The 57,671-nt window shown below is 33.3% G+C and carries 50 protein-coding genes and 1 pseudogene (1 of these 51 running past the window's edge); 43 read left to right on the plus strand and 8 right to left on the minus strand.

Going from position 1 to position 57,671, the window contains the following annotated elements; all coding sequences use genetic code 11:
- Window positions 1-59: 59 nt before the first annotated feature.
- Together thrC and RWL86_RS02205 are read right to left on the minus strand one after the other, a co-directional pair.
- Entirely contained in the window at window positions 60-1,553 is a 1,494-nt protein-coding gene (thrC, locus tag RWL86_RS02200) for a threonine synthase (protein ID WP_314076967.1), read from the minus strand.
- A gap of 129 nt (window positions 1,554-1,682) precedes the next feature.
- Window positions 1,683-2,225: a biotin transporter BioY gene (locus tag RWL86_RS02205; protein ID WP_314076968.1), complete on the minus strand. Its 543-nt coding sequence runs from the start codon at window positions 2,223-2,225 to the stop codon at window positions 1,683-1,685.
- A gap of 160 nt (window positions 2,226-2,385) precedes the next feature.
- Here RWL86_RS02205 and RWL86_RS02210 point away from each other — a divergent pair, with 160 nt between their 5' ends.
- The gene (locus RWL86_RS02210) at window positions 2,386-4,125 is read left to right on the plus strand and encodes an ABC transporter ATP-binding protein (RefSeq protein ID WP_314076969.1); all 1,740 of its coding nucleotides are present in this window, start codon (window positions 2,386-2,388) and stop codon (window positions 4,123-4,125) included.
- The gene (locus RWL86_RS02215) at window positions 4,115-5,923 is read left to right on the plus strand and encodes an ABC transporter ATP-binding protein (RefSeq protein WP_314076970.1); all 1,809 of its coding nucleotides are present in this window, start codon (window positions 4,115-4,117) and stop codon (window positions 5,921-5,923) included. The genes RWL86_RS02210 and RWL86_RS02215 overlap by 11 nt, the downstream gene beginning before the upstream one ends.
- 284 nt (window positions 5,924-6,207) lie before the next feature.
- Here the strand turns inward: RWL86_RS02215 and RWL86_RS02220 are convergent, their stop codons facing one another.
- Window positions 6,208-6,861 carry a PD-(D/E)XK nuclease family transposase gene (locus RWL86_RS02220; RefSeq protein ID WP_314076971.1) on the minus strand — a complete coding sequence of 218 codons (654 nt, stop codon included), beginning with the start codon at window positions 6,859-6,861 and terminating at the stop codon, window positions 6,208-6,210.
- Between the two features lie 207 nt (window positions 6,862-7,068).
- Here RWL86_RS02220 and RWL86_RS02225 point away from each other — a divergent pair, with 207 nt between their 5' ends.
- The 11 genes from RWL86_RS02225 (at window position 7,069) to RWL86_RS02275 (ending at window position 18,721) form a co-directional block, all read left to right on the plus strand.
- Entirely contained in the window at window positions 7,069-9,264 is a 2,196-nt protein-coding gene (locus RWL86_RS02225; RefSeq protein ID WP_314076972.1) for a Tex family protein, read from the plus strand.
- A 442-nt stretch (window positions 9,265-9,706) separates the two neighbouring features.
- Window positions 9,707-9,964, plus strand: a complete 258-nt coding sequence (locus tag RWL86_RS02230; protein WP_314076973.1) for a type II toxin-antitoxin system prevent-host-death family antitoxin — start codon at window positions 9,707-9,709, stop codon at window positions 9,962-9,964.
- Window positions 9,961-10,335, plus strand: coding sequence for a type II toxin-antitoxin system death-on-curing family toxin (locus tag RWL86_RS02235; protein WP_314076974.1), 375 nt, complete (start codon window positions 9,961-9,963; stop codon window positions 10,333-10,335). Before RWL86_RS02230 ends, RWL86_RS02235 begins: the two co-directional genes overlap by 4 nt.
- Window positions 10,336-10,736: 401 nt before the next feature.
- Window positions 10,737-11,816, plus strand: coding sequence for a rod shape-determining protein (locus RWL86_RS02240; RefSeq protein WP_227930952.1), 1,080 nt, complete (start codon window positions 10,737-10,739; stop codon window positions 11,814-11,816).
- 11 nt (window positions 11,817-11,827) lie between these two features.
- Complete coding sequence (locus RWL86_RS02245; RefSeq protein WP_314076975.1) at window positions 11,828-12,031, plus strand: DNA-directed RNA polymerase subunit beta; 204 nt, start codon at window positions 11,828-11,830, stop codon at window positions 12,029-12,031.
- An 81-nt stretch (window positions 12,032-12,112) separates the two neighbouring features.
- Window positions 12,113-12,706, plus strand: a complete 594-nt coding sequence (gene clpP / locus RWL86_RS02250; protein ID WP_227930954.1) for an ATP-dependent Clp endopeptidase proteolytic subunit ClpP — start codon at window positions 12,113-12,115, stop codon at window positions 12,704-12,706.
- A gap of 330 nt (window positions 12,707-13,036) precedes the next feature.
- Window positions 13,037-13,318 carry a DUF1507 family protein gene (locus tag RWL86_RS02255; RefSeq protein ID WP_314076976.1) on the plus strand — a complete coding sequence of 94 codons (282 nt, stop codon included), beginning with the start codon at window positions 13,037-13,039 and terminating at the stop codon, window positions 13,316-13,318.
- Between the two features lie 22 nt (window positions 13,319-13,340).
- Window positions 13,341-14,630: a putative peptidoglycan glycosyltransferase FtsW gene (locus RWL86_RS02260; protein WP_314076977.1), complete on the plus strand. Its 1,290-nt coding sequence runs from the start codon at window positions 13,341-13,343 to the stop codon at window positions 14,628-14,630.
- Window positions 14,608-18,036 (plus strand): pyruvate carboxylase, encoded by a 3,429-nt coding sequence (locus RWL86_RS02265; RefSeq protein WP_314076978.1) that lies wholly within the window; start codon window positions 14,608-14,610, stop codon window positions 18,034-18,036. The genes RWL86_RS02260 and RWL86_RS02265 overlap by 23 nt, the downstream gene beginning before the upstream one ends.
- Before the next feature lie 17 nt (window positions 18,037-18,053).
- Window positions 18,054-18,347 carry a YlbG family protein gene (locus RWL86_RS02270; protein ID WP_314076979.1) on the plus strand — a complete coding sequence of 98 codons (294 nt, stop codon included), beginning with the start codon at window positions 18,054-18,056 and terminating at the stop codon, window positions 18,345-18,347.
- A 176-nt stretch (window positions 18,348-18,523) separates the two neighbouring features.
- Entirely contained in the window at window positions 18,524-18,721 is a 198-nt protein-coding gene (locus RWL86_RS02275; RefSeq protein WP_314076980.1) for a hypothetical protein, read from the plus strand.
- A gap of 140 nt (window positions 18,722-18,861) precedes the next feature.
- Here RWL86_RS02275 and RWL86_RS02280 read toward each other — a convergent pair.
- Window positions 18,862-20,225 (minus strand): annotated as a pseudogene (locus RWL86_RS02280) (IS3 family transposase).
- A 27-nt stretch (window positions 20,226-20,252) separates the two neighbouring features.
- On the opposite strand from RWL86_RS02280, the gene RWL86_RS08420 reads away from it, so the two are divergent.
- From RWL86_RS08420 to holA, 7 genes are all read left to right on the plus strand, one after another.
- Window positions 20,253-20,474, plus strand: a complete 222-nt coding sequence (locus RWL86_RS08420) for a hypothetical protein (RefSeq protein ID WP_399534299.1) — start codon at window positions 20,253-20,255, stop codon at window positions 20,472-20,474.
- A 317-nt stretch (window positions 20,475-20,791) separates the two neighbouring features.
- Window positions 20,792-21,349, plus strand: a complete 558-nt coding sequence (gene rsmD, locus RWL86_RS02285; protein WP_006703512.1) for a 16S rRNA (guanine(966)-N(2))-methyltransferase RsmD — start codon at window positions 20,792-20,794, stop codon at window positions 21,347-21,349.
- 9 nt (window positions 21,350-21,358) lie between these two features.
- Window positions 21,359-21,886 (plus strand): pantetheine-phosphate adenylyltransferase, encoded by a 528-nt coding sequence (coaD, locus tag RWL86_RS02290; RefSeq protein WP_314076981.1) that lies wholly within the window; start codon window positions 21,359-21,361, stop codon window positions 21,884-21,886.
- Complete coding sequence (locus RWL86_RS02295; protein ID WP_314076982.1) at window positions 21,883-22,917, plus strand: SepM family pheromone-processing serine protease; 1,035 nt, start codon at window positions 21,883-21,885, stop codon at window positions 22,915-22,917. The genes coaD and RWL86_RS02295 overlap by 4 nt, the downstream gene beginning before the upstream one ends.
- A gap of 47 nt (window positions 22,918-22,964) precedes the next feature.
- Window positions 22,965-23,627: a helix-hairpin-helix domain-containing protein gene (locus tag RWL86_RS02300; protein ID WP_314076983.1), complete on the plus strand. Its 663-nt coding sequence runs from the start codon at window positions 22,965-22,967 to the stop codon at window positions 23,625-23,627.
- Complete coding sequence (locus tag RWL86_RS02305) at window positions 23,624-25,870, plus strand: ComEC/Rec2 family competence protein (RefSeq protein ID WP_314076984.1); 2,247 nt, start codon at window positions 23,624-23,626, stop codon at window positions 25,868-25,870. Before RWL86_RS02300 ends, RWL86_RS02305 begins: the two co-directional genes overlap by 4 nt.
- A gap of 59 nt (window positions 25,871-25,929) precedes the next feature.
- On the plus strand, window positions 25,930-26,967 hold the full coding sequence (gene holA, locus RWL86_RS02310) for a DNA polymerase III subunit delta (protein WP_314076985.1): 1,038 nt from the start codon (window positions 25,930-25,932) through the stop codon (window positions 26,965-26,967).
- 54 nt (window positions 26,968-27,021) lie between these two features.
- Here holA and rpsT read toward each other — a convergent pair whose 3' ends face one another.
- Window positions 27,022-27,276, minus strand: coding sequence for a 30S ribosomal protein S20 (rpsT, locus tag RWL86_RS02315; RefSeq protein WP_006703518.1), 255 nt, complete (start codon window positions 27,274-27,276; stop codon window positions 27,022-27,024).
- A 224-nt stretch (window positions 27,277-27,500) separates the two neighbouring features.
- Here rpsT and RWL86_RS02320 point away from each other — a divergent pair, with 224 nt between their 5' ends.
- From RWL86_RS02320 to RWL86_RS02345, 6 genes are all read left to right on the plus strand, one after another.
- A complete protein-coding gene (locus tag RWL86_RS02320; RefSeq protein ID WP_314076986.1) occupies window positions 27,501-28,424 on the plus strand; it encodes a Fic family protein in 924 nt (307 codons plus the stop codon).
- Window positions 28,425-28,509: 85 nt separating this feature from the next.
- Window positions 28,510-30,486: an excinuclease ABC subunit UvrB gene (gene uvrB / locus RWL86_RS02325; RefSeq protein WP_314076987.1), complete on the plus strand. Its 1,977-nt coding sequence runs from the start codon at window positions 28,510-28,512 to the stop codon at window positions 30,484-30,486.
- Between the two features lie 16 nt (window positions 30,487-30,502).
- The gene (locus RWL86_RS02330; RefSeq protein WP_314076988.1) at window positions 30,503-31,108 is read left to right on the plus strand and encodes an MmcQ/YjbR family DNA-binding protein; all 606 of its coding nucleotides are present in this window, start codon (window positions 30,503-30,505) and stop codon (window positions 31,106-31,108) included.
- A 79-nt stretch (window positions 31,109-31,187) separates the two neighbouring features.
- Complete coding sequence (locus tag RWL86_RS02335) at window positions 31,188-32,183, plus strand: aspartate-semialdehyde dehydrogenase (RefSeq protein ID WP_314076989.1); 996 nt, start codon at window positions 31,188-31,190, stop codon at window positions 32,181-32,183.
- Between the two features lie 335 nt (window positions 32,184-32,518).
- Entirely contained in the window at window positions 32,519-34,264 is a 1,746-nt protein-coding gene (locus RWL86_RS02340; RefSeq protein WP_314076990.1) for an ABC transporter ATP-binding protein, read from the plus strand.
- Window positions 34,254-35,999, plus strand: a complete 1,746-nt coding sequence (locus tag RWL86_RS02345; RefSeq protein WP_314076991.1) for an ABC transporter ATP-binding protein — start codon at window positions 34,254-34,256, stop codon at window positions 35,997-35,999. Before RWL86_RS02340 ends, RWL86_RS02345 begins: the two co-directional genes overlap by 11 nt.
- An 84-nt stretch (window positions 36,000-36,083) precedes the next feature.
- Here RWL86_RS02345 and RWL86_RS02350 read toward each other — a convergent pair whose 3' ends face one another.
- Window positions 36,084-38,027, minus strand: coding sequence for an ABC-F family ATP-binding cassette domain-containing protein (locus RWL86_RS02350; protein ID WP_314076992.1), 1,944 nt, complete (start codon window positions 38,025-38,027; stop codon window positions 36,084-36,086).
- Between the two features lie 255 nt (window positions 38,028-38,282).
- Between RWL86_RS02350 and RWL86_RS02355 the strand changes: the two genes are divergently transcribed.
- The 15 genes from RWL86_RS02355 (at window position 38,283) to RWL86_RS02425 (ending at window position 54,905) form a co-directional block, all read left to right on the plus strand.
- Window positions 38,283-38,918, plus strand: a complete 636-nt coding sequence (locus RWL86_RS02355) for a redox-sensing transcriptional repressor Rex (protein WP_314076993.1) — start codon at window positions 38,283-38,285, stop codon at window positions 38,916-38,918.
- Between the two features lie 532 nt (window positions 38,919-39,450).
- Window positions 39,451-39,642 (plus strand): hypothetical protein, encoded by a 192-nt coding sequence (locus RWL86_RS02360; protein ID WP_314076994.1) that lies wholly within the window; start codon window positions 39,451-39,453, stop codon window positions 39,640-39,642.
- Window positions 39,643-40,030: 388 nt separating this feature from the next.
- Window positions 40,031-40,432 carry a lanthionine synthetase LanC family protein gene (locus tag RWL86_RS02365; RefSeq protein WP_314077020.1) on the plus strand — a complete coding sequence of 134 codons (402 nt, stop codon included), beginning with the start codon at window positions 40,031-40,033 and terminating at the stop codon, window positions 40,430-40,432.
- Between the two features lie 9 nt (window positions 40,433-40,441).
- Window positions 40,442-42,052, plus strand: a complete 1,611-nt coding sequence (locus RWL86_RS02370) for an ABC transporter ATP-binding protein (RefSeq protein WP_314076995.1) — start codon at window positions 40,442-40,444, stop codon at window positions 42,050-42,052.
- 410 nt (window positions 42,053-42,462) lie between these two features.
- Window positions 42,463-44,082: an ABC transporter ATP-binding protein gene (locus tag RWL86_RS02375; RefSeq protein ID WP_314076996.1), complete on the plus strand. Its 1,620-nt coding sequence runs from the start codon at window positions 42,463-42,465 to the stop codon at window positions 44,080-44,082.
- A 363-nt stretch (window positions 44,083-44,445) separates the two neighbouring features.
- Window positions 44,446-46,044 (plus strand): ABC transporter ATP-binding protein, encoded by a 1,599-nt coding sequence (locus tag RWL86_RS02380; protein ID WP_314076997.1) that lies wholly within the window; start codon window positions 44,446-44,448, stop codon window positions 46,042-46,044.
- Between the two features lie 39 nt (window positions 46,045-46,083).
- A complete protein-coding gene (locus tag RWL86_RS02385; RefSeq protein ID WP_314076998.1) occupies window positions 46,084-46,257 on the plus strand; it encodes a hypothetical protein in 174 nt (57 codons plus the stop codon).
- Between the two features lie 257 nt (window positions 46,258-46,514).
- A complete protein-coding gene (locus RWL86_RS02390; RefSeq protein WP_006703530.1) occupies window positions 46,515-47,459 on the plus strand; it encodes an ABC transporter permease in 945 nt (314 codons plus the stop codon).
- The gene (locus tag RWL86_RS02395) at window positions 47,459-48,439 is read left to right on the plus strand and encodes an ABC transporter permease (RefSeq protein WP_314076999.1); all 981 of its coding nucleotides are present in this window, start codon (window positions 47,459-47,461) and stop codon (window positions 48,437-48,439) included. The genes RWL86_RS02390 and RWL86_RS02395 overlap by 1 nt, the downstream gene beginning before the upstream one ends.
- Before the next feature lie 9 nt (window positions 48,440-48,448).
- On the plus strand, window positions 48,449-49,492 hold the full coding sequence (locus RWL86_RS02400; RefSeq protein WP_314077000.1) for an ABC transporter ATP-binding protein: 1,044 nt from the start codon (window positions 48,449-48,451) through the stop codon (window positions 49,490-49,492).
- Window positions 49,485-50,402 carry an ATP-binding cassette domain-containing protein gene (locus RWL86_RS02405; RefSeq protein ID WP_314077001.1) on the plus strand — a complete coding sequence of 306 codons (918 nt, stop codon included), beginning with the start codon at window positions 49,485-49,487 and terminating at the stop codon, window positions 50,400-50,402. The genes RWL86_RS02400 and RWL86_RS02405 overlap by 8 nt, the downstream gene beginning before the upstream one ends.
- A 120-nt stretch (window positions 50,403-50,522) precedes the next feature.
- Complete coding sequence (gene acpP, locus RWL86_RS02410) at window positions 50,523-50,765, plus strand: acyl carrier protein (protein ID WP_006703534.1); 243 nt, start codon at window positions 50,523-50,525, stop codon at window positions 50,763-50,765.
- 202 nt (window positions 50,766-50,967) lie between these two features.
- Entirely contained in the window at window positions 50,968-52,755 is a 1,788-nt protein-coding gene (locus tag RWL86_RS02415) for an oligopeptide ABC transporter substrate-binding protein (protein ID WP_314077002.1), read from the plus strand.
- Window positions 52,756-52,888: 133 nt separating this feature from the next.
- Window positions 52,889-54,229 (plus strand): DEAD/DEAH box helicase family protein, encoded by a 1,341-nt coding sequence (locus RWL86_RS02420; RefSeq protein ID WP_314077003.1) that lies wholly within the window; start codon window positions 52,889-52,891, stop codon window positions 54,227-54,229.
- Between the two features lies 1 nt (window position 54,230).
- Window positions 54,231-54,905 (plus strand): ComF family protein, encoded by a 675-nt coding sequence (locus tag RWL86_RS02425; RefSeq protein WP_314077004.1) that lies wholly within the window; start codon window positions 54,231-54,233, stop codon window positions 54,903-54,905.
- Window positions 54,906-54,978: 73 nt separating this feature from the next.
- Here RWL86_RS02425 and RWL86_RS02430 read toward each other — a convergent pair whose 3' ends face one another.
- The gene (locus tag RWL86_RS02430; RefSeq protein WP_314077005.1) at window positions 54,979-55,359 is read right to left on the minus strand and encodes a hypothetical protein; all 381 of its coding nucleotides are present in this window, start codon (window positions 55,357-55,359) and stop codon (window positions 54,979-54,981) included.
- 192 nt (window positions 55,360-55,551) lie between these two features.
- On the minus strand, window positions 55,552-56,646 hold the full coding sequence (locus tag RWL86_RS02435) for a glycerol dehydrogenase (RefSeq protein ID WP_314077006.1): 1,095 nt from the start codon (window positions 56,644-56,646) through the stop codon (window positions 55,552-55,554).
- A gap of 308 nt (window positions 56,647-56,954) precedes the next feature.
- Between RWL86_RS02435 and hpf the strand changes: the two genes are divergently transcribed.
- Both hpf and secA read left to right on the plus strand, forming a co-directional pair.
- Complete coding sequence (hpf, locus tag RWL86_RS02440; RefSeq protein ID WP_314077007.1) at window positions 56,955-57,503, plus strand: ribosome hibernation-promoting factor, HPF/YfiA family; 549 nt, start codon at window positions 56,955-56,957, stop codon at window positions 57,501-57,503.
- A gap of 156 nt (window positions 57,504-57,659) precedes the next feature.
- On the plus strand, window positions 57,660-57,671 hold the beginning of the coding sequence (gene secA / locus RWL86_RS02445) for a preprotein translocase subunit SecA (protein ID WP_314077008.1). 2,430 nt of this gene lie beyond the right edge of the window; only the first 12 of its 2,442 coding nucleotides appear in the window; the start codon lies at window positions 57,660-57,662; its stop codon lies off the right edge, out of view.

The raw sequence follows: 57,671 nt of genomic DNA on the forward strand, positions 1-57,671 counted from the left end.
CAAAATCAGGACGTGCTTTCTTCTATTTTTGAGACTTTATGCCCAGCCTCTTTTTGACTTTAAATGTTTAAACTGTCATAAACTGATTGTTTCATTTCTGAAATGTCAAGTACTCTTGTGTGTCTGATTTCTGCTTCCAGTACACTTGTAACGGCTAGAGGAATTTCTACTCCGCTTAATTGACGTACTTCATCAATTAATTGTTGATCACTTAAAGTGGTAACGTCAGATTCTTTTACAGCCGATACAACACTTTGAGGGAATTTGTACGGACTAGCAGTAGATACAATAACAGTAGGAGTGTTGTCTTTGGTTTCTTGTTGGTATTTATTATAAGCACATTGAGCTACTGCTGTATGTGGATCTAATAAATAGTTTTCTTTTGTTAAAACAGATTCGATGGTTTCAGCTGTTTCTTCTTGGCTAGCACGAGCAGCATAAAACTCTTCATATGCGTGTAACACTTCTTTTTCGATATGATAGTGACCATTGTTTGTTAATGAATCCATTAATGCTTTTGTTTCTTCGGCATTGCTTCCTGTCATTTCGAAAATTAATCGTTCTAAGTTACTTGAAACTAAAATATCCATACTTGGAGAACTTGTTATTTCAAATTTTCTTTGACGATTATATGTTCCTGTGTGGAAGAAGTCTACTAATACATCATTTTCGTTTGAAGCACAGACTAATGTTTGGATTGGAACACCTAATTGTTTTGCATAATAAGCTGCTAAAATATTTCCGAAGTTTCCAGTTGGAACAACAACATTCATAGCTTCTCCAATTTTAAGAGCGCCCTGTTTGACGAATTGTGCATAAGCATAAACATAATACACCACTTGCGGGCATAAACGACCAATATTGATAGAATTAGCCGAAGAAAGTTGGAATCCTTTTTCTGATAATGTTTGGTTTAAATCTGCATCATTAAATAGTTTTTTTACCATTGTTTGAGCATCATCAAAGTTTCCTTTAACACCATAAACAAATGTATTGTCTCCAGCTTGAGTAACCATTTGACGTTCTTGAATCGTACTTACGCCACCTTTTGGATAAAAGACAATAATTTTTGTATGAGGCACATCGGCAAATCCTGCTAAGGCAGCTTTTCCTGTGTCTCCAGAAGTAGCTGTTAAAATGACGATATCTTTGTCTTGTTGATTTTTCTTAGCGGCAGTTGTTAATAAATAAGGTAAGATTGATAAAGCCATATCTTTAAAGGCAATTGTACGTCCATGGAATAATTCCATAATATAGGCATTGCCAACTTTTTTAACAGGGGCAATTGCTGGATCATCAAAAGTTGTATCATAAGCAGAGTGAATACAATGTTGTAATTCTTCGTCTGAAAAATCAGTTAAAAATGCTTTTAAAATTGGGAATGCAATTTCTTGATAAGATTGGTGTTGCAATGTTTCCCAGTTCAATGATAATTGTGGCATTGTCGTTGGAACGTATAACCCTCCATCTTCAGCAATCCCTTTTAAAATTGCTTGAGAAGCTGTTACACGATTGTTTTTATCTCGAGTACTAATATAGTGTAATTCTGTCACAATTTATCCTCCTTTATCTCTTCTAATGCTTTGTATTTTACCATAAGTTCTTCTATGTGCCTACTAAGTTGAATAAAAGAGGTGTTAAAAAAAAGAGGCTAGAAATTTGCTTCCTAACCTCATAAAAAATTATGCTTCCTGTCTGAAATAAGGTTTATTTTTTAAACTCTTTAATAATAATAACCCGAAGACAGTTGTGAAACTGATTTTAATTAAATCTGGTAAAATAAATGGAAGTACCACAAGATTGATAGCTTTTGAAAAATCAGCATGCGTAATTAATATAAATCCAATCACTCCACCAATAAATAGGGCAACTTCTCCTAAAAGATTCGCTAAAAAGAGACGAACGGCATTTTGTTTTCTTTGTGTAATCATTGAAGTAACCAATGCACGAATAGGGAAGAAAACTAAAAAACCAGCAGTAGGTCCAAAGAAAGCTTGAAATCCACCTTTTCCACCTGCAAAAACAGGAAGTCCAATGGCACCTAATAATAAATAAAGTACAATAGCAAGTGTGGCTTCTTTTGGACGATAAATCGTAGCAATTAATCCGATGGCTAATGTTTGAAGCGTAATGGGAATAGGACCTAGAGGAATTTGAAAGGGTGACAATGCTGCCACTAGTGCTGCTCCCAATGCGATTAGTGTTAAAGAATATGTTTTGTTCATAATTGTTAACCTCCTAAACTTGAACATGGTAACAATATAAAGGAGTTTTACATCATTGTCAATCTTTTTGGCAAAAAATTGATAGGATTGTTTGAAAAACACTCTAAGCATTGATAGAATAGATACAATACTTTTATGAAATAGGAAGAGGAGTGAAAAGATGTTAAAGAAAATAGTTCCCTATTTTTCAAAATATAAATATTTCCCATTTTTAGCATTTTTATCCATTTTAGTGGAAGTTGTCTGCGAAGTTGGGCAACCGATTATTATGTTAAAAATTATTGACGAAGGAATTCCAAATCGAGATACTTCTATGATTTTATGGTATGGAATTTTAATGATTATTGTTGCGATGATTTCTCTTGGAGCTGGGGTATTAGGAGCGAAATTTGCTTCTATTGCAGGAACCGGTGTTGCGAGTGAATTAAGAAGTGCGCAAATGAAGAAGATTCAAGAATTTTCATTTAAGAATTTAGACTTTTTCTCTAATGCATCTTTAATTACACGTATGACGAGTGATGTGACAAATGTTCAAAATACAGCGATTATGACGATGCGTATTTTAGCACGAGCACCAATGATGTTTTTATTTGCCTTTTTCTTTGCAGTATCATTGAATGCACAATTGTCACTAGTCTTTGTAGTGGCAGTTCCATTTTTAGTAGTGAGCTTGGCACTTATTATTTCAACAGCATTTCCTCGTTTTAGATTATTACAACAGGCAACTGATGGCATTAACCGTATTCTTCAAGAAAACTTTATTGGTATTCGAGTGGTAAAATCTTTTGTTCGTGAACCTTTCGAACGTGTGAAGTTTGGTGTTGAAAATACAAACTTTAAAACTCGTGCCTTACATGCGATGTATGTCATAGTTTGGAATAACCCAATCATGCAATTAACGGTTTATGCTTGTACGATTGCAGTTATGTGGTTTGGTGGAAAATTTGTAATGCATGGTGAAATGACAACCGGAGAATTGATTAGTTTCATTTCTTATATTACACAAATCCTAATGTCCTTAATGATGATTTCCTTTGTTTTTGTGATGTTAACAATGACAAAAGCTTCAATGGATCGTATTTTTGAAGTGATTGAAACAGAAGTAGATATTGTGGAACCTGAGCAAGTCATTCCGACAGAAATTACACGTGGTGATATAGAGTTTGATCATGTTCATTTCTCATACGGAAAAGATCAACAAGAAGAAGTGTTAAATGATATTCATTTTTCAGTGAAGAGTGGACAAGTTCTTGGAATTATTGGACCAACAGGTTCTGGTAAAACATCTCTTGTTCAATTAATTCCTCGATTGTATGATGCAACGGCAGGAAGTGTTCGAGTTGCAGGGAAAGATGTTCGAGACTATGCCTTTTCTGATTTACGAAGCCAAGTAGCGATGGTTCTTCAAAAAAATACGCTGTTTTCTGGAACCATTCGAGAAAACTTATTATGGGGAAATCCTCATGCAACTGAAGAAGAAATGATTCAAGTAGCTAAATATGCTCAGGCACATAATTTTATTATGGAAATGCCAGATGGATATGATACAAAAGTTGAACAAGGAGGAAGAAATTTCTCTGGAGGTCAAAAACAACGTTTATGTATTGCAAGAGCGATGTTGAGAAAACCAGCTGTTTTAATTTTAGATGATTCAACTTCTGCGGTAGATACTTCAACTGATTCATTAATTCGAGAAGCATTCTTTAATCATTTACCAGATACAACTGTTATTATTATTGCGCAAAGAATTTCTTCTATCCAAGGTGCTGATAAGATTGTTGTATTAGAAGATGGAAAAATGAATGGAATTGGAACGCATGAAACATTAATGGAAACAAACGAATTGTATCGTGAAATTTATGAAACTCAAATGGAAGGAGCGAAAGTAGATGAGCGCTAAAAAAATTGGACCAAAACGTCCTGAAAATTTAAAGCAAACATTAGCCGACTTATGGAGCTATTTATGGAAAAGTAAGTGGAGTCTTTTCGCTGTTCTTCTATTAGTTGTGTTAGGAAGTGCCGCTGGAATTGTAGGGACTTACTTTATTCGTCCGTTGATCAATGATTTTATTGCAACAAAAGATGTAGCAGGTCTAGCAAAAATGCTAGGAGTCATTGGCTTAATTTATATCATTGGAGCAATTGCGAATTATTTTTCTGGTAAAATTATGATTACGATTGGTCAACAAACGATTGAAACAATGAGAAAAGATTTATTTGATCATATTCAAACATTGCCAATTCGTTTCTTTGATACAAATAAACATGGGGATTTAATGTCTCGTTTTACAAATGATTTTGAAAATATTCAACAAGCGTTTAATAATAGTATGTTGATGATTGTCAGCTCTTTATTACAATTAGTATTGACATTTGTGATGATGATGATTCTATCGCCAATTTTAACAGGCATGTTAATCGTTATGGTCTTCATTATGTTTGCGATTGTAAGATTCGTAGCAGGTCGTTCGGGTAAATTCTTTGCTGAACAACAAAAAGTTTTAGGGCAAGTGAATGGATTTGTGGAAGAACATATTGAAGGGCAAAAAGTTGTTAAAGTGTTCAATCATGAAACATTAGTCTTAAAAGAATTTGAAACTTTAAATTTTCAATTAAGAGAAGCAGCAAATCAAGCACAATTTAATTCAAATATTATGTTCCCTATTTTAGGTAATATTAGTTATATTAATTATGCTTTAACTGCTTCAGTTGGTGGATATTTAGTCGTATTCCAAGGGATGGATGTTGGGGCGTTAGCTTCATTTTTACAATATTCAAGAACATTTGCTCAACCATTAGCGCAAATGTCACAACAAACAAATGTCTTATTAGCTGCGATGGCTGGGGCAGAACGTATTTTTGCGATATTAAAAGAAGAATCTGAAGTGGATAAAGGAACTGTAACATTGGACCAAATAGATTCGAAACAATGGTATTGGGTAAAAGGGGAAGAGAGAATACCTGTTGTTGGGAACATTCAATTGAATGAAGTAGACTTTAGTTACGTTCCAGATGTTCCAATTTTGAAAAAAATCAATGTTTGGGCTGAACCTGGATTAAAAGTAGCTTTTGTTGGTGCAACGGGTGCTGGAAAAACTACGATTACGAATTTGATTAATCGTTTTTATGAAATTGATAATGGGGAAATTACGTTTGATACAATTCCTGTTACGGATATTAAGAAAGATGATTTACGTAAAACAATTTCGATTGTATTACAAGATACTCACTTGTTTACGGGTTCGATTGCGGATAATATTCGTTATGGGAATTTAGATGCGACAGATGATGAAGTGGTGAAAGCTGCGAAATTAGCGAATGCGCATGGATTTATTAAACGTTTGCCTCATGGGTATCAAACGGAGATTACTGGTGATGGTGAAGGTCTTTCTCAAGGGCAAAGACAGTTACTTGCGATTGCTAGGGCGGCAGTGGCAAATCCGAAGGTTTTAATTTTGGATGAAGCGACTAGCTCGATTGATAGTCATACGGAAGCGTTGATTAGTAAAGGGATGGACCAATTGATGGAGGGCAGAACTTCATTTGTAATTGCCCATCGTTTATCAACGATTAGGAATGCGGATGTGATTATGGTAATGGATCATGGTGAGATTATTGAGCGTGGTAATCATGAGAGTTTAATGGAAAAACAAGGTGTGTATTACCAATTGTATACAGGGCAGCTTGATTTAGACTGATGTAGAAGAAATATGACTTTTCTGATGTAGCATAGGGCGGCAGCAAACAGCTTTGCTGTTTCATGCCTAAAAATTGAGCCTAGGGTCTCAATTTTTCCCGTGATATAATCAGCATTCGCTGATTATATCGCTTGAGCTACTATGCAAGGTATTTTTGTTTGAAGGGTAGAGTTGTTTTTGATGTTTTATGGATAAAAAAGGGCAGCCGTTTTTACAGCTGCCTTTTGTTTTTTTCAATTCTTTTCCTTGAATCGTCATTATATAGTTTTACAATTAAATGATTGTTACTCTTTTCTTTTTTCTAGTGTTTTACGAATTTGTTCTGCTTGTTTTAGTAGAGAATCTGGTGCTTCTGTAAATGGGTGATTACTGAATAGTTCAATCCATCGGATTTTATTGTAGGGTTGTGTGTATTCTGTATGATATTTATCTAATTCTAAAAATTTCATTTCAACAAGATTTTGTGGTTCATCGAATCCTTTGAAATCTACTTTTAGTGATTCATTTGAACTATTACTCAATAAACTGAATGAATGGAATATTCTTTCATCATCGAAACATCGTTTTTGTGTAATATAAATGGTGTAAAATGGTAGTACTTCATGGGGAAAGTATACTGGATGAAGTTCTTTTGCTTCAAACAACTTTTTATTTTTAGTGAAATAGTTTGAAAGATATAAATAATATGATTCGTTTATGTCAACATCCTCTGCTGTTTGAATTTCTATTATCATTTCAGATCCACTGGCTAATTGCGCTAAGGTAGTGATACTTGTTCTATTATCATCCAGAACCTCATAAGGTTTTAGTAATTTTACTTCATGAATGGGGAGTTCTAGTATATCGCTCATAAATTGTGTTGTTATTTCAGTATTACTGAAAACTTTCTGTGCTAGTGTGTGTGTCATTGATTGTGTATGGTTTATACGTTTTTCCATAGGATATCGTCCTCTCTTTTTGTTTTTTGAAGTAGAATAGTTGTGAAGTATTCTGTCTTCATCTTCTATATACGAAAAAATTCTCGAAAAATATTTTTTTATGGTGAATTTTTAAAAAGAAATGAGATTGAGTAAAGTTATGTCTAGAAAACAAAATCTTTTAAAGGTTTTCGTTTTGTGTTACGATAAAATTGATAGGAGGTTTTTATGACAGAGACAGAATTAACCATTGAACAACGTGCGTTGGATATTGTAAAGCAAGAATTAACGCAATATTCGCCAAAGCAAATTGATACAGTATTAGCTTTATTAGAAGATGGCAATACGGTTCCTTTTATTGCGCGTTATCGTAAAGATCAAACAGGGAGTTTGGATGAAGTTCAAATTCGTGAAATTGAAGAAAGACATCGTTATTTAGTGAATTTTGAGAAAAGAAAAGACGAAGTCATTCGATTAATTGATGAACAAGAAAAATTAACAGATGAAATTTTATCCGACTTAATGAATGCTAAAACATTAACGGCATTAGAGGATATTTACCGTCCATTTAAACAAAAGAAACGTACGAAAGCAACAATTGCTAAAGAAGCAGGTTTAGAACCGTTAGCTGAATTTTTATTAGCTTGCACTTCTGAAGAGGTTGAAGCAAAAGCTGCAACATTCATTAACGAAGAAAAAGAAATTTTAACAGTAGAAGATGCATTAAATGGAGCGTTAGAAATTATTGCAGAAAAAGTCTCCGATAATGCTCACTATCGAAAATTGCTTCGTGAATACACGGTTCAAAAAGCTATGCTTGTGACAAGTTTGAAAGACGAAGAAAAAGATGAAAAACACGTTTATGAAATGTATTACGAGTATCAAGAACTTGTGAAAACAATTGTGCCACATCGAATTTTAGCAGTGAATCGTGCTGAAAAAGAAGGTGTGTTAAAAGTTAGTTTGGAAGTAGATGAAACAATTCCGCTAGAAAAAATGATGAAAAAAGAAATTTCGAATGCGAATTCTCCATCTGCACCTTATGTGAAAGCGGCGATTGAGGATAGTTATAAACGTTTCATCGCACCTGCAATTGAACGTGAAATTCGTTCTGAATTAACAGAAAAAGCTCAAACTCAAGCAATCGAGATTTTTGGAGAAAATTTACAAAATCTGTTATTACAAGCTCCGATGAAAGGTCATGTAATTTTAGGATTAGACCCAGCGTATCGAACAGGTTGTAAACTAGCGATTATTGATGAAACCGGGAAAGTATTAGATAAAGCAGTCATCTATCCACACCAAGGAGCAAGTGACTTTAAGCGTGCTCAAGCGGGAACAACATTCAAGAAATTATTGGAAGATTATCAGGTCACTTTAGTCGCCATTGGAAATGGTACTGCAAGCCGAGAATCAGAAGCGTTCGTGAGTGAACAGATTAAAGGGCTGAATCGTAAAATTTATTACACGATTGTCAGTGAAGCAGGAGCATCTGTTTATTCAGCTAGTGAGATTGCTCGAAAAGAATTTCCAGATTATCAAGTAGAAGAACGTTCTGCGGTAAGTATTGCTCGTCGCCTGCAGGATCCATTGGCAGAATTAGTGAAAATCGATCCAAAAGCAGTAGGAGTTGGACAATATCAACATGATGTGAGTCAAAAACAATTAGATTCAAGGCTAGATATTGTTGTTGAAACAGCTGTGAATAAAGTCGGTGTCAATGTCAATACAGCAAGTGCTGCGTTGTTAGAACATATTGCTGGATTAACTAAAACAACTGCAGCAAATGTAGTGGCTTATCGTGATGAAAATGGAAAATTTACGAATCGTTCTCAATTGAAAAAAGTTCCTCGCTTAGGACCAAAAGCGTTTGAACAAGCAGTAGGATTTTTAAGAATTGTAGATGGGAAGAACCCATTGGATGAAACAGATATTCACCCAGAGTCTTATGAATTTGCAGAAAAGATTTTAGAAAAAATTCAAGCAACAAAAGTTGAAATTGGAACGGAAAAAGTAGAACAAGCACTGTCTGCCCTAGATAAAAAGTCATTATCTGACGAACTAGGAATTGGACTTGAAACTTTAGAATTAATTTTCGCAGGATTAACAAAACCAGGAAGAGATCCTCGTGAGGAAGTGGATCCACTGATTTTAAGAAGTGATGTATTATCCATGGAAGATATTCAAGTCGGAATGGAATTACAAGGAACGATTCGTAATGTAGTCGATTTTGGAGCGTTCGTGGATATCGGAGTTAAACAAGATGGCTTAGTTCATATCTCGAGAATGAAAAAAGGTTTCGTGAAGCATCCAAGTGATGTCGTTGCAGTAGGCGATATTGTAACAGTATGGGTTACTGAAATTGACATGAAAAAAGGAAGAGTAGGATTATCGATGCTACCGCCGGTTGAGAAAGAAGCTTAACTAAAGAGAGTATTCGATAAATTCTGTTGGTTTGCTCTTTGACACTTTACAAAAGTAAAAAGGCTCCTAAATGTTGTTACAACAATGTTTTAGGAGCCTTGTTTTCGTTTTTGAAAATGCGTACTTTTTAAGTTAGTCAAAACTAGAGAATAGGAATGAGGTAACTACAAAAAAACGATTCTTAATATACTTCGCAGACGAAATAACTTTATTATTATTTTCCGTAAGATTTCAAAATAGAGTAAAGAGATGTGCTTTTATTGTACAAAAACGAACAGAATCATATGGAGAGATTAGAGAAATTAGCAAAAAAACCTAAGTTATATAATCCTGTATTTGTTAGAATAGATGACGAAGGTAATCTTGTGTTGGAGTAGAAGTCGTTTGAAATAGGTTGAATATATCCTAAAAAATGTTACAATAGAAAAAAGGAGGAGATAACATGCAAATTAATATTGAAAACTTAGTCTCTATTTCAGAAGCAAATCAAAATTTCTCTAAGGTAGCTCGAATGGTAGATGCTAATGGAAATGTGGTGATTTTGAAAAATAACACACCAAAGTATGTATTAGTGGATTATCAGAGTTTAATGAATGAGAAGAAGGGGACACCAACAGTTGTTGAACAATCAACGTTGGATGAAGTTGCAACTTCAGTTTTATCCCGTCATCTTGACGCATTTAAGGAATTGGCAAAATGAGAATCATGACTGTTGAACAAGTTATCGAATTACACAGAAAACTTATTGAAGCGACGGGTGGTCTAGATGGTGTCAAAGATGTAGGATTAATAGAATCTTCTTTATCTTCAGCTTTTAACGCATACTTTGGTGTTGATCATTATCCAAGTATTGAAGAAAAGGCTGCTAGACTTTGTTATTCGCTAGTAAATAATCATGCTTTCTTTGACGGAAATAAACGAATTGGTATTTATGTTATGTTGGTCTTTTTAGAGTTAAATGGTATTGTACTAAAGCAGACAAATGAAGAAATTGTTAAGTTAGGTATAGGTGTAGCTTCATCAGAATTTGATTATGATTCCATTTTAGAATACATTAGAAATCATAGATGATTTTAAATTATAGAGTTGACGGAGAAAATATAGGTATTCAACAAATCCTATTTGTACAATCTTTGATACCTTATATAAATCAAAAAATCATGAACTTTGATTTAACAATGTTTTAGGTGAAAATAGAAAATAAATTAATTTCAAAATATTTATAAATACCTTAAAGTCATTATATGAATAAAATCATTTTCAGGAGAATGTAGTCTAAAACGCATTCTTCTTTTTATTGTTTACTTTAAGCAGAAACAAATTTTCTGGTATTTTCACCACAAAAATAGTCCAGCAATCAAAAGTGTGATATAATGCTTAATGACTATGGATGAAGATGTATAGACAGATTTGCGACATAGATAATAAGACAGAATATGAAATAAAATGACTAGAATAAGAAAGGAAAACCTATGGCAAGAGATATTGGAATTGATTTAGGGACTGCGAATATTTTAATCTATTTAAAAGATCGTGGCATCATCTTAAATGAACCATCATTAGTCGCTGTGGACGATAAGAGTAATACAGTGATTGCAGTGGGGGAAAAAGCCTATAAGATGTTAGGTAGAACGCCACGAGATATTTCCATTGTTCATCCGCTAAAAGGTGGGGTTATTGCAGATATTGCGGTAACGGAACAATTATTAGAGATGTTTATTCATAAATTACATTTGAATACATTTTTTCAAAAACCGGATATTTTAATTTGTACGCCTACAAATGTAACAACAGTGGAGCAAAAGGCTATTATTCAAGCGGCTATTAAGTGTGGTGGACATTCGATTTATTTAGAAGAAGAACCAAAAGTTGCTGCTGTGGGAGTGGGCTTAGATATTTTCTCACCTTCAGGCAATATGATTGTCGATATTGGTGGGGGAACAAGTGATATTGCAGTGCTTTCTATGGGAGCAACAGTATCTAGCCGTTCGATTAAGTTAGCTGGGGATGATATGGATCATCAAATTATGGACTATATTAAGGAAGAATATCAGTTAATTATTGGTGAAAGAACTGCTGAAGCAATTAAGATGGATTTAGGTTCTGCGATTGAAGTGGAGATTGAATCGGATATGATTGTCAAAGGTCGTGATATGACAACTGGGCTTCCGAAGACGGTTACGATTTATACAAATGAAATTTACCATTGCTTAAAAGAAATTTTGGATACGATTTGCGAAGAAACTCGTCTTGTATTAGAAGATACTCCGCCGGAATTAGCAGGAGATATTATTGAACGAGGAATTGTGGTAACAGGTGGCGGTGCTTTAATTCATGGTATTGATCGTATGTTATCTGACCGACTACAAGTTCCAGTCTTTTTAGCAGATAATCCATTGGAAAGTGTCGCTATTGGTACGGGCGTATTATTGGATCGCATTAAGAGAGAGCGTGGGTTGTTTGATGGATTTAAACGTTTATTCTCTTCAAAACGTGTTGTGATGAATCCAACAGCGAATATTTTTGATGATGAAGCACTTCGTAAGTCGTAAGAGGTGAGGGAATGTTTAAGAGATTAGAACAGTTTTATAATAGTCAGCCATTTTTACTGATTGTGCTCATTCGTATTGCTCTATTTCTAGGGTTAGCTTTTTTGTTATTTATAGTAGGGCTTATGATTGGTTACAGTGTTCTTGGTAGTGGTGGAAATCCGTTCTCAGTATTTTCTGGGGAAGTTTGGCAAAAGATTTTTGATTTTGTTCGATAGGCAACTTCTTTGACCTTTATTGACAAATTCGTTACACTTATATTGAAAAATGAAATTTAAAAGAGAGATGGAGGATTCAATATGAATTTAATTCCTACAGTTATTGAACAATCATCACGCGGTGAACGTGCGTATGATATTTACTCAAGATTATTAAAAGACCGTATTATTATGGTAAGTGGACCAATTCACGATGATATGGCAAATGCGATTATTGCGCAATTATTATTCCTAGATGCACAAGACCCTGAGAAAGATATTTATATGTATATTAACTCTCCAGGTGGAAGTGTTACAGCAGGACTAGCCATTTATGACACAATGAATTTTATTAAAGCAGATGTTCAAACAATTGCGATGGGTTTAGCTGCTTCAATGGGTTCATTCTTATTAACAGCTGGTACAAAAGGCAAACGTTATGCGTTACCAAATGCTGAGATTTTAATTCACCAACCATTAGGTGGAGCACAAGGTCAAGCAACAGAAATCGAAATCGTTGCACGTCAAATTTTAAAAACACGTGAACGTTTAAATGCGATTTTAGCAAAACAAACGGGTCAAAAAATTAAAACAATTGAGAAAGATACAGATCGTGATAACTATATGACAGCTCAAGAAGCGTTAGAATATGGTTTAATTGATGCGATTATGACAAACTCAAAAGATTTGCAATAGTAGATAGGATGGAGTCGCCGATTTCTTAGGAATGAGGCGACTATTTTTGTGGGTTGATGAGGGTAATAGGATAGAATTCATTTTTTTGATATAGTAAAAACTCAAAAGAGCCGAGCAGCAACTCGATTCTGATGTAGTCTATTGAAATAACGGTGGCTAATTATGATAAAATAACATCGCTCAATCGACCAAAGTCGTGAGAGGTGTTATTTTTTTGTTTTCATTTCTATTTGTTCGTCCCATCCATTAAAATTTCTCATCATTCTTTAGTTCAACATATGCTTTGTGGTATAATCATTTTGAGTTATTTTATTCAAAAGGAGATAGAAGATGTCAGAATTAAAACAAAATTTTGCTCTTGAGCAATTAAAAGAAAATGCTAATAAAATTTATCAATTAATTAATCAACAAAAAAGTCATCTATGTATTGCAAAATGTCCTGCATTTGAAGAAGTGGTTGACACGCAATTGTTTGGTTTATCCAAGCAAGTAGAGTATGCTGTAGCGATTGGTGTGGTGGAAGAAAATGATGGTCACCAATTGATGGCAGATTTAGAATACGCCTTAAACGAAGTATATAGTGAAGTATATGAAAAAAATTGGCAATCTTAAAGAAAGTTAGAGGTTTATTATTTTGAAAATAAAAGATAAACTAAAAAGTTTTTTCCAAGTTGATATCATTATATTAATGCTCTTTATTGTATTATCCATTTTTGGAGTAGTGATGGTTTATAGTGCTAGTAGTTATTTTTCATTGGCTACACTAGGAAATTCAGAATATTTTTTATATCGTCAATTAGCCTTTCTGGTTTTTGGGTTCATTCTGGCAATCGTTATTGCTAATTTTGGAAGAAGTTTCTTTTTTAAGGAAAGACTTTTACAAATTTCTTATGGGATATTGATTCTTCTTCTTATCTTTGTTTTAACCCAAACTGGAATTAAAGGGGCAAGAAGTTGGATTAATTTACGATTCTTTAATTTGCAACCTTCTGAATTTTCCAAAGTAATTTTAATTTGGGCAAGTGCTTTTTATTATAGTAAATATAAGGACACACAAGATTGGAAATTATTATATAGAATTCCCATTGGAATGATGGTTTTAGTGAATATGTTAGTGTTAATTCAACCGGACTTTGGAACAGTAATGATTATTACGCTGATGATGTGGTTACTTGCCTTGACGACTGGATATTCTAAGCGAGCTCTTGGGATTTCTGGAGGATTATTTGTTTTAGGGTATTTGTTTACATTTTTACCGATTTCGATTATTCAATATGTGCCATTTATTAAGTCGTATCAAGTTGGTCGATTTCTTTCATTCCATAATCCTTGGGATGATACGAGTGGTGTAGGATATCAATCTATCCAAGGATTCTTAGCTTTAGCAAGAGGGGGATTAACAGGTACTGGTTTATCAAGTTCTATTCAAAAAACAGGATTTTTACCAGAAGCGCATACCGATTTTATATTAGCGATTGTTGGTGAGGAATTAGGATTTTTTATGGTATGGTTAGTACTAATCGTTCTCTTTTTCCTAATCATTTATATTATTAGGAAGGCTTTATCTTGCCGATCCTCATTTGCAAGATATATTTGTTTAGGTGTTGGAGTTTTTCTGTTAGTACAAAGCAGTGTCAATATTGGAGCGTTACTAGGACTTGCTCCAATTACCGGAGTTCCATTACCATTTTTAAGTTATGGTGGATCTAGTTTGATTGTTTCAAGTATTGCGATAGGAATGGTTCTATTTGCACTGAAATATGATAAAGAATACCTTGAAGAAGTTAAAAATAACATTAGAATGAATGAGTTCAAATTTGAGGAAAATAAAAAAGATGACAGTTCTCAAGAAGAAGCTTTAGATGAAAAGAAAGCATTGATCAAAGAAGAGGAGGAAGAGCATGAAGAAATTACTGGTGGCTAATCGTGGAGAAATTGCGATTCGTGTATTTCGTGCAGCTTCGGAATTAGGGATTGAAACGGTGGGTATTTTTGCCAAGGAAGATGATCATTCATTACACCGTTTCAAAGCTGATGAAGCGTATTTAGTTGGAGAAGGTAAGAAGCCAACGGAAGCTTACTTAGATATGGATGATATTATTCGTATTGCAAAACAAGCAGGGGCAGATGCTGTTCATCCTGGTTATGGTTTTTTATCTGAAAATATTGATTTTGCTAGGAAATGTCAAGAAGCAGGTCTAACCTTTGTTGGGCCTTATTTAGAACATTTAGATATTTTAGGTGATAAATTAAAAGCAAAAACTGCGGCGCATAAGGCTGGTTTACAATCGATTCCTGGGACAGAAGGGACAGTGTCTTCTGTTCAAGAAATTTATGATTTTGCGGAACAATTTGGCTATCCGATTATGATTAAAGCTGCACTTGGTGGTGGCGGTCGTGGGATGCGTGTTGTTTATCGTAAGGAAGATGTTCAAGATAGTTATGACCGTGCCGTCGGAGAAGCGATTAAAGCTTTTGGTGCTGGAGAATGTTATGTGGAAAAATATATTGAAAATCCACAACATATCGAAGTGCAAATTTTAGGGGATAAACATGGAAATGTTGTTCATTTATTCGAACGTGATTGTTCTGTTCAAAGACGACACCAGAAAGTGATTGAAGTAGCTCCATGTGTTTCTCTTTCAGAAGAGATGCGCTCAAAAATTTGTAATGCAGCAGCTAGTTTTATGAAAGAAATTGGGTATGTCAATGCAGGAACGGTTGAGTTTTTATTAGATGGAAATCAGTTTTACTTTATTGAAGTGAATCCAAGAATCCAAGTAGAGCATACCATTACAGAATTGATTACAGGAATTGATATTGTTCAAGCACAATTAAAAATTGCGCAAGGAATGTATTTACATCAAGAAATTGGCATTCCTACACAAGAAAACTTAACATTTAGTGGTGCTGCGATTCAATGCCGTATTACAACTGAAAATCCTGAAAATAACTTCTTACCAGATACTGGTAAGATTAATACGTATCGTTCACCCGGTGGTTTGGGTATTCGTTTAGATGCGGGAAATGCTTTCCAAGGAAATGTGGTAACGCCATATTTTGATTCACTCTTAGTAAAAGTTTGTACGTATGGTCGTGATTTTTCTCAAGCAGTTACAACGATGCAACGTGCTTTAAAAGAGTTTAGAATTCGTGGAGTGAAGACGAATATTCCATTTTTAAAAAATGTAATCCATCACGAAGATTTCTTAACAGGAACCGCTAAAACAACGTTTATTGATACAACACCTGAATTGTTTAAGTTTCCAAAGGAAAGTAATCGTGGAAATAAAATTTTAAAATATATTTCTGAAATTACTGTAAATGGGTATCCAGGAATCCCACAAGAAACAAAGGCATTCGAGAGACCAACTTATATCGAAACATTGAAGTCCGTTTCAAAACCAGAAATAACAGCTAAGCAGTTACTGGATGAAAAAGGTGCGGATGAAGTTTCGAAATGGGTATTGGAACAAGAAAAAGTTCTTTTAACGGATACAAGTTTTAGAGATGCGCATCAAAGTTTAATGGCAACAAGAATGCGTTCGATTGATTTAATTCAAGCGGCTCAGCAATATGAAGCAGCAGTTCCTCAATTGTTCTCAGCAGAAGTATGGGGGGGAGCGACATTTGATACAGCTTATCGATTCTTAACAGAAAATCCTTGGAATCGATTAGAAAAAATTCGTAAAGCAATGCCAAATACGCTGTTGCAAATGTTATTGCGTGGTTCTAATGCAGTAGGTTATTCCAATTATCCAGATGCTGTGATTCGTTCGTTCATTTTAGAAGCGGCAGCAACAGGAATTGATGTATTTAGAATTTTTGACAGTTTAAACTGGTTGCCTCAAATGGAAGTGAGTATTCAAGCCGTTCGTGATGCAGGAAAAATTGCAGAAGCGACAATGTGTTATACAGGCGATCTATTAAATCCAATGCAAACAAAATATACATTAGAATATTATAAACAATTTGCGAAGGATTTAGAAAAATCGGGGGCACATATGATTGCCATTAAAGATATGGCAGGATTATTGAAACCTCAAGCAGCCAAACAATTAATTACAACGTTAAAAGAATCAGTGGACATTCCAATTCACTTACATACACATGATACAAGTGGAAATGGTATTTTAACATTAGCAACAGCGATTGATGCTGGAGTGGATGTAGTCGATGTAGCCTTTAGTGCGTTAGCAGGTGGAACATCTAATCCAAGTATGGAAACTTTATACTATGGATTAGAAGGTACAAGTCGCCAACCTGAATTAGAGATGGAAAATGTAACAAGATTAAATCGTTATTGGGGAACGATTCGTAAATCTTATCATGCATTTGATCAAGCACAAGTTTCTCCAAGTCCTGAAGTTTACTATCATGAAATGCCTGGAGGACAATATACGAATTTATACCAACAAGCCAAATCAGTTGGTTTAGGGGAACGTTTCGAAGAAGTGAAAGAAATGTATCACCGTGTAAACCAATTATTTGGAGATATTATTAAAGTAACTCCTTCTTCTAAAGTAGTGGGAGATATGGCACTATTCTGTATTCAAAATGAACTCAATGAAGAAAACATTTATGAAAAAGGATTAACTCTGTCTTTCCCTGAATCAGTGATTCAATTCTTTAGAGGAGATTTAGGTCAATCGGTTGGAGGCTTTAATGAAAAACTTCAAAAAGTTGTATTAAAAGATATTGAGCCAATTACTGTTCGCCCAGGATTATTAGCTCCTGAAGTAGATTTTGAAGAAGTTCGCAAAGAATTAGAAACTCTACTTGGGCATAAGCCAAAAGACCAACAAGTACTAAGTTATCTCATGTATCCAAAAGTGTATAAGGAATACCAAGAGAGAAAAGAACTATATGGAGATTTAAGTAAATTAGATACGCAGACATTCTTCTATGGAATGCGTATGGGTGAGACGATTCAAATGGAATATGCTCCAGGTAAAGTCTTTATGATTACATTAGTACAAATTGGGGAACCAGACCAAGATGGAAATCGTATTATGTTCTATCGATTCAATGGACAAAGCCGAGAAATTATTGTGCATGATGCGAGTGCAACAACGACAACTGTTAAACGTCAAAAAGCAGATGCGAATGACTTTGGACAAATTGGGGCAACAATGCCAGGTAGTGTCCTAAAAGTATTTGTAACAAAAGGTGAAGCAGTTCGTAAAGGACAAGTATTGCTTGTGACAGAAGCGATGAAGATGGAAACAACGATTCAAGCACCATTTGATGGTGTTGTAGAAACGATTGCTGTTAAAGAACAAGATATGATTGATGTCAGTGATTTACTATTAACAATTCGTAAAAAATAATGAAGAGAGGAGTAAACATGGAACAAGTAGAAAGAAGAGCAATTATTGTATGGCTCTATACATTAAAACCAATTAAACAATTAAAACGTTTCGGTAATATTCAATATATTTCTAAACGTCTAAAATATATTTACTTGTATGTCAATGAAGAAGAAGTGGAAAGTGTGATGGATAAAGTTAGCAAATTTCACTTTGTTCGAAAAGTTGAAGTATCTCCTCGCCATGAAGTTCGAATGGATTTTACACAAATCTTACCAGAATTACGTGAGGAAATTGAATTAGAAAAACAAGCATTGGCTACAGAAGCGTGATGATTATATAATAAGAATAAAGAGTCCACCGATATCTAATGGTGGACTCTTTTTGTATTGGTTGAATCTGATTGATATAAATTGTGATCTAGCAAGATTTAATTCGTTAAAACCTAATAGTTACCGTTTGAGATTTATGATAAACTAATTATAAGTAACAGAAAGGAAATTTATATATGGAAAATATCGGTACAATTACAAAAAACGTTAAAAAAATACTTTCAATCACTAGTGATGTTAGCAAGATATTCATTGATAATGAGAATTTCAAAAAACATTTAATAAAGAGAAACCATCAAAATATGATTTCTCATATACCTAAAATATCACAGTATTTAAAAAATCCTGATTATGAAGTGACCCCCAAAAGTTAGACTTTTTTTGAGACGACTTAAGTCGTCTCTTTTTGATTAATAAAACAAAATGTATGAATAACCCCCTAGGGGGTTCGCGCTAAAATTTTTGGCGCGTTTTTTCTTGGAAATATTATTAAACTTGCAATTAGATTTACTAGTTAAGCAATACGAGCAGAGTTGGAATGAGTTATTCTGTAATTTACAGGACTTAGTCCATCCAGTTTAATTTTTATACGTTTGTTGTTGTAATAATCAATATAATCGATAATAGCTTTCTCTAATTACTCAAGAGACTTAAATTCTTTTTCAAATCCATAAAACATTTCTGATTTCAATATACCAAAGAAAGATTCCATCATACCATTATCTGCACTGTTCCCCTTACGTGACATAGACGGCTTTATATCTTTACTTTCTAAAAATCGATGATAAGAATCATGCTGGTATTGCCAACCTTGGTCACTGTGAAGAATAGTATTTTCGTATTTGTCATCTGTAAATGCCTCGTTTAACATTGCCTTTAGTTGATGTAAGTTAGGTGAACGAGAAAGATTGAACGCAATAATTTCACTGTTAAATCCATCTAAGACTGGTGATAAATATAGTTTCTGTTCACTACTTGGAATGGCAAACTCCGTTACATCTGTGTAGCATTTTTCCATTGGTTTAGATCCTTCAAAATCACGTTGAATCAGATTATCTGATTTCTTTCCAACATCTCCTTGGTATGAATAATATTTGCGTTTACGACGAATACGGGCAATTAAACCAAGTGCTTTCATTAAGCGTTGTACCTTCTTATGATTCACTTTAAAGCCACGATTTCTTAATTCTAAATGAATTCTACGGTAACCATAGTTTTCCTTATGTTCTGTAAAAATATCTTGTATTTCATCTTTAAGCTGTTGATCCTTATCCGGTTGGTTCATTTGTTTTAAATGGTAATAGTACGTTGAACGAGCTAAATTAATTACTTTAAGAAGAACATCCAATGGAAATTCTTTGATTAATTCTTGAACAATTTCTGTCTTTCTTCTTTCGCTTTTTCCTCCTTCAATCGTAGTTCCCTCAACTTTTTTAGAACAGCAATTTCCGCCTTTAAGTATAGATTTTCTAATTCAAGACGTTCTAATTCTGTCATTTCTTCTAATTTTTTCTTTGGCTTACGTCCCATTGAATTTGGTCTCCCTCTTGTTTTCTCAACAATAGTATACCCATTTTTCTTATATTGTGCTAGCCAATTCGAAAGTAAGCCACGATTCGGAAGTGCATACTCAATACATACACTTAATTGTGAACGACCTTCTAGAAGAACTTTATTCATTATTTCCTGCTTTAGTTTTGGTGAATAGTAACGATTTTTTTCTTTTTTAACAATTTCTATTCCATATTGATCAATCAATCGAACTAAGTATTTAATATTAGAATCGGCGATATCGTATTTCCTTGAAAGATTCTTTAAGCTTTCACCTTGTTTTCTTAGTTGATAAATTTCTATTTTATCTTCATAAGTTAATTTCATAAAAAACACCCCAAAAGTTAGATTTTTATGTCTAACTTTTGGGGTGCAGTACATTATGTAGGTGTCAACCCACGAGAAAAAGGTGTCAGTTTGGAGTATATTGTTCAAGTAGAACCAAATATTCTTATAGCAGTTAAATTGGACAGTAAGAATGGTTACTTTTATGTGGCTACTATGCACGAAATTTCTCAATTAAAATTAACTCAGAGAATTCGCAACGGAAGATTACGAAAAGTTGACAAAAGATAATAAATAATTATAATAGAGGTATAGAAAGTATGAATTGAGGGTAGAAAGGTTCCTACCGCACCTCATAGAGGTACCTGAGATGACGAGGTTACTGAACGTCCAATTTATACTAACGATATTTTCCAAGAAGACACCGCAAGGTGTCTTTTTTTGTGTCAGAATTTATACAGGAGTGATAAAATGACAACAAGACAAGAACTAGTAGATTATGTACGTAATTTATTTAACAGAAGGAGTCGGAGTAGATGTTTATTGTGAGTTGTTATTCTTTTTTTGAGCGTATATAATAAGGTGAATATATTAAAGGAGGAACACAGATGAGAATTATTTCTGGCGAATTTGGTGGAAGACATCTTCGAGCTGTTCCAGGAAAGAACACAAGACCCACAACGGATAAAATTAAAGAATCCTTATTCAATATTTTAGGAGGATATTTTGATGGTGGTGTCATGTTGGATATGTATGCAGGCAGTGGAGGAGTAGCCATTGAAGCTGTTTCTAGAGGAATGGACCATGCCTTTTTATTTGAAAATAATCGTCAAGCGATTCAAACGATTGAACAAAATATTGACATTACAAAGAGTCCGGATCAATTTACATTATTGAAACAAAATGTGAAGCATGGATTAAAAACATTAGCAACAAGGGAAGAGTTTAAACCTGTTTCTTTAGTGTTTATGGATCCACCGTATCGTCTGCAAGAAATTATCCATGATATTGAACAATTGGAAAAATTATCATTAGTAGCAGAAGATGCTGTAGTTGTCGCAGAAGTGGATAAAGCAGTACAATTACCAGAAAAAATTGGACGTTTTACTCAATGGAAACGAGTAGAGTATGGAATTACAGCATTAATTTTCTTTGAATTTGAATAGGAGATTTGTATGGTAAAAGCAATTTATGCAGGAAGTTTTGATCCCATTACAAAGGGTCATCTTCATTTAATCCAACGTGCGACAGTATTATTTGATGAAGTGATTGTGTTAATTTCTCATAATCATCAAAAACAGTATACTTTAACAAAAGAAGAGAGAGTTCAAACAGTTCAAAAAGCTGTGTCAAACTGGAAAAATGTTCGAGTTGTCGTACAAGATGGGGGCTTAACGGTTGAAGCGGCGAAACAATTAGGAGCAACTGTTCTTTTAAGAGGGATTCGTAATAGTCAAGATTTAGAATTAGAAAAGACATTAGCGTATCATAATCATCGATTAGACGAGAATATTGAAACTGTCTTACTCATAAGTGAGCCAGCCTATGAATATGTCAGTTCAACAATGGTAAAAGAATTAGCAAAATTTGGCGGAGAATTTGAGTCTTTAGTTCCAGAGTCTGTATCAGAAATTTTGGAAAAAAGATATGCTGGACAAGAGTGTCAACAAATGACGCTTCAAGAAAGAAGTGAGGAAGTATGAAAAAAATTTCTTTACGAACGATTGTTATATCGTTCGTTAGTTTATTAGTTTTAGGAATCATTGCATTTTATCCTTTACCTTATGTATTAGAAATGCCAGGGAGTGCTGAAAAAGTAGAGGATTTTATTACAATTGAAGGAGTTAATGAGAAGAAGGAAGGGTCTTTTCGTGTAATGACGGTATTGTCCCAACAAGCAACCCCTTTATTAGCACTTCAAACATTGCTACCTCATGTTGAGATGATTCCAAAGGAAAAAGTGTATGGTACAACTTCTAGTAAGGAGTACAATAAAATTCAGGAATATTATATGCAACAAGCTAGAAATGCAGCCATTTCAGTAGCGTATAAGGCAGCTGGAAAAACTGTTGAAGAAGAATTTTTAGGTGTATATGTGATGACAGTTGTTCCTGAATCTGATTTTAAAGAGAAGATTCAAGTAGGAGATATTGTGACAAAAGTAGATGGAGTTTCATTTTCATCCGCGCAAGAAATGATTCAAGCCATTAGTTCTAAAAAGATTGGTGATCCTGTCACGATTGAAATAAATCGTAATCAAGAAATGATTGAAAAAATAGGAGTCTTGGTAGAAAATCCTGACACAGGAAAACCAATGTTAGGGATTCAATTAGTGACGCATTCAAAACTTCATGAATCTCCTAAAGTAGATTTTGATTCACATGGGGTTAGTGGTCCATCGGCAGGTCTGATGTTTACATTAGAAATTTATAACCAATTAACGGATAAAAATTTAAAACAAGGTCGAATTGTGGCTGGTACTGGTACAATGAATGAAAAAGGAGAAGTTGGACGAATCGGTGGAGTAGATAAGAAATTAGTGGCAGCTGTTCGTGCAGGAGCAACTATTTTCCTAGCACCAGATGACGAAATTACGGATGAAATGAGAGAAAAAAATCCTGACATTTTATCGAATTATGAAGAAGCTAAACGAACCGCTGAAAAGATAAAATCCAATATTCAAGTGTATCCTGTAAAAAAATTTGAAGATGCAGTAAAAATTTTAGAAAAATAAAATACAAAACGTCATTTTTTTCGTATCTATAGTTAGAGGAGGGAAAAATGATGTTTTATTTTTTTATGCAAGTGAAGTGTTTATTGATGGAATATAAAAAGATTCTGTCAATTATTGGTGGTGTATTAGCAGTTATCGTTATTATTCTTGTAGGAAGAGGAATGATGGCTTCACCTACGAAAGAAAAAGTAATGGTAACGAATGCTGTGAATACAACAAGAGTGGAAGAAACAACTACGATGATACCACAAAATTGTTATGTAGATATTAAAGGGGAAGTTCTTCGGCCTGGAGTGTATGAGTTTTCTTGTGAGAGTCGCATACAAGAAGTGATAAAGAAGGCTGGAGGTTTTACAGAAGAGGCAGATGAAACAAAAATTAATTTAGCACAAAAAATTACCGATCAAATGCAACTGATTGTCCCTAATGTATATTCTAAACAAGAAGGAGGAGTGACAGAGGGAAATTCTGAAAAAGGAAACTCGTCTAATTCGACTCCATCTAATTCAAAAAAAGGAACGGTCAATATTAATACAGCAACTTTGGAAGAATTACAAACGATAAAGGGAATTGGAAAGAAAAAAGCAGAAGCCATTTTACAATATCGAAAAGAACATGGAGCCTTTCGTACAAAAGAAGACTTATTACAAGTGAAAGGAATTGGAAAGAAAGCATTAGAAGCGATTGAAAGCCAAGTGACTTTCCAATGAAGAAGTGGATTTGGGTAACGGTCTTAGAAATAATATTGGGAGGTTTAATTTTCTCTGAATCTTCACTTTTTTTAAAAGGAATTTATGTTTTGATAGGAATATGGACGTTCATTCTTCATTTTAGAAGTAAACAACAGATGTTCTGGGTATTAATTTTACTCATTTCTATTGGATTACGTTCTTATCAAGTCTATCATCCTACAGTTGTTCCCGAAGGGGAGTTAACTGGGATTATAAGATTAAACCGAGATGATTTGAAAATCAATGGAGACTTTGTAACGGGAATTGCTGAATTAGAGTTGACGTCTTCTAACCATCAAGTGTTATTCCAATATAAAATGCATTCTGAAAAAGAGAGAGCTTTATTTGAAGAAGAGGAGGCGAATCTCACTTTATCTGTAATAGGGAAGAGTAAGCCTGTGAATGAACCTAAAAATAGAGGGGATTTTAATGCACCAAGTTATTATCGTAGTATTGGGATTCTTCGTGTGTTTGAGGTCAAAGGGTTTAAACAAATGGCAAATAAACCTTCATGGATCTCACTATTTCAAAATTGGCGTAGAAAATTTTATTTGAAAATTGATAAACAGCCAGAAAGTTTTGTCCGTACATATGCATTATTATTACTGTTCGGAAAAATGAAAGATGCAGATGTAACAGTGATAGGGCATTATAAGAGACTTGGAATCATGCATGTTTTAGCCATTTCAGGACTTCATATTACATTATTTATTCATCTGCTTGAAAAAGTATTATGGAAATGGAAAATAACTCGAGAAACTAGTGTTACTATCATCATCGTTGGATTAGTCATTTATGGTTACTTTATTCATTGGAATATTAGTGGTACACGAGCGATTTTAATGTATATTTTAGCGCAAATGTCTAAAAAGTTTCATTGGAAACTGACAACAGAGGATTGTTTGGGAATCATATTTTTGCTATCACTGTTTTATCGAACAAGTATTATTGAAAATGTAGCTTTTCAACTAAGTTACGGATTAACGGCAATTTTATTATTGACGAGTTATTTTGCTGAACATAATATTCAAGAGAAATGGAAGAAAACGATTTGGATTGCTTTTTTGACGCCTATGATTGCCTTACCATTGATTTGTCACTATTTTTTTACGTGGAATCTGTTAAGTGTGTTATTAGCTGGTTTAGTGGTGTTGTTATTTGAAAGTATTCTTATTCCAGGAATTTTGCTTTATGCTTTAGCAGTCGTAATAGAGTGGGTGTGGATTTCTAACGGTATAGTTTTCTTTTTAGATGCATTATTAAAAGGATTGAATCACATTTTTACTTTTTGTGAGCAATTTTTATTTTTACGATTTACATTTGGAACATGGTCAACAATGGCTTGGATATTGTATTGGATTACTCTTTATGGAGCTCTTGTTTGTTATGAAAAATCTTGGTTTCGTCCTTGTTCGAGTGTTGTGCTTGCAATAGGTTCTTGCCTTATCGCTCTCAACATTCCTTATCATCTACATGAGCAAATCATCTTTTTAAGTACTGGGACACAAGTTTCAGTATTGTATATTCCAAAAGGATTCAATCATGCCACATTAATATTGAGAGGAGGAAATTCATTCACGGATTCGAAGGGGAATACCATTCGTAAGCCATCTTTTTCAAAAACCGTTGCGAATAATGTTTTAGTAGAGGGAATTTCTCAGTTGGATTCCATTGTGTTAACTAATGCTAATGTGGAAGATAGTGATGATTTGAAAGAGTTGATCCAAGATTTTTCAGTAAGTGAGGTAGTGGTTTCTAAAAATCCATCCGAAAAAAGAGAGGATAGTAAATGGGACATTTCAGTACAAAGTCATGAAATAGGAGAAATGGAGTTGCTTTCTGGTGTGAAATGGGGATTGATTCAAGCAAATAAAAGTAAGAAAGAAGTTCAAAATTCTATTTTTACAATCCAAGGCGAACGAATACTTATAGTGGAAGATAAGATGAAAACTTTACCCGATAAAGCTGATTTTGTGATTTCTTCAAAGAAAAACGCAGAAGGGATAGCAAAAATAAATGGATTTACACAAATACAAACGAAAAGTTTAATTTTAGAAAAAGGAAATGGGAAGGTTCAATCGCATATTAGTTCACGCTTCTTAGATCAGTTAGAACAACAAGTTTCACATATATGGATTTCACAAGAAGATGGAGCAGTTCATATGATGCAAGAAAAAGGCGTACGAAAATTCCATACGATAAAAAGTCATAAAGACGAGTGAAACCATGGACAAAAAGAACACTTCACGATACACTAGACTAAGAGAAAGGGGAGTCATGAATGGAATTTCAAAAGAAAATAGAAGAAATTAAATCGGGGAAATTGTCGCCCATTTATATAGTTCAAGGAAAAGAAGATTATTTACAAAATTGGGCAAGGCAAGTATTTTTAGAATCCGTAGTGGCTCCTGAAGATCAAGAATTAAATATTGCTCGATTTAATATGGAAGAAATTTCTGTCCAAACAGCTATTGAAGATGCAGAATCTGTTCCGTTTTTCGGAGATAGACGTTTAGTGATGATTGATAAACCATATTTTTTAACAGGTGAAAAAGAAAAAGCAAAAATCGATCATCAACTTGAAAGATTACAGTTTTATTTAGAAAATCCCTTAGACTCTTCTGTTGTTGTATTTTTTGCACCATATGAAAAGTTAGACTCTCGTAAAAAAATCGTGAAGCAATTAAAAAAAGTAGCAGTCTTATTAGATGCTTCTTCATTAGAAGAAAAAGATGTAAGAGTGATGGTTCAAAGTAAATTACAAGAACAAGACGTTTCGATGGAAACTTCAGTTCTACAGTTCTTTTTAGAAAAATTACACTATTCTCTAACAGATGCGATGAGAGAAATTGATAAGTTAATCTTATCTGCTATGGATACGAAAGTTATTGATAGTGACTTAGTGGCAGCATTAGTACCAAAAAGTTTAGAACAAAATATTTTTGAACTAGGAGAAGCTGTCCTTCGAAAAGATAGTAAAGTGGCGATTGAAATTTATCGAGATTTATTATTACAAAAAGAAGACCCGATTAAAATGAACGCCATTTTATTAGGGCAATTTCGCTTATTACTACAAGTGAGCTACTTACAAAAAGAAGGCTATCACGAACCTGAAATGCAAAAGGTATTAGGGATCCATCCATACCGTGTAAAACTCGCTCTAGGACAATCTAGAAAATTTTCGATTGCTTTATTAGAAGCAGCGTATCGATTATTAGTAGAAACAGAGTATGCTTTGAAAACAGGACTTGGAATGAAAGAGTTACAATTAGAAACATTTATTTTGAAGTTTTGTCAAAAGAGTGCATCAGTAGGTTGAAATGAAAATAAAAAGTACAAAAAAAGGCCCGAGAATGATTTCTCAGGCTTTTTATTATTTGCTTAATTTTGAAGCAAGACGTGATTTATCACGAGAAGCTTTGTTTTTGTGGATTAATCCTTTAGAAGCAGCTCCGTCGATTGCTTTGTGAGCAGCACGTAATAATTCTTCAGCATTTTCAGCACCTTCAGCTACTGCAGCTTCAAATTTTTTGATAGCAGTACGCATAGCAGAAGTTTGTGAGTTGTTTGCTAGTGTTGACTTTTTGTTTGTACGAACACGTTTGATTTGTGATGCGATATTTGGCAATGGGTTCACCCCTCTTTCTTACATTTATATAATCACTGATCAGTTGTCTCCAACAGGAATTATTATACAAAAGTCCTTATAAAAATGCAAGTCTTGCGATGAAATAGTACGTTTTCATGTGACATTTATTGTATAAATGTAAAAAAGGTTGAAGCTATCGCTTGTAAAATCTTTACTTTTTAAATATTTTTTGAAATAATAAGTAAAGAAATTAGAGGTGAAATATGTATCAATATAATGGCTTACTACAATTATTAAAGCAAAAGCAATTAAATAAATCAGAGTTAACAAAAATTCTTCATATTTCTTCACGAACACTTGCCAAAATTTCAAAAGGAGAAAAACTTTCTCCTAGAGTGATTCGTAAATTTTGTGACTTTTTTGATTGTGCAGAAGAAGCTCTTTATACTGTTGTTCCTAATAATCCAATTCTTAGACAGTTAAGGGAAGAGAAGGATGTTGGGATTTCTGGAGGAATTTATCATGAGCTACAAATACGGATGACTTATAACTCGAATCATATTGAGGGAAGTCGTTTAAACGAAGAGCAAACGAGGCATATATTTGAAACAAATACTCTGTTTAGTCACGAGGCTGTCAGTGTAGATGACATTATTGAAACAGTAAATCACTTTCGAGCAATAGATTACTGTATTGAGATTGCAGAAGAAGAGTTAACAGAAGAAATGATTAAACAATTACACTATTTATTGAAAAGCAGAACGAAAGATGAAACACTTTCTTGGTTCAATGTTGGAGAGTACAAAGCACGTCCCAATATTGTAGGCGGAATGGAAACTTCATCTCCTAGCAATGTAGCAAATGATATGCAACAGTTATTAATAATGTATCAAGAGAAAAAACAGATTACCTTTGAAGACATTGTAGAATTTCACTTTCAATTTGAAAAAATCCATCCATTTCAAGATGGAAATGGTCGTGTAGGACGACTAATTGCTTTTAAAGAATGTCTGAAACATCAATTGATTCCTTTTATTATCGAGGATAAAAAGAAATTTTACTACTTCCGAGGATTAAAAGAATTTTTAAATAATCCCAATTATTTAATCGATACTTGTTATGATGGACAAGATACGATGAAACGTCTACTGGAATATTTTCAAGTGGAGCTTCCGATAGAACGATAATATGAATGATAGATAAGCTACTCTGATTTGTTTTCCACTTCGAGCGTGATATACTATTTAGGAATATGGAAAAAGGAGTGGACGAATGGATCATTTTGAACTACATTCTCCCTATCAACCGCAGGGAGATCAACCACAAGCGATTAAAGAATTAGTCTCTGGAATTTTAGAAGGAAAACATGAACAAACCTTATTAGGAGCAACTGGAACGGGTAAAACTTTTACGATTGCTAATGTGATTAAAGAAGTGAATAAGCCTACTTTAGTGTTAGCTCACAACAAAACATTAGCGGGGCAGTTGTATGGAGAATTAAAAGAATTCTTCCCGAATAATGCTGTAGAATATTTTGTATCTTACTACGATTACTATCAACCTGAAGCCTATGTACCTTCCAGTGATACGTATATTGAAAAAGAATCTAGCGTTAATGATGAAATTGATAAATTACGCCATTCTGCTACAAGTGCTTTGCTTGAAAGAAGAGATGTTATTGTAGTGGCCTCTGTTTCATGTATTTATGGATTAGTAAATCCTGAAAATTATAGAGAGCATGTTCTATCTTTACGAGAAGGAATGGAAGTTGAACGGAATCAGTTACTTACTCGATTAGTAGAAATGCAATTTGAGCGAAATGATATTGATTTTCGAAGAGGTAGTTTTCGAGTAAGAGGAGACATTGTAGATATTTTTCCTCCAGGTCACGATTCTTCTGCCATTCGTGTGGAATTTTTCGGTGATGAAATTGAAGCTTTAAAAGAAATTGATGTTTTAACAGGAGAAGTGAAAGCTACCGTAGAACATGTACCTATTTTCCCAGCCGCTCACTTTGTATCGAATGAAGATGAAATTAGTCGGGCAGTTTCTACGATTAAAGCAGAATTGAAAGAACGTTTAGAAGAATTAAGAGAAAATAACCAATTATTAGAAGCGCAACGATTAGAACAACGAACGAATTATGATATTGAGATGTTACTAGAAATGGGCTATTGTAATGGAATTGAAAATTATTCAAGACATATGGATGGAAGAAAACCAGGTGAAGCTCCGTATACCTTATTAGACTTCTTCCCAGAAGATGCATTATATGTTGTTGACGAGTCTCATATTACTATGTCACAAATTAGAGCAATGTTTAATGGAGACCGAGCTCGTAAAGAACAGTTAATTCAATATGGATTCCGATTACCGAGTGCTTTAGATAATCGCCCATTACGATTTGAAGAATTTGAAGAAAGAATTCCACAAATGATTTATGTTTCTGCAACTCCAGGACCTTATGAAATGGCTCATACTCCAACCGTTACAGAACAAATTATCCGACCAACAGGATTACTGGATCCATTAATTGAAGTTCGACCTATTAATGGACAAATTGATGACTTAATCCGTGAAATTCATGACCGAATTGAAAAGAATGAACGAGTATTTATTACAACATTAACGAAGAAAATGTCAGAAGATTTAACCGATTACTTAAAAGAAGTAGGCATTCGTGTGAAATATCTTCATAGTGATATTAAAACATTAGAAAGAACAGAAATTATTCGAAATTTACGTCTAGGTGAATTTGATGTATTAGTCGGCATTAACTTATTAAGAGAAGGATTGGACGTGCCGGAAGTATCCCTTGTTGCCATTTTAGATGCGGATAAGGAAGGATTTTTAAGAAGTGAACGTTCCTTAGTTCAAACAATTGGACGTGCCGCAAGAAATGCGAATGGACGAGTGATTATGTATGCTGATAAGATTACAGATTCTATGAAATATGCCATTGATGAAACCAATCGTCGTAGAAGTATTCAAGAAGCTTATAATAAAGAACATGGAATCACTCCAAAAACAATTCATAAAAATATTCGTGATTTAATTGCGATTACTCATGCAGTTGAAAAAGAAGAAACATCTAAGACTGATTTCAAACAAATGACGGCTCAACAAAGAAGAGAAGCTATTGAAGTGATGGAATTAGAAATGCGTGCTGCAGCTAAAGACTTGAACTTTGAAAAAGCAGCACAACTTCGAGATATGATATTAGAACTTCGAGTACAATATAAATTATAGGAATAAGGATAAAGAAATGAAATGGACATTAACTTCTGATTTAAAAGAATATGAAGGGAAAACAATTCCTAGCAAAATAGACGGATTTTATTTTTATATCGTGAGTGCTTCGGTCGAAAAAGGCTTAGAAATGATTGTACGTGATGAATCTCATGAACGATATTCTTTATTTGATGTGACAACTACCAATAGTAAAATTGCACAGCAATTAAGGCAAGAAGCGGAAGAGATGGTATTTCAATGGTGCTATTCAGTAGATACATCGTTAGTAGCGTTGAAAGAACAATGGAATCGTTGGATATTGGAACATATAACTCCTTATTCAGCAATGCCCTTTAAGAAATCAGCAGCTACAGTATACAATGTGAAAGAAAACGGAAAATGGTATGCATTAATGATGGAAATTCCATTTAGTAAATTAGGAATTACAAGTGATGAAATAGCACTGACTTTAAATGTGAAGATTCCTCCAGAAGAAAAGGAAATTCTCCTTCAAGAAGAGGGAGTGTTTGAAGCATATCATATGAATAAAAAGCATTGGATTTCGATTGCATTGAATGTTTGTAAGGATGAAGCATTCATACAGAAGTGTATTGTAAATAGCTACAAATGTGTTCGTTAAAAGGACAAATTCTTTACATTTTTTGAAACATTCGATATAATTTTCATCACATAGACTTATAGTAAAGAGGAGATTCATTATGGTAAATATTGCAATTGTAGGTGCAACAGGTGTTGTAGGTACAAAAATGATTGAAAGATTAGCAGAAAGTAATCTTCCTGTTGATCATTTATACTTATTAGCTTCTGCTCGTTCAGCAGGAAAAGTATTACAATTTAGAGGAAAAGATTATGTTGTAGAAGAATTAACAGAGAATTCTTTTAAACGTGATATTGATTATGCGATTTTCTCAGCTGGTGGAGGAACTTCATTAAAATTTGCTCCAATCGCAGAAAAAGATGGCGTGATTGTTATTGATAATTCAAGTGCATGGAGAATGGATCCTGAGATTGACTTAGTAGTTCCAGAGTGTAATGCACCTACTTTAGAAAGAAAAATTATCGCCAACCCAAACTGTTCTACAATCCAATCTGTAGTGCCATTAAAACCACTACATGAAGCGTTTGGGTTGAAGAGAGTCGCTTATACAACTTATCAAGCAGTATCTGGTTCAGGGCAAGCGGGGATTAATGATTTAGTGAATGGAGAAAAAGGATTAGCTCCAACAAATTATCCTCATCCAATTTATAATAATGTATTACCACATATTGATGTATTCTTAGAAAATGGTTATACAAAAGAAGAAATGAAAATGATTCAAGAAACTCGTAAAATTTTAGGGTTAGATGAATCAGTGGCCATTACTGCAACTTGTGTGCGTGTGCCTGTTATGAATTCACATTCAGTAGAGATTAATGTTACTTTTGAAAAAGATACTACTCCAGAAGAAATTCGTGAAATTTTATCGAAAGCTCCTGGGGTTGTAGTAGTGGATAATCCTGCTAATAATGAATATCCTACACCTTTAATGGCAACTGGTCATGATGAAGTGTTCGTTGGAAGAATTCGTCGTGATATTTCTCAACCAAATAGTTTCCATATTTGGTGTGTGGGAGATAATATTCGTAAAGGTGCAGCAAGTAATGCAGTACAAATTGCGGAGTTAATTGAAGAAAAAGAATTACGTAGAAAATGACTTTTCTGTGGTAGCACTAGGACGCAAGCAGCCTCGCATTCGCGAGTCTCATTGCTAAATTTCGAGCCAAAGTCTCGAAATTCCCTGTACTAGAAGCCGGTTTGGCTTCTAGTACTCGTGCTACGGCGAAAAGTCATTTTCTACTTTTGGCGTGGTGTAATGAGAGGGCGTATGAGAGTATGACTTTTCTGTTGTAGCACTCGTGCTACGGTGATTACGTGTATGTTTAAAAACTTTTCGAAACATTCGTTTCGGAAAGTTTTTTTCATATGTTTGCATTTTTTATTTACTTTGTTACAATTTAATTGAGAAATTTCAATTTAAGGAGTAAGGTTTTGAAAACATTATGGAAATATGCTAGTTATTATAAAAAAGAAAGTTTGCTAGCACCTTTATTTAAATTGTTAGAAGCTAGTTTTGAATTATTTGTACCCCTAGTGATGGTGCAATTAATGGATATTGGTATTGCTCAAAATCGTCCGTCCTATATTTTAATGATGTGTGGATTGTTAATTCTTCTTGCGGTGATTGGTTTAGTTGTTTCGATTACTGCACAATACTTTGCTGCTAAATCAGCGACTGGTTTTGCTAAGAAATTACGGTATGCTTTATTAGAAAAAATTACAACATTAGATTTTTCAACTATCGATCAACTTGGAACGGATGCACTGATTACAAAAATGACAAGTGATATTCAACAAGTTCAAACCGGTTGGAATTTATTTTTACGCTTATTACTTCGCTCACCTTTTGTAGTTTTAGGAGCAATGATTATGGCGTTTATTGTAAATGTACAAGCAGCTTGGGTATTTGTTGTGACGATTCCTGTGTTAGCAATTATTATTTATACGATTTTATTAAAGACGATTCCTTTATTTACAAAAGTACAAGAAGGAATGGATCGTATCACTCAAAAAACAATGGAGAATTTAACAGGGGTGAGAGTTCTTCGGGCTTTTAATCGAGTGGAAATAGAACAAAATACTTTTCAAACGGAGACAGATGCATTAGTGAATCAGCAAAAATTCGTCAGTCATTTATCCAGTTTAACGAATCCAATGACGATGATTATCGTTAATATTGCTATTATTGTGTTATTACAATTAGGAGCGGTACAAATTGATACAGGAATCTTAACAAAGGGACAAGTTATTGCGTTAGTAAATTATATGTCTCAAATATTATTAGAGCTCATTAAATTAGCAAATTTAACCGTTCAAGTAACACGTTCCGTTGCTAGTGCTAAGAGAATTGAAGTAATATTGACGATTGAACAACCTGATGAGTTTGCAGAAGAGATGGACAGATTATCTTCAACAGAAGAGACAGATATTGTACTTTCATTTGAAAATGTTTCTCTGAAATATGAAGGAGATAGTCATGAAGTATTAGAAAACTTAACTTTCTCTCTAAAAAAGGGGGAAACTTTAGGCATTATTGGTGGAACAGGAAGTGGGAAAACTTCATTGATTTCATTGATTCCTAAATTTTATCGACCAACAAGTGGAAAGATTCGTATAAATGGGCAACCCCTAGAAACTATTCCAACAGAAGAATTAAGACAGAAAATAGGGATTGTTCCACAAAAGGCAGTTTTATTTAGAGGAACAATTGCTGAAAATTTAAGATGGGGAAATGCAGAAGCTACCACTCAAGAATTATATGAAGCATTAGAAATAGCCCAAGCAAAAGAAATGGTTGAACAAAAACCAAATCAATTAGAGTATATATTGGAACAAGAAGGAAGAAATCTATCTGGTGGACAAAAACAACGTTTAACGATTGCGCGAGCCATCGTTAGAAAGCCAGATATTTTAATATTAGATGATAGTTTTTCAGCTTTAGATTATGCAACAGATGCAGCATTAAGAAAAGCTATTGCAAAAGCTCCATTTAAACCAACAACAATCATTGTCTCTCAAAGAGCGGCTTCAGTGATGCAAGCTCATCAAATTATTGTGATGGACAAAGGAAAAATCGTAGGAATTGGAACGCATGAAGAGTTACTAGAAACAAATGCGATTTACCAAGAAATAACTGCCTCACAATTTCAAAAGGAGGAACAGTCTCATGAAGCATGAAAAAAGGGAAGTGTATAAAAAATTATTTCCTTATTTAAAAAACTATAGTGTTCTCTTACTATTTTCTCTCTTTTTAGCAATGATTAGTGTGTTATCTAGTGTATGGATTCCAAAAGTAATCGGTCAAACCATTGATGCGATGATAGGAGTTGGAGAAGTACAATTTTCTATTGTGACAAATGGCTTATTATGGATTTTTGTGCTAGCAATAATCAGTATGGTGAGTCAATATGTGATGAGTTTATGTCATAATCATATTGCTTATGGTATGGTGAAATCATTGAGAGATGATGTCTTTACTCATTTAACTAAAATGCCTCTGAGTTATTTAGATATAAAAGCACACGGTTCTCTTCAAAGTATTGTTATTTCGGATACAGAACAAATAGCAGATGGACTATTACTAGGATTTTCTCAATTATTTACAGGAATCTTAACGATTATCAGTACATTATTATGGATGTTTAGTATTCAACTAACAATGACAATCGTTGTCCTTATTTTAACGCCCATTTCATTTGTTGTTGCTTCTTTTATTGCTAAAAAAATATTTCATTTATTTCATGAGCAATCAACATTAAGAGCTGAACAAACAGCCTTTACTCATGAAACGATTTCTGGGATAAAAGTTGTTCAAGCTTATAGTCAAGAAGAAAATGTGTTAGATACTTTTGATGAGATGAACGAAAAGTTAGCAGACCGTTCCTTAAAAGCTATTTTTTATTCTTCGATTACGAATCCAGCAACTCGTTTTATAAATAGCTTAGTGTATACAGTAGTAGGATTAGTGGGAGCATTTTTTGTATTGAATTCTCAATTAAGTATTGGGCAATTGGCAGCATTTTTAACGTATGCGAATCAGTATACAAAACCTTTTAATGAAATTTCAGGTGTGATGACTGAGTTTCAAAATTCAATCGCTTGTGCAAGCCGTGTATTTGAATTGATGGAAGAGCCTATGGAATCTGAAGAAGGAAAAGAAATCAATTTACCAGAAATGATTAAAGGGGAAGTTCTATTTGAACAGGTGTCATTTTCTTACCAAAAAGACCAATCACTGATTAAGGATTTTTCTTTAGAAGTGAAACCTGGAGAAAAAATTGCGATTGTAGGACCAACTGGGAGTGGTAAGAGTACACTTATTAACTTATTAATGCGATTTTATGAAGTTAATAAAGGGAATATTACCATTGATGGTATTTCAATAAAAGACATGAGCAGACAGCAACTGAGACAATTATTCGGAATGGTGTTACAAGAAACTTGGTTGCAATCGGGGACTATTCGAGAAAATTTATTATTAGGAAATCCCAATGCAACCGATGAAGAAATTCAACAAGTATTAATGCAATGTCAATTAGATAAAATGATTGAAAAGCTACCACAAGGATTAGAAACACCTCTTCAACGACAAGGAGAAGATCTCTCACAAGGACAGCGACAACTCTTGTCCATTGCTAGAGTCATGCTAAGCCAGCCATCGATGCTCATTCTTGATGAAGCAACTTCTTCTATTGATACAAGAACAGAGTTGAAAATTCAACAAGCTTTCCAAACATTAATGGAAGGGAAAACAAGTTTCATTGTGGCTCATAGACTTTCAACAATTCAAAATGCAGATAAAATATTAGTGTTGAAAGATGGACAAGTGATAGAACAAGGAACACATGAAGAACTGATTGCAAGGCAAGGGTTTTACCAACATCTTTATCAAAGCCAATGGATGAATGAGTAAGAGTTTAAAAAGACTTTTCTTCAGTAGCAGAACATATCGTAAGCTACGAGGAAAAGTCTTTTGTTTTTTTGTTTGAGAGAAGTATTAAGCTTGAAATTCTTCCAAAGCTAAGCTAGCTTCTTCCCATTCCATCATTACTTCTTCTAATGATTCATTTAAGTTTTGTAAAGTTTGTTGAAGTTCACTAGAACGAGTAGGATTCGTATAAACTTTTTCTAATGTTAATTCTTCGTGAACGGAAGAAATTTCTTGTTCGATTTGATGCAGTTTTTCTTCTAACTGTTCTACTTGTCTGGTTAGAGTACGAAGTTGTTTTTGTTCTTCTTTTGAACTCAAGTAATTTTTCTTAGTATCGGTTAAAGCTACTTCTGCTTGAACGACAGGTGTGGCTTCTTCTTGTTTTAAGGCTTCAAGCTCTTGTTTCTTTTCAATATAGTAATCGTAATCTCCTAAATACAAGGTACTTCCTTCAGGAGTAATTTCTAAAATAGAAGTTGCCACTTGATTAATGAAATAACGGTCGTGTGAAACAAAGCAAATTGTTCCATCATATTCAATGAGCGCTTGTTCAAGAACTTCTTTACTATCGATATCTAAGTGGTTCGTAGGTTCGTCGAGTAATAAGAAATTATCATGTTCTAATGAAAGTTTTGCTAAAGCAAGTCTTGCTTTTTCTCCCCCACTTAATTGGGCAGTGGATTTTTCAACATCTTTTCCTGAAAATAGGAAACTTCCTAAAATTGTACGAATATCTTTTTCAGGCATCGTCGTATGTCGGCTCCAAAGCTCTTCTAAAACGGTTGTTTTAGAGTTTAATCCACTTAAATTTTGATCATAGTAACCGACTTGAACATTAGCCCCTAATGAACTTTCTCCAGAAATCCATGGAATTTCTTGTATCAGAGATTTTAATAATGTTGATTTTCCGATTCCGTTAGGACCAACAATCGCAATCGCTTCTTGTTTGCGGATGTTTAAATTGATGGGCCCCGCTAGCGTTTGCCCGTCATATCCAATAAAAGCATCTTGCACGTTTAAAACTTGATTCCCAGATTCTTTTTGAACAGAAAATGAAAAACGAGCAGATCTTGAATCTGACTGTGGTTTTTCGATTCGTTCCATTTTTTCTAATTGTTTTCTACGAGATTGTGCTCGTTTCGTAGTAGAGGCACGAACAATATTTTTCGCAACAAATTCTTCTAATTTTTGAATTTTCTCTTGTTGTTTTTCATAAGCTTTCTGTTGTAGTAAGAAACGATTTTCACGTTCAGTTACATAGTATGAATAATTGCCCTTATAATATTCGCAAGTGTGATGATGAATTTCATATACTTCTTGACAGACTTTATCTAAAAAATATTGGTCATGGCTGACAATCAGTAGTGATACGGGTGAAGATTTTAAGTAATCTTCTAACCATGTTAATGTTTCAATATCTAAATGGTTCGTAGGTTCGTCTAAAATTAAGACATCATGTTTTTCTAATAAAATTTTAGCTAAGGCTAAACGAGTTCTTTGTCCACCGGATAATTGTTGAATAGGTTTATCATAATCTTCAGGATAAAATTGGAATCCATGTAAGACAGAGCGAATTTCTCCTTCATAGCCATAGGCATTCATTTTATTTAATTGTTCTTGTAAATCGTCATAGCGAGCTAATGTTTGTTGGTAGAGTGATTCATTGGCTAATACGTCTGGATTTCCTAATTTATCAGCTATTAAAAGAGCTTCTTTTTTTAGAGCTTCGACTCCTTTAAATAATTCAATCATTTCTTCCCAAATGGTATTTTCAGAATCGACTGAAGCATATTGATCTAAGTAACCGATGGAAAGGTCTTTTTTCTTACTCACCATTCCTAAACTAGGTTCTTCAATCCCTGCTAAAATTTTTAATAATGTTGATTTTCCTGTTCCGTTTCTTCCCACTAATGCAATACGAGAACGTTCTTGGACTTCAAGGGAAATATTTTCAAATAGTACATCTGGGCCAAAATGTCTCGCTAGCCCTTGACCTTGTAATAAAATCATGTCGTAATCCTCTTTCTATGCAGTTTCAAATTTATTCTATCATACAAGTGAGAAGGACAAAAGTTTTTACTATTTATTTATTAATTGTAAGAATGAGAAAAAATCACAATAAACATTAGTTGAGAAATTTGCTGGAGATATGTAGAATAAAATTTACAAATGTAATAATTTATGTAAAAACAAGCATATCGTTTGTGAAATTTATGAAAGTTATGCTAAAATATTTATGAAATTTGATATAAAGGAGATTGAAAAATGAAAAAAGTTGAAATTCCAAAAGCTACCGCAAAGCGATTGGCAATTTATCATCGTTATTTAAGATTTTTACATGATGCAGGGAAACGTCGTATTTCTTCAACAGAATTAAGTGAAGCTGTAAAAGTTGATAGTGCAACAATTCGTCGTGACTTCTCTTATTTTGGAGCGTTAGGGAAACGTGGTTATGGTTATGATGTGGAGTATTTATTAGACTTCTTCAGTCAACAATTAAATCATGATCGTTTAACAAATGTTGCTTTAGTTGGAGTGGGTAATTTAGGTCAAGCTTTATTAAACTATAATTTCCATCAAAGTAATCATGTGAGAATTAGTGCTGCGTTTGAAGTTGACGAAAGTATGGTAGGAAAAATTGTGAGTGGAGTTCCAGTTTATTCTATGAACGATTTAGTAGAACAACTTCGTGTACAACAAATTCAAGTGGCGATTTTAACGGTTCCTCAAGAAGTTGCTCAAGAAACTGCTAATTTATTAGTGGAAGCAAATGTTCGTGGTATTTTAAACTTTACACCGCTTCGTTTAACTGCACCGGATCATATTCGTGTTCAAAATGTTGACTTAACAAATGAATTACAAACTTTGATTTATTTCTTAGATAACAACAATAATAACTAATTGTAGAAACATCTTGTAAATGCGAGGAGCATTTATGAGATGTTTTTTTGTCGTAAATGACTTTGTATATAGTAGCAGAAAGGACGTAAGCAGCCTCGCAAAGCGAGTCTCATTGCTAAACTTTGAGCCTAGGGTCTCAAAGTTTCCTGTATTAGAAGTCGAAGCGACTTCTAATACTAGTGCTACTATGAAAAGTCATTACTTGTTTGATGGAAGGGAATAACGGTTTGATTTAGAGTACGTAAAGCGTAAATGACTTTGTCTATAGTAGCAGAGAGGACGCGAGCAGCCTCGCAAAGCGAGTCTTATTGCTAAACTTTGGGCCTATGGTCTCAAAGTTTCCTGTAATAGAAGTCGGAGCGACTTCTATTACTGCTGCTACTATGAAAAGTCATTACTTGTTATATGGAAGGGAATAGTGGTTTGATGTAGAGTGCGTAAAGCGTAAATGATTCTGTTGACAGATAGTTGATTTAGAATTACAATCAAGTTAGTTAATTAACTAATTTGATTATGAAAGGGGAGATGGCATATGTTAAATATAAAATGGAATGGTAATCAAGTAATAAAAGAAACAACATCAGGATTGTTTAAAAAAGAAATTGGGTACAATGAGCAAGTAATGAAAGAACAAGAAAAATTAAAAGTTATGAATGCGCATACAGGTGAAGGGACTTCTTCATCTATACCATCTTCTTCAGAACCAAGTATTGTGATGTTTTAATTTTGTTACTATTTTAACAGTACATTTAAGCTGTAACATAGATTACCGAAGCTATGTTACAGCTTTTTATGTTTATGAAATGTGGAGGGTTTTATGAATTGTTATATTGACAAAAGGTGGTAACTAGAATATCCAATTATGGCTATAATGAAATACTTGCATATATTTAATTGATGAGAAAAGCAGATAATATACAAAGTAAAAAAAGCATATTACAAGAACTATCTAAAAATATAAAGATTTTAAGTTCATTAGCTATTGCTAGTATAGATACTTACGATGCACTAAATAATATTAATATATTAGGAAATAATAAAGTTGAATCATTATAGATAATGGGAAAAATATTATTCATAGAGTGGCATGTTTAGATAAGAAAATGGATATTATGGAATCTGATTCGTGTGATTTGTCTTGGTGTTATGGTTTGGTTGGGATAAGCATATATATGAAAGATTTAGAAGAAGCTAAAGATTTACTTAAGGAAATGCAACATTATATGACCAATTCGCTTGCCAAGTTGATAACTATGGATTTTCTACCTATAAATAATCATCAAGTTTGTTTGTGCCATGGCATAGCAGGGCTTATATATTATCTCTGGCGTGAGGGTTATTTAGAGTGTAGTCATAATATTTTAAGAATATTGAATCGATATTATGAGCGCCTATTTATCGAACCAAACCAAGATTTTCGAATTCTAGAGGGGTATGGTGGTATGTTATTGGTTATGTTAGCATTACACATGAATAAACAATTTAAAGGGGATATTCTATTAGGATATAGTTAGGAGATTAATATGAAAAGTTTAATGAAATATATAAAAAGAGAATGGAAAAAGAATAGTTATGTGTTATTGACAATTATTGTAGGGCAAGCTTGTTTAGTATTGTGGGGAGTTAGTATAGCTAATTTAGTGACGGCTTTAGCCAAGTTGGAAATTGAAACAGCAAAGTTATTAAGTGTTCAATTGCTTGTTATCTTCATGGTATGGATGTTTCAACTATTTTTTGAGAGAAAATTACTAACAGATGCAGTTCAAAGTATGGATTGCAGAATACGAGAGGATATTGCGCAAGAATTAGTGACAACAGATTACCTTTCTTTTAATGAAAATGAACAGGGTGTTTATTTGTCTTGGTTGACGAATGACATCATGACGATTAATCAACACGGTTTTAACAACTTAGAGATGATGATTAATCAGGCTGTGGGGATTGCTTTGAGTGTATCGGCTATAGTTTATTTTCATTATTCAATTATTGTCGTAATAGTGTTATTATTTATAGCAATGGTGTTAGTTCCAAAAAAATTTAGCACCAAAATGACAAGTAGTATGGAAATTATGACCAAAGTCAGTGATGAGGTGACGAGTACTTTTACAGATGTACTGCATGGATTTAATGATTTATCAAGTATGAATTTAGGAGATTATTTTAAGGATAAAATCTTATTTGGATCGTACAGATTAAAAAAAGTAAAGGTACAATACGCTGTTGATTCTGGGAAAATGATAGCTGCCACAAATGGATTAAGTTTATTTAGTCAAATTATCTTATTGGTATTTACAGGGTATTTATATGTAGAAGGGTATGTCCCTATAGGAGCTATAGGTGGAGTGCAGTTTTTCGCTGCAACAATTTTCTCGAGCCTAACAGGGTTTAATGCTAATTATGCGGAACTGAAAACCGTTCAACCTGTGTTTGAGAAATATAGTAAGAAATTAAAAAGTAATTGTGAAAGAAATGATGGGAAAGTCGTCAATGAGCTAACAAATAGTATCCGGTTGCAAAATATTCATTTTTGTTATCCTAATACTGAACGTGTTGTTTTAGAAAATATGAATATGGAAATTAAAAAGGGAGATAAGGTAGTGATTACTGCTGAATCAGGAAAAGGAAAATCAACACTGTTAAATATTATGAATCGTCGTCTAGAACCAACTAAAGGTAATATCTACTGGGATAATATTTCTTATAAGGACTTAGACATTACTAGTTTACATAATTCTATAATCTACATTGATCAAAATCCACATTTATTTAATGCAACGATACGTGAAAATATTATTTTAAATGAATCGATAGAGGAAGGTAGATTAGAAAATATTTTAAAACAGGTTGGTCTTAGCGACTGGATTGATTCTTTGGAACTAGGGTTAGAAACAATTATTGATTATCAAGCAAAAAATATTTCTGGCGGACAGAAACAAAAAATAATATTAGCAAGAGGTTTGTTGAGAAATAAAAAAGTCGTGTTATTAGATGAAATTACTTCATCGCTAGATAATCAATCTGCACTAGAAATAGAAAAATTGTTGTTCGATAATGACACGCTTACTGTAGTAATGGTAACTCATCATCTGTCAGAGTATGTGATTCAAAGATTAACTAAACAATATGTTTTGTAACTGAATAACTTTCTTTTATTACGAAATATTACACTGAGACTTAATGTGTAGAACAAATAGTGGAGTATTTCATATCAGCATGTTTTCTGTAGTGACCCCAAAAAGTTTAACTTTTTGAGGTCACTTCATTTTTGCGTAAATGACTTTGTCTATAGTAGCAAAGGACGGCAGCAAACCTTTGGTTTTATTTCTGCTGCTACTATGATAAACCATTGTTCATTGTCAAAATATGTTTTGTGTAGAAATTTTATTGAGAAATTTTCTAATCGTATTGTTTTTTTTTTTTTTTTAATTGAACTATAATCTGAATTGGAAGTGGTTTAATCTTCTAAAATTTAATGTGAAGGAGGTAACATCATGTTTTTTAATCGAGTAATGTTTGTATTATAGATTTTTATGGAGGAATTTTAATGTATCGTTATATTCGTAAAAGTATGAAACCATTTATTGCCTTTTCTTTCGTTAGTATGCTTGGGGCAGTATCTGTTGTTTTTATGGCTTATATTATTAATTTATTAGTGGAAACTATCACCGAAGGTAAATTTGAAAATTTTATATGGATTGCAGTTTTATCCTTTGTTTATGTATTGATTGATTCATATTTAGATTATGCAGTAGATGTTGTAAATGAAAGACTTACGCAGGAATTAATGTATCACATTCGAGAAGATTTACTCGAATCAATTGAAAGTCAATCCATTGTGGAGTTTGAAAAATTAGGTAGAGATTACTACTTAAATATGTACACAAAAGATTTAGAAACTATTGAAAGTGATTATATTAAAGAATTGTTAAGTATGTACAATGATGTATGGGTTTTTATTTTAGGATTCGTATCTGCCATAGTCATTAGTCCTTTATTTGCTATTTTAATGATTGGATTAAGTTCATTACCATTTGCGTTGCCATATTTTTCAAGAAAAATTTTAGGAAATGCAAAATTAAATTTATCTCAAATCAATGAAAAGTATTTATCGTTATTAACAGAGATATTCGATTCTTTTACAACTTTAAAAGTATATGATGTTTTTCCGTTATTCAATAAACGTTTAAGAAGTAAAAGTCGTGATTTAGTAGAAGCAAAGGTATACGTAACTCATACTAATAAATTTGTTTATGCAATTTCTTATGGATTGAGAATGTTTGTAAATGTATTCTCTTGGGTATTAGGAGGTTATTTTGTATTAAACCATTCGGTTACTTTAGCAGTATTTTTTACAATTAAACAATTAACACAATATGTAGCATATCCTATTCAAGGATTTGGAGCGAGTTATACGGAAGTAGTCGCTGCTAAAAGTGTAAAAGATAAAGTGTTTGAAATCATTGATCAAAGAAACATTGAAGCTGTAAAAGAAGAATCTAATATCCAAAAAATTATTTTTGAAGATTTTTCGGTAAATTTTGATGAAAAACTAATATTTCAACATTTGAATCTTCAATTAGAAAAAGGGAAGAAGTATCTTTTGATTGGTGAAAGTGGTAGTGGAAAATCAACCTTTTTAAAATCACTGATTGGTTCAATTCCTGTTGAAAATCAGTCATTGAAATTTCAATTAGAAAATGGAAAATTGTTGGATAGTTCTGAATTAGAAAAAATTTCTCATCAAATTTCTTATATTGGACAAGAAACTTCACTATTTCAATTATCATTAAAAGAGAATATTAGTTTACAAAATTCAATTACTGATTCTCAGTTTCAAGCGTTATGTAAGCAAGTTGGATTAGAAAAATGGGCGGATCAGTCAACGGAGTTTGATAGTATTCTTTCGACTGCTTCTGGTGGTGAAAAGAGAAGAATTGATTTGGCGAGATTATTATTCTTTGATAGAGAAATTTTATTATTTGATGAACCGACTGCTGGGTTGGATTCTCAGAATCGCTTGAAAGTAGAAGAAGTAGTGAAACAGTTAGAAAATAAATTAATCGTTTATAGTACACATCAATATGATGATGAATTTATGCAACAATTTGATTATTGTTTAGAAATACAAGATGGAAGCATTGTGATGAGGGAGATAAATGCGTAAATGACTTTGTCTATAGTAGCAAAGAGGACGCAAGCAGCCTCGCTTAGCGAGTCTCATTGCTAAACTTTGAGCCTAGGGTCTCAAAGTTTCCTGTATTAGAAGTCGAAGCGACTTCTAATACTAGTGCTACTATGAAAAGTCATTACTTGTTTCATGAAAGGGAGTATCGGTTAGAAGTGGAATACGTAAAGCGTAAACGACTTTATCTATAGTAGCAGAAAGGACGGCAGGAGTGATAGAAGTCAAAGTGACTTCTATTACTGCTATTTCTATGAAAAGGCATATTCTTTTAGAATACTATTTACTAAAACACTACTTTGCGATATAGTGAACAATAATACTGAAAAAAAGGAGAAATGAAATATGCTGAGTTTATTAAAATTATTCCAATCGATTCCAAAGAAAATTCTTTTGCTCATTGTTATTGGGATGGGTATTACGGCATTGGATGGAATTGTAATTCCTTATTTTATTTCTAATTTAATCGAAGTGGGAACTTCTAAAAAGGTTTCGGATTTAGTACTGATTTCGATTGTTGGGATATTAGGGTATGGTTTTGTTCGTTTTGGAGTGTTTATTTGGGATGAATTTCAACAACGACTATTAAAATTATTGTCTATTCAAACGAAAGAAAAACTGATTACGAATTATTATGAAGGTGACTTTGAACAAAGTGAAGTGGAATCCATTTTATTAACGGAATGGAATGTGATTCAACAACAAGGGATTGTTTCACTCATTAGTTTTGTCTATTGTCTGACTTTTTCGTTTGTTACCTTTATTTATATTGCTATTTTAGATTTGAAAATGACAATTATTTTCTTAGCGTTTGCGATTTTACCTTTGCTCATTCCGCATTTGTTTACGAAGAAGATTAAAGTGAAGGCACAAGAGTGGTCGCAGAATAATCAACAATATATTGAACGGCAACATGAGTTTATTGATTATAAGCGTGTGATTAAAAATTTTCGAGTAGAATCGATTGCCATTTCGAATTTGGGTAGTAAAATTCGTGCAACGGAAGAAGATTATTATCAAATGAATCATTTACGTTTTCTTTCAAAAATATTAGCGAATTTAGTATCCGGAATTAGTTCTTTTCTTCCTTTAGCAATTGGTGTTTATTTTTCTATTCAAGGTGAGTTGAAATTATCCGTTGTCATGGCAATTTATTTAGCAAGTGATCGTATTATTAGTCCATTATTAAATGCGATGGATTTTTATCAAAAAATGAATACAACGATTCCAATGGTTCAGCGAATGAATAAATATTTGGAATTTGAACCGATGAAGGAAGAAGAAGTACTTGTCACAGAAGTTTTTCCTATTCAATTAACGAATATTCATTTGACATTAAAAGAACATACGATTTTGCAGGAGTTACACTTTATGATGAATAAAGGAGAACGTATTTTATTAATGGGGCCATCAGGAAGTGGGAAAACAACTTTATTAGATTGTATTTATGGAGATATTCATCCACAAGCTGGACAAATAAGCTTTGCAGGAGTCGAGGCATCTGAGACGAATAATGCTTTTCAAAAAGCTAAGATTGGCTATTTTATGCAAGAATCTACTGTTTTCATGAATTCATTAGCGTTTAATCTAACACTTGGTGAAGAGTATTCTGTAGAACAGATGGAGAATGTTCTAAAAGAAGTGCATTTGTCTTATTTACTTGAACGATATGATTTAATAGATGAAACTGTAAATTTAGTTGACAATTTATCTGGAGGAGAAAAAGCCCGATTATGTTTAGCTCGATTATTGCTTCGTTCTTATGAAGTATTATTAATCGATGAATTTTCTTCTGCTGTTGATGAAGAAACAACTACTTTTATTCGAGACCTATTAAAAGAAAGACAAATTAGTTTCATTGAAATTTCTCATCGTATACCGAAACATCCAGAGGACTATCATAAGATTTATGTGTTGGAAGATGGGAAGTTGTCTATTAAGTAAAGTTTTTTCAAGTTGTAAAATGTAAGAGGAGGTTATGTTATGGCAACAGAAAGTTTTGTAAGGAATATTATATTTCATCATAATCACGCAGATGCATTGGTTAAAGCGCTGAAAAATAATCAAAAGCCTAATTTAACCGAAGTTTCTGCTAAGACCTTAAGTGGGGAAGAAGTATCAAATTTTGTTCGCCAGTTAAAGGAGTCTAGAAAGTGAAATATCAAATTTTAACTTTACGACTAATGATGAATGAATAAACTAAAATTATAAAATCTACTATACCGACCCCAAAAAGTTAGACTAAATATCTAACAGTTGGAGGTCGGTATTTTTATCATCTGTTATTTTTGTAGTTTTTACACTACATTTTCAAACTTTTTCAATCAAAATAATTGAATTATAAAAGCTAAAAATAGTATGATAGTTAAAACATTCTTTATTAAAAAGTGAAGAGTATTTTCAGGAGGAAGTACATGAATCAATATACGAAATATATTTTAAAACGGATTTTCTACATGATTGTTACATTGTTTTTAATTGCGACAATCACGTTTTTCTTAATGAAATTATTACCGGGTTCGCCATATGCGAATGAAGAAAATTTAACAGATGCTCAATTACAAATTATGAATGCAAAATATGGGTTGGATAAACCAGTTTGGATGCAATATTTCATTTATTTAGGTGGTTTAGTCCGATTAGATTTAGGAATGTCTTTCCAATATAATTCAACGGTTTTAAATTTATTATCTAGCCGTGTAGGCCCATCGTTCCAAATTGGGCTACAAGCATTAATTTTCGGTATGGGAATGGGTACATTGCTTGGACTAGTGGCAGCGATGAAACAAAATACAATTGTGGATACTGGAGCGACTTTCTTTGCGATTATTGGACGTTCAGTGCCGAGTTTTGTATTTGCAGTTGTTTTACAATTAGTATTCGGCGTTATTTTTCCGATTTTACCAATTGCATTATGGAATCAAGGGTTTATTTCTTCAATTTTACCGACTTTAGCATTATCCATTTCTCCAGTAGCGGATTCTGCTCGTTTTATTCGTACGGAAATGGTTGAAGTGTTACAGTCTGATTATATGGAATTAGCACGTGCAAAAGGTTTGAGCCGTATGGAAGTGGTCATGAAACATGGAGTACGTAATGCGTTGATTCCTTTAGTGACCATTGCTGGTCCAATGTTAGTTGGTTTAATGACAGGTTCAATGGTCATTGAAAATATTTTTGCCATTCCTGGTATTGGGGAGCAATTTGTTAAATCCATTTTAACAAATGATTATCCAACGATTATGGGTGTGACAATGATGTATTCATTTTTACTTGTTGTGACCATTTTAATTGTGGATTTACTATATGGATTTATTGATCCTAGAATTCGTTTAACACAAGGAGGAGAAGCTTCATAATGACAGAAAAAGTAGCATTTAAACGTGTAGCATCATCTTTTGAACAAGTAGAAAATATTTCACTTCCTCCTCAAAGTTTTTTACAAGATGCATGGAGACGATTGAAAAAAAATAAGGGAGCAGTTGTATCGTTAGGAATTGTAGTTCTCTTTATCATTCTTGCTTTATTAGCCCCTTTTATTAGTCCGCATAATCCATTGGAACAAAATGTTCAATTTGCGAATTTACCAGCTAAAATTCCTGGTATTTTTAAAGGGATGAGAGCGGGAGTAGATGCATATGCTCAAGCAGGAGTTCCTGAAGGGACTTATTACTATTTAGGAACAGATGGTTTAGGAAGAGATTTATTATCTCGAATTTTATATGGAACAAGATTATCATTATTAATTGCCTTTGCTGCAGCAATGTTTGATTTAACAGTAGGGGTATTATATGGGTTGATTTCTGGTTGGTTTGGTGGTCGTGTAGACACAGTGATGCAACGTATTTTAGAAATTATGACGGCTATTCCAAACTTAGTTATCTTAGTGTTAATGTTGTTATTTTTACAACCAGGTGTCGGTACGATTATTTTAGCCATTGGGGTTACAAGTTGGTTAACAATGGCTCGAGTTGTTCGTGCGCAAACCTTAAAATTAAAAAATTTAGAATATGTCCTAGCGTCTAAATCATTAGGACAAAGTTTTTGGAAAATTGCATTGAAACACCTATTACCAAATATTGCTGGAATTATTATTATTCAAACGATGTTTTCAATTCCTTCAGCGATTTTCTTTGAAGCATTTTTAAGTTTCTTAGGAATTGGGGTTCCAGTACCAAATGCTTCATTAGGTTCGCTCATTAATGATGGGTATAAAACATTTAGATTTTTACCACACTTAATGTGGTTCCCAGCGATTGTATTATGTATTTTAATGATTAGTTTTAATTTATTAGCAGATGGATTAAGAGATGCCTTTGATCCAAAAATGAAAGAATAGGAGAAATGTATGAGTGAAACAATTTTAAGTGTAAAAAATTTACAAGTATCCTTTCAAACATTTGATGGAAAAGTTCAAGCGGTTCGAGGGATAGATTTTGACTTGAAAAAAGGAGAAACTTTAGCGATTGTTGGTGAGTCTGGTTCAGGTAAATCTGTTACAACTAGATCCATTATGCAATTATTATCTGCAAATGCTTTAGTTGGAAATGGAGAAATTATTTTCGAACAAGAAAATATTTTAGAAAAATCAGAATCGGAAATGCAACAAATTCGTGGGAAGAAAATTGCGATGATTTTCCAAGACCCAATGACGTCATTAGACCCAACGATGAAAGTTGGCATGCAAGTGGCGGAATCAATGATCAAGCATTTAAAATTATCGAAGAAAGAAGCCTTGCAACAGGCCGTTCAATTATTAGAACAAGTCGGAATTCCAAATGCGGAAAAAAGAGTGAATGATTATCCGCATCAATTTTCTGGAGGACAAAGACAAAGAATTGTTATTGCGATTGCATTAGCATGTAATCCAGATATTTTAATTGCGGATGAACCAACGACTGCATTGGATGTAACGATTCAAGCACAAATTTTAGAATTATTAAAAGAAATTCAACAAAAGCAGGGCACTTCTATTATTTTTATTACGCATGATTTAGGTGTTGTAGCTAATGTTGCAGATAGAGTGGCTGTAATGTATGCTGGGAAGATTGTGGAATATGGACTAGTCGATGAAATTTTTTATAATCCAAGACATCCATATACTTGGGGATTATTATGCTCAATGCCTTCTTTAGAAGAAGAAGGATCCTTATATACGATTCCAGGAACACCGCCAGATTTATTAAATCCTCCAAAAGGAGATGCATTTGCTCTAAGAAGCGATTATGCATTAGATATTGATTTTGAAGAAATGCCACCAATGTTTGCTGTATCGAATACACATGCTGCAGCAACATGGTTATTAGATGAACGTGCTCCAAAAGTAGATCCACCGGAAGAAATTCAAAAACGCTGGGCACAATTTGAAAGTAGGAGAGTGACAAATGAGTAAACGTAAATTAGTCGAAGTTAAAGGCTTAAAGTGTTACTTTGGTTCTTCTTCGAAACAAGTTGTAAAAGCTGTCGATGATATTAGTTTTGAAATTTTTGAAGGCGAGACTTTCGGTCTTGTTGGAGAATCCGGTTCAGGAAAGTCTACAACAGGTCGTTCGATTTTGCGATTGAATGATGCAACAGATGGACAAATTTTATTTGATGGAAAAGAAATTCCAACAAAAACAAAAGACTTGAAAGATTTTAGAAAACAGGCACAAATGATTTTCCAAGATCCATATGCTTCTTTAAATGGAAGAATGAAAGTTAGAGATATTATTGCTGAAGGAATGGATATCCACGGTATCGTTAAAACTCGCGCAGAAAGAGATGCAAAAGTAAACGAATTGTTGAAAATGGTGGGATTGAATCCAGAACATGCCAATCGTTATCCACATGAATTTTCTGGTGGGCAACGTCAAAGAATCGGGATTGCAAGAGCTCTAGCTGTAAATCCTCGTTTTATTGTCTGTGATGAGCCAATTTCAGCATTAGATGTATCGATTCAAGCACAAATCGTTAATTTATTAAAAAAATTACAAAAAGAGCAACAATTAACGTATTTATTTATTGCGCATGATTTATCGATGGTAAAATATATTAGTGATCGAATTGCAGTGATGTATCAAGGAAAAATCGTAGAATTAGGAACTGCTGATGAAGTGTATCATCAACCATTCCATCCGTATACGAAGAGTCTATTATCAGCAATTCCTTTACCAGATCCTCAATATGAAAGAAATCGTAAAAGAGTGATTTATCAGCCAACTGTTCAAAATGAACCAGAAGAAATGTTTGAAATTACTCCAGGACATTTTGTACTAACTACAAAAGAACAAGCTGAAATTTTGAAAAACAGTTTATCATAGTACTATATAAAATAAAGTGCTTTCAAAAGAAATGATAGACAATAAAGCCAAATTTGAGTAAAATAAGAGTATATCCATTAGGAGTGTAGGGAGAAATCGCTTAGACAAGGAGGACTACAAATGTCAGAGCAAGAAGTATTAGACAAGGTAATTCAATTAATTTCGGAACGTTTTAGTGTCGATGTATTAAAAATTACAAAAGATACAACATTCCAAGAAGACTTAGGTGCTGATTCATTAGATGTTGTTGAATTAGTCATGGAATTAGAAGATGCATTCGGAATTCAGATTTCTGATGAAGATGCGGAACAAATTGTTACAATTGGAGATGCTGTGAACTATATTGTTAGTCAACAAGCATAAGAAAAAAACGAGCTCAGGCTCGTTTTTTTGTATGTAAAAATTTTCTATAACTATAAAAGGTTATAATTATAACATATAGATATAGAAAGTTCATTAAAAATAGATGAAAAAAACGTTAGAAAATGAAATAAATATTGAAATGCATCATAAACAGTGTTAGTATCGAAACATTCATTAGTTTTTTTAACTTAGGAGGGATAATATGAATAACAAGAAATTATATACAGGATTTCTTAGCGTTACAGCTGCATTAGCATTAGCGGCATGTGGTAACAAACAACAATCTACTTCATCAGTACAAGCACCTGTTGAAGATGGATTTAAAACAGAAGTGGTAAACGAAGGTACGCCAATTAGTGGTGGGACACTAAATGTGGCACAAGTATCTAACTCACCATTTAAGGGATTATTTAACCCTGTTTTATATATCGACTCTGGTGACGGTGCAGTTGTAGATATGGCATATTCAAGCTTATTTGAATATGATGCAAACCAAAAAATCGATAATAGTAGAGGGATGGCTGATTACAAATTAGACATCGAAAATAAAACATTTACAGTGCATTTGAAAAAAGGTGACTATAAATGGTCAGACGGACAACCTTTAAACATTGATGACTATATTTTCACTTATGAAGTGATTAGTCGTAAAGATTATGAAGGGGTTCGTTTCTCTGAAGATTTTTTAAATGTTGAAGGAGTAGAAGAATTCCACGAAGGAAAAGCATCATCTATTTCAGGTTTAGAAAAAATCGATGATCAAACTGTAAAAATTCATTTAAAAGAAGTTTATCCAGCACTTGAACTTGGGGGACAAGCGATTAATGCTCTAGTAATTCCAAAACATATCTTTAAAGATATGAGCTATCAAGATATGATTACATCAGATTACTCTCGTACAACAGTTGTTGGTAGCGGTCCATTCGTAATCAAAAATATTGTACCAGGTGAATCTGTAAGCTTTGAGAAAAACCCATACTACTATAAAGGTCAACCAAAAATTGATGTAAAATTAGACGTTGTAAGTAGTGAACAAATTGTTTCAGAATTAAAAGCTGGTCACTATGATTACGTTAGTGGAATGCCTTCTGATCAATATGAAACATTTAAAGATCTTGACAATATTTCATTATTAGGATTAATGACAAACTCAATTAGTTATACTGGTTTCAATGTTGGACATTTTGATGCTGCTAAAGGGGAACATGTAATTGATCCTTCAAAGAAAATGAATGATGTTGCATTACGTAAGGCAGTTGCTTATGCAATCGATAATGATACTATCGGTAAAGATACTTACCATGGTTTATCAGTTCGTGCTAATACATTATTATCACCATTCTTTAAAGGCGTATATGTAGGAAAAGACGTTGTACCTGGATTTGAATACAACCCTGAAAAAGCAAAAGAAATCTTAAAAGAAGCTGGCTATAAAGATGTTGATGGCGATGGACTTGTAGAAGATAAAGAAGGAAAACCATTAGTGATTAACTTCTTAGCTGCTAAAGGTAGTGAAACTGCTGAAGCAGTATTACAACAATACTTGACATGGTGGAAAGAAGTTGGATTAAATGTACAATTATTAAATGGTCGTACATTAGACTTCCAAACTTATGCTGAAAAACTACAAAAATATGCTGATGACTTCGATATGTGGACAGGTGGATTTACAATCGGTTATAACCCATCTCCAGATGGATTATATGGACCTAAAGCTGCCTTCAACTTTGGTCACTTTGTAGAACCTAAACATACAGCATTATTAGAACGTATCTCTTCAAATGAAACATTTGATGAAAATGTTAAAAAACAATTATTCTTAGAATGGCAACAATACGTTCAAGAAAACCCATTTGCAATTCCTCGTTTCAATACATTTGAATTAACAGCTGTTAATAAACGTGTTAAGAAAGTTAATATCACTCCAGATAAAGCAACTGGATGGGAAGAAATTGAGTTAGTAGCTGATAAAGGTGTCGCTTCTAAATAATCTTCATCTTGAATGAATTTAATCGTATATAAAGCAAACATCCCAAATGGGATGTTTGTTTTTTTATACATTTTTATCGTAGCAGCGAATTTTTTCACTGTTTTTTTCGTATATAAAGATTGGAGGGGTGGTTATGGAAGAACAGGGTAGAATTCAAGTTAGATTTCAGTCACAAAGAGATTCTAGACTGGAAAAGATGGGAGAAGTATTGCCGGGATTCAATACAGAAAAAGGGAACTTTGTTTGCAATCGTTGTGGTAATCAAAATATGGAAGACTTTGCAGTAGGTCCATGCATTATTTGCCAGAAAAATTGTCATTATTGTTTAAAATGCTTGAATATGGGAAAAGTTAAAGAATGTTGTGTACTAGTAGCTGTTGAGGAGCAAACGCCAGCATTTTCACCACATTCTGTTCAGTTATATTATAAGCATACGATGTCTAAAGAACAGGAAAAACTTTCGCAAGAATTAGTAAAAGTAACGGATAAGGAGCATTTAGTATGGGCTGTTACTGGAGCAGGAAAGACCGAAATGATTTTTGAACTGATACGTACAGCTTTAGAAGCAGGAGGAAGAGTTGGTTTAGCAGCTCCAAGAATTGATGTATGTAATGAATTAGCTCCCAGAATTAAAGAAGCCTTTCCAAAGGAAGAAGTGACTGTTTTACATGGATTAACGGATGGAATTTATAAAAGGACAGCTCTCACCATTGCAACGACTCACCAAATGTTACGATTTTATCATGCATTTGATGTATTAATTGTAGATGAAGTAGATGCCTTTCCTTACTCGAATAGTGACATGTTACAATTTGCCGTTCATCGTGCAGTTAAACCAACGGGAAGGTTAGTCTTTATGACAGCAACGCCTTCAAAGTTAGAATTATACAAAATTCAACATCATCAACTATCGTATTCTTTATTACCGGCAAGATTCCATCGGAAACCTCTTGTTGTACCTCTGTTTAAGGAATTACGAAATTGGGATAGAGCTTTAGAAAAGAAGAAAATTCCACAAGAGTTATATCTCTGGATGAAGAAACGACTAGATGAAAAAATTCCATTTTTAGTATTTGTATCAACGATTGGGCAAATTCCAGCGGTGGAAGAGATGATGAGCCGAGCTTTTCCAAATGCAAAATTTTCCAGCGTTTCCTCTCAAGAGGAACAGCGACAAGAAAGGATACAATTAATGAGAGATGGAAGGTTAGATTTTTTAATTACAACAACGATTCTTGAAAGAGGCGTTACTTTTTATGGAATTGATGTAGCCGTAACAGAGGCTCAAGAAGAGATTTTTACTAGGGAAGTATTAGTACAAATTGCAGGAAGAGTAGGTAGAAGTGTGGATCATCCAGGAGGAGAAGTTGTCTATTTTTATGAAGGAATGAGTCGAGCAATGAAACAAGCAAAAAAAGAAATTGAATCACTAAATGAAGAAGCTAGAAAAAGAGGATTAATAGAAGGTGACTAAGATGCGTTGTGTATGGTGTAGAAATGATGTAACAGCAGATTTAGGAATTAGTTCTTTATTTCTATGGAATTCAAGACCGATTTGTAGGGAGTGTCAACAGTTATTTCACTCGTTGGAAAAGGAACCTACTTGCCCAGGATGTGGTCGTTTCATGGATGAAGCGACACTCTGTTATGACTGTATTCGCTGGAAAGAGATGGATTCTTATTTTCCAGTGAATCAAGCATTATATGTTTATGATGAACAGGCAAAAGAATTTATGGAACGATATAAATTCACGGGAGACTGTGCTGTAGCCTTTTTAATCCAAGAAGATTTGAAAAGGGTGTTAAAAACATATCTCAAGCAAGGGTATACGATTTGTCCACTTCCAACGTCTAAACAAAGTTTAGAAAAAAGAGAATTTGAATCGGTTGAGTACCTTCTAGAACTCTCGAAAATTCAGTATGAACAAATATTTCAGCATATTGGAAAAGGGAAAAAACAATCGGAAAAAACAAGAAAAGAGAGGATGAAGTTGCAACAACCCTTTGTGTTGAAAGAAGAGGTAAAGTTGCCGGATAAAATTTTACTGTTCGATGATATTTATACAACTGGAAAAACCATTCGACTAGCGGCTAAGTTATTACAGGAAAAAGGGATAGAGGACGTCAAATTGTTTACGGTATTTCGATAATATAATGAAATAAAAAAGGAATTAAGTTATTTAAAGTTACTTAATTCCTTTTAAACCTTAATATAAATATTATTTAAAATTTTGATAAAACAGTTAAAGAAATAACTACCCCAAAAACAAAAGCAAATGAAAAAAGGGATGTAATCAATTGGGTAAAAACATAAGTTTGTAAAACTTTTGGAATACCAATAATCAAAATGAGAAGAAGTAATCCAATAAAAAGATAGATTCCAACAGTTATTATACGAGATTTCAGTAGGTTGGTTTTGATTGAAAGAGTAATGACTAAAATAGTTAATACGATATTCAGGATAAATAGAATGAATATTCCTAAAAAAGCAGTATGATTATTTCTTAAAAAGTTAGGATAAAATATATTCGTCATTTGGATATTGAAAAAAGGTAGTAATAGATATAATAACAAACTAGTAGAAGCAATGATTCTTTTTAACATAATAACCCTCCGTTCAATTTTAATGATTCCAATGAATTTAGATGAATTTTTTACTTATATTATACTGTGTTTAATGAAGTATTTATATAGGGGTTATGAATTATTTAGGAAATATACAAAAAAATCAGCAGAAGCAGTTATCTGCTTGAGCTGATTGGTATTAATTTTTGAATAAAATATATTCTTCAAAAATTAAAATCGAGTTGTCACGTAATGATCAAGAGTGATTAGAGCATTGGCTACATCTTCAGCAGTATATTGAACAACCATTTGATGGATTGTTTCGCCATCTTGTGTAGCTAAACGACCGATTTTTAGTAAATCTTCATATGGTACAGTATCTAATTTTACTTCTTTTAATGTAGTTGGTAAGCCTAATTCTTTATAGAATGTAATATATTTATCTAATTCTTCTTTAGGACGATTTTCTAATAAAAGTTGTGTTAATGTACCATACGCTACTTTTTCACCGTGAGTAAGAGAGTGAATATCGCCATGTAAAGCAGTGAATCCATTATGGATGGCGTGAGCAGCAGCTAAACCAGCAGATTCAAAACCAATACCACTTAATAATGTGTTTGCTTCAACAACAGCTTCTAAAGCAGGAGTTACTACTTTTGCATTTGCTGCAGCTAATGCTTGAAGACCATTTTCAAATAAAGTAGATTCGCAAGCACGAGCAATAGCTTCTGAAGCGATTGTTGGAGTATCTCCTACCATTGTTTTTCCTTGAGCTTCGATCACTGCACGAGCTTCAACCCAAGTAGCAAGAGCATCTGCAATTCCTGAAACTAGTAAACGAACAGGAGAATGAGCGATAACATTTGTATCAATTAAAACTAATTCTGGGTTCTTTGTATAGAAACGATAACGTTCAAATACTCCTTCTGGAGAATAAATAACAGATAAAGCAGAAGTAGGTGCATCTGTAGAAGCAACTGTTGGTAAAATAGCTACAGGACATTGACAGTCATCTGCGATTGCTTTAGCAGTGTCAATTGTTTTACCACCGCCTAAACCAACAATGACTGTTAATTCGTGTTCTTTAGCAATTTCAGCTACACGACTAACTTCTTTGTTCGAAGCTTCACCATTGAAACTTTCATGGTAAACAGTTGCTCCAGCAGCAACTAAATTTTCTTCTAATTCTTTTCCGACTAAATCATAAACGATTGGGTCACATAGAAGAAGTAGTCGATTTCCTAGAGCTAAAACATGGGAAAGACCTGTTTTAAACACATCTTTTCCTTGAACATAACGAGATGGACTTGCAAAAACTTTTTCCATAAAACAACACTCCTTTGTGTTATAAGATATCTTTAATGTAATACTGAAAACGGTTTCCGTCAATAGCGCTTATCGATTAAATTCCTGAAACATTGGAAAATTGGATCGTTTTTGAGAAAAAATGAACAAATAAAAATGTAAAGTTAGAAAATGTTTAGGAATTCCTAAAGTTTTTTGAAAACGGTTGTAAAAAATAAGGAAAAGGTTTATAATGAAACCATAGAAAGAAATCAAAAGAAGGGATTCTTAAGAGTGGTCCTTAAGAGATTTCTTCAGTCTGGCATAGCCAGATGAAAGGGGAGATTATTATGTTCAAATATAATATTCGTGGAGAAAACATTGAAGTTACTGAAGCAATTCGTAATTATGCTGAAAAGAAACTTTCAAAATTAGAAAAATATTTTGGCGATGTTGCTAATGCAACAGTTCATGTTAACTTGAAAGTATATTCTGAAAAAACAGCAAAAGTTGAAGTAACAATTCCTCTTCCTTATTTAGTCTTACGTGCAGAAGAAACTTCTGGAGACCTATATGGTAGTATCGACTTAGTTGTTGATAAATTAGAAAGACAAGTTCGTAAATATAAAACAAAAATTAATCGTAAATCTCGTGAAAAAGGATTCGATATTCCTGTTGTACCGGCTGTACCAGAACCAGTTGAAGAAGATGAATCAGTATTAGAAATTGTTCGTACAAAACGAGTAGATTTAAAACCAATGGATAGTGAAGAAGCTGTCTTACAAATGAATATGTTAGGTCATAACTTCTTTATCTACCAAGATGCAGAAACAAATGAAACACATATTGTATATCGTCGTAAAGATGGTAAATATGGTTTGATTGAAACAAATGCATAAAAAACCTTCTTTTTAGGCATAGTTGGAAAAATTTTTCCAACTATGCCTTTTTTTCTTTTCTATTTTGAATAATGATGGTAAAATGAATAAGATGCAATTGGTATACTCATTTGCAAGATAGATGATTTAGAAAGAAAAATATAAAGGAGTCAGAGAATGGCAAATTTT

The sequence above is a fragment of the uncultured Granulicatella sp. genome (assembly GCF_963515095.1).
Lineage (GTDB): Bacteria > Bacillota > Bacilli > Lactobacillales > Aerococcaceae > Granulicatella.

Coding starts and splice junctions, on each gene's coding strand:
- RWL86_RS02205 (WP_314076968.1), bottom strand. CDS start 2,225: ATGAACAAAACATATTCTTTAACACTAATCGCATTGGGAGCAGCACTA.
- RWL86_RS02420 (WP_314077003.1), top strand. CDS start 52,889: ATGGAAGAACAGGGTAGAATTCAAGTTAGATTTCAGTCACAAAGAGAT.
- RWL86_RS02295 (WP_314076982.1), top strand. CDS start 21,883: ATGAAAAAAATTTCTTTACGAACGATTGTTATATCGTTCGTTAGTTTA.
- RWL86_RS02270 (WP_314076979.1), top strand. CDS start 18,054: ATGGAACAAGTAGAAAGAAGAGCAATTATTGTATGGCTCTATACATTA.
- RWL86_RS02365 (WP_314077020.1), top strand. CDS start 40,031: ATGGAATCTGATTCGTGTGATTTGTCTTGGTGTTATGGTTTGGTTGGG.
- holA (WP_314076985.1), top strand. CDS start 25,930: ATGGAATTTCAAAAGAAAATAGAAGAAATTAAATCGGGGAAATTGTCG.
- RWL86_RS02425 (WP_314077004.1), top strand. CDS start 54,231: ATGCGTTGTGTATGGTGTAGAAATGATGTAACAGCAGATTTAGGAATT.
- RWL86_RS02275 (WP_314076980.1), top strand. CDS start 18,524: ATGGAAAATATCGGTACAATTACAAAAAACGTTAAAAAAATACTTTCA.
- RWL86_RS02385 (WP_314076998.1), top strand. CDS start 46,084: ATGGCAACAGAAAGTTTTGTAAGGAATATTATATTTCATCATAATCAC.
- RWL86_RS02355 (WP_314076993.1), top strand. CDS start 38,283: ATGAAAAAAGTTGAAATTCCAAAAGCTACCGCAAAGCGATTGGCAATT.
- RWL86_RS02330 (WP_314076988.1), top strand. CDS start 30,503: ATGAAATGGACATTAACTTCTGATTTAAAAGAATATGAAGGGAAAACA.
- rsmD (WP_006703512.1), top strand. CDS start 20,792: ATGAGAATTATTTCTGGCGAATTTGGTGGAAGACATCTTCGAGCTGTT.
- RWL86_RS02240 (WP_227930952.1), top strand. CDS start 10,737: ATGGCAAGAGATATTGGAATTGATTTAGGGACTGCGAATATTTTAATC.
- RWL86_RS02335 (WP_314076989.1), top strand. CDS start 31,188: ATGGTAAATATTGCAATTGTAGGTGCAACAGGTGTTGTAGGTACAAAA.
- RWL86_RS02360 (WP_314076994.1), top strand. CDS start 39,451: ATGTTAAATATAAAATGGAATGGTAATCAAGTAATAAAAGAAACAACA.
- RWL86_RS02415 (WP_314077002.1), top strand. CDS start 50,968: ATGAATAACAAGAAATTATATACAGGATTTCTTAGCGTTACAGCTGCA.
- RWL86_RS02215 (WP_314076970.1), top strand. CDS start 4,115: ATGAGCGCTAAAAAAATTGGACCAAAACGTCCTGAAAATTTAAAGCAA.
- hpf (WP_314077007.1), top strand. CDS start 56,955: ATGTTCAAATATAATATTCGTGGAGAAAACATTGAAGTTACTGAAGCA.
- RWL86_RS02435 (WP_314077006.1), bottom strand. CDS start 56,646: ATGGAAAAAGTTTTTGCAAGTCCATCTCGTTATGTTCAAGGAAAAGAT.
- RWL86_RS02405 (WP_314077001.1), top strand. CDS start 49,485: ATGAGTAAACGTAAATTAGTCGAAGTTAAAGGCTTAAAGTGTTACTTT.
- RWL86_RS02245 (WP_314076975.1), top strand. CDS start 11,828: ATGTTTAAGAGATTAGAACAGTTTTATAATAGTCAGCCATTTTTACTG.
- RWL86_RS02380 (WP_314076997.1), top strand. CDS start 44,446: ATGCTGAGTTTATTAAAATTATTCCAATCGATTCCAAAGAAAATTCTT.
- RWL86_RS02370 (WP_314076995.1), top strand. CDS start 40,442: ATGAAAAGTTTAATGAAATATATAAAAAGAGAATGGAAAAAGAATAGT.
- RWL86_RS02230 (WP_314076973.1), top strand. CDS start 9,707: ATGCAAATTAATATTGAAAACTTAGTCTCTATTTCAGAAGCAAATCAA.
- acpP (WP_006703534.1), top strand. CDS start 50,523: ATGTCAGAGCAAGAAGTATTAGACAAGGTAATTCAATTAATTTCGGAA.
- RWL86_RS02220 (WP_314076971.1), bottom strand. CDS start 6,861: ATGGAAAAACGTATAAACCATACACAATCAATGACACACACACTAGCA.
- RWL86_RS02350 (WP_314076992.1), bottom strand. CDS start 38,027: ATGATTTTATTACAAGGTCAAGGGCTAGCGAGACATTTTGGCCCAGAT.
- RWL86_RS08420 (WP_399534299.1), top strand. CDS start 20,253: ATGTCTAACTTTTGGGGTGCAGTACATTATGTAGGTGTCAACCCACGA.
- RWL86_RS02225 (WP_314076972.1), top strand. CDS start 7,069: ATGACAGAGACAGAATTAACCATTGAACAACGTGCGTTGGATATTGTA.
- RWL86_RS02400 (WP_314077000.1), top strand. CDS start 48,449: ATGAGTGAAACAATTTTAAGTGTAAAAAATTTACAAGTATCCTTTCAA.
- RWL86_RS02375 (WP_314076996.1), top strand. CDS start 42,463: ATGTATCGTTATATTCGTAAAAGTATGAAACCATTTATTGCCTTTTCT.
- RWL86_RS02390 (WP_006703530.1), top strand. CDS start 46,515: ATGAATCAATATACGAAATATATTTTAAAACGGATTTTCTACATGATT.
- RWL86_RS02255 (WP_314076976.1), top strand. CDS start 13,037: ATGTCAGAATTAAAACAAAATTTTGCTCTTGAGCAATTAAAAGAAAAT.
- RWL86_RS02345 (WP_314076991.1), top strand. CDS start 34,254: ATGAAGCATGAAAAAAGGGAAGTGTATAAAAAATTATTTCCTTATTTA.
- RWL86_RS02320 (WP_314076986.1), top strand. CDS start 27,501: ATGTATCAATATAATGGCTTACTACAATTATTAAAGCAAAAGCAATTA.
- RWL86_RS02265 (WP_314076978.1), top strand. CDS start 14,608: ATGAAGAAATTACTGGTGGCTAATCGTGGAGAAATTGCGATTCGTGTA.
- RWL86_RS02395 (WP_314076999.1), top strand. CDS start 47,459: ATGACAGAAAAAGTAGCATTTAAACGTGTAGCATCATCTTTTGAACAA.
- clpP (WP_227930954.1), top strand. CDS start 12,113: ATGAATTTAATTCCTACAGTTATTGAACAATCATCACGCGGTGAACGT.
- coaD (WP_314076981.1), top strand. CDS start 21,359: ATGGTAAAAGCAATTTATGCAGGAAGTTTTGATCCCATTACAAAGGGT.
- RWL86_RS02300 (WP_314076983.1), top strand. CDS start 22,965: ATGATGTTTTATTTTTTTATGCAAGTGAAGTGTTTATTGATGGAATAT.
- RWL86_RS02430 (WP_314077005.1), bottom strand. CDS start 55,359: ATGTTAAAAAGAATCATTGCTTCTACTAGTTTGTTATTATATCTATTA.
- uvrB (WP_314076987.1), top strand. CDS start 28,510: ATGGATCATTTTGAACTACATTCTCCCTATCAACCGCAGGGAGATCAA.
- RWL86_RS02210 (WP_314076969.1), top strand. CDS start 2,386: ATGTTAAAGAAAATAGTTCCCTATTTTTCAAAATATAAATATTTCCCA.
- RWL86_RS02235 (WP_314076974.1), top strand. CDS start 9,961: ATGAGAATCATGACTGTTGAACAAGTTATCGAATTACACAGAAAACTT.
- RWL86_RS02305 (WP_314076984.1), top strand. CDS start 23,624: ATGAAGAAGTGGATTTGGGTAACGGTCTTAGAAATAATATTGGGAGGT.